Raw genomic sequence first — 56,274 nt, 5'->3', positions numbered from 1 at the left:
CCGGCTCTGGCGGTTCGCGTGTACGAGGATCGGATCGTGAGCGGTTGTGATCAGACGCGGTTCCACCGTTGGTTGGCGGCGCCGGTGCATGTCCAGATCTGGAGTCTGGCGTTGTTGGTCGTGGCGTTGTTGGCGACGTCCAGGCACTTGTTCGCGCCGATGGCGGTGATGCTTCCGTCGGTGTTGAAGCGCCACTTCTGGTTGTTCTGGCCGTTGCAGTCCCAGATGATGACACCGGTGCCGTCGGCGGTGCCGGCGTTGTTGACGTCCAGGCACTTGTTGCCGTAGACCCGCAGCTCACCGGCGGTGGTGGAGGTCCACTGCTGGTTGCTCTGGCCGTTGCAGTCCCAGATCACCACCTGGGTGCCGTTGGTCTGGGAGGCACCGGTCACGTCGAGGCATCTGCCCGAACCCGCCCCCTGGATCCGGGTCGTGGACGGGGAGGGCGTGGGACCGGGCGTACCGCCGCTGACCCGGAACACGACGGTTCCGTGAGCCGGGACGCTCGCCGAGATGGCGCCGGTGGTCGCGGTGACGCTGTTGGTCCAGGCGTCAAGCAGGTTGAAGGAGTTGCCGGACAGGCCGATCGCGGCGGCGGTGGTGCTGATCGTGGTGGTGCTGCCGCCCTGGTTGAACAGGGCGACCGCGACGTCGCCGTTGCTCAGCCGCTTGGCCAGGATGCGGCGGGTGCCGTCGTTGCTGATCTGGGTGGCCTGCAGGCCGAGCGTGTCCTGGTTGATGGCGATCAGGTGCTGGTTCTTCATGATCGTGGCGGTCGCGTTGTCCATGTTGCGGACGTCGTTGCCGGCGATCAGGGGCGCGGCCATGATGGCCCACAGGGCGAAGTGGCTGCGCATCTCGGTGTCGTTCATGCCGCCCCGGCCGACCACCATCATGTCCGGGTCGTTGAACTGCCCCGGAGCGGCGTAGCCCGACAGCGGCGCGTTGACGTTGACGATGTTCTGGATGCCCATCGGGTAGCCGTTGGTCTGGCCCGTGTTCCAGGCGTTGGTGATGTCCTCGGTCGTGCGCCAGATGTTGGCGACGTCGCCCCAGTTGCGTTGCGGGCCGGTCTTGGAATGGATGCTGTTGGGGTTGATGCTGTAGAGGATCGGCCGCCCGGTCGCCGCCAGCGCGTCTCGCATCTTGGCGAAGGTGCGCACCTGGTCGTCGATGGTGCCGCTGGGGGAGCACCAGTCGTACTTGAGATAGTCCACGCCCCAGGCCGCGAACTGCCGGGCGTCTTGGACCTCGTGGTTGAGGCTGCCGGTCGCGCCCGGGTAGGAGCCGAAGTACTGGGCGCAGGTCTTGTCGAGGGGGCCCTGGTAGAGGCCGAACTTCAGGCCTCGGGCGTGCAGGTAGTCGCCGAGGGCCTTCATCCCGCTCGGGAACCGCGACAGGTTGGCCTGGAGGTTTCCGGCGGAGTCGCGGTTGGGGTCGAACCAGCAGTCGTCGACCACGACGTACTGGTATCCCAGATCGCGCATGCCGTTGCTGACCAGGGCGTCGGCCGTCTGCCTGATCAGGGTCTCGTTGATGTTGCAGCCGAAGGTGTTCCAGGTGTTCCACCCCATGGGCGGGGTCCGGCCCACGCCGTTGTTCAGCGCCTGCGCCGGAACGGCCGGGGTGATCGCCACCAGGGCCAGCACCGCGGCGGTGACCAGCGCGCGTGTTCGTTTCCTTCTCATGGACTTCGCTCCTCGATGGATGGAGATCGGGCCCACAGGGCGAGATGACGTGCACCGCACCACATGGGTTCGATGGTTACGGGGGCGGGCGGGGGAGGGACTTGGGCTCACGGCGCGACCGTCGTCACTGGAAGGAGGCGTCGTCGATGTAGAGGCCGTCGGTGCCCGCGGCCGTCTCGACGTAGAAGGAGGCGTTGGTGAGCGTGCCGGTCCATGACACGGTCGCGGTGCCGGTCAGCAGGGTCCAGCCACCCGTGTTCACCGTCTGGGCGGGGGTGAGCTGGAGATAGTTCGTCGTGCCGTTCGCGGTGAGCGCCAGGGTCGCCTTCGCGCTGGGGGTGCCGCTCTGCGAGCGGACCCAGACGCTCGTGGTGTAGCTCTTGCCGTTGGTGAGCTGCGCGGTCACGTTCTGGTTGGGGCCGTTCCACGCGGCCGTACGGCCGGAGGTGAGCAGCGAGCTGCTGCCCGCGTAGGCGGGGGTCGCCGAGGACAGGGTGCCGCCGGAGGCGGTCCAGCCCGTGGTGCCGTTCTCCATGGTGCCGTTGGTCAGCAGTTCTCCGCCGCTGCCGCCGCTCGCGGAGAACTGCCACCAGTTCAGGTTGAGCAGGTAGCCGCTACCACCGGCGAACCGCAGGTAGAGGTCACGGGTTCCGGTCGCGCCGGAGACGGGGCAGGTGACTGTGGTCCAGTTCTGCCAGCCGCCGGTGCCGGGGACGGTGCAGGTGCCCACGAGGGTGCCGGTGGCGCTGCCGAGGCGGACTTCGATCCGGCCGCCGCTGGTGCCCGAGGCGACGCGGGCGGTGAAGGAGGAGGCTCCGTTGCCGAAGGCGACGCCCTTGACCTTGATGTGGTCGCCGTTCTCGATGAAGCCGACGTTCATGCCGCCTTCGCTGGAGGGCTCGGTCTCCACTCCCTGCGCCCAGGCGATCGTTTCGGCTTCCTGGCGGACGAACGGGTTCAACGTCCCCACCTGGGGCGGCCCGGCGGTGGTCATGGTGATGGTGGGTATGGTGCCGTCGGCGTTGTAGGTGAACTTCTCCATGGCCACCGACCTGGTGTAACCGCCGCCGCCCGGCAGGGCGCCGTTGTGGTAGAAGAAGTACGACCCGCCGGCGTAGTCGAGGATCCCGGCGTGGTTGGTGAAGCTCGACCCCTGCCTCGGCATGATCGTTCCCCGGTACGTCCACGGCCCGGTGGCACTGGGAGCCGTGGAGTAGGCGATGAACTCCGAGCAGCATTCGGCGGCGAACACGGTGTAGTAGAGGCCGTTGCGTTTGAAGATCCAGGGGCCCTCTTCGTAGAGGGTGGGACGGCTCGCGTTGCCGCTGCGTGCGCCGAAGCCGGCCGCGGTCAACGGGATCTGGGTGGGGCTCCCCGAGAACGAGGTCATGTCGGTGTTGAGCCGGACGTACCAAAGGCGAGGGTTACCCCAGTACAGGTAGGCCTGGCCGTTGTCGTCGATGAAGGCGTGCGGGTCGATCTCGCCGTTCTCGACCAGCGGGCGGCCCAGCGCGTCACGGAAGGGCCCGGTGGGGCTGTCTCCGACGGCGACGCCGATGGCCATGCCGCCGGTCGCCCGGTTGCGCACCGGGACGTACCAGTAGAAGCGGCCGTTGCGGGGGATGACATGGCCGGCCCAGGCGTTGGCGTCGGCCCAGGTGAAGGTGGCCAGGCTCATGGGGGAGCCGTGGTCGGTCCAGTTGGCCATGTCGGTGGAGGAGAAGACGCGCCAGTCGCGCATGGTGAAGTACGTGGAGCCGTCCTCGTCGTGGCCGGTGTAGAGGTAGACGCGGCCGTTGTGGACGAGGGGGGCGGGGTCGGCGGTGTAGATCGTCTGGACGATCGGGTTGTCGGCCCGCGCTGAGGACGGCACCAGCGTCGCCAGCAGAAGCGCGCTCATGATCCACAAAACCAGGCGGCGAACGAGGAGTTTCACCTGTCATCTCTTTCAAGCGGTTGTGCCGGGGGGTATTGGGGGTCCCGGGCGCGGTGAGCGCTCCCTCCTCCCGCGCCCGGGACCGGTTCAAGGGATGATCAGCAGGGGGAGCCGGTCTGTGTGACTCGGGCGGGCTCGGTCTTGTGCCGAGCCCGCCGCTGCGGTTCCACCCGGTCCTGATCGCGCTCGCCCGATGCGGGGGAACCGTCAGGAACATCCGAGGCGGAGCTGTGTTTCGTCGGTCAGCGCTGTAGTGTCAGCACGCCCGGCCGGTAGGGCAGGAGGCCGTAGTCGCCGCCGGAGCTGGGGCTGCGGCCCTGGTAGAGCAGCTGCAGGTTGCAGGGGTCGACGGTCATGGTCTGGTCGGCGTTGCTGCGCACCAGCTCGCCGTGGCTGATGTCGTTGGTCCAGGTGGCGCCGCTGTTGGCCTTGCCGGCGAAGGGGTTGCTCTCGGTGGCGGCCTGCGGTGTCCAGGTCCCGTTCAAACTGGTGGCGGTGAAGGAGCGGAAGTAGCGGCCCTGCGAGCCGATCGCCTCCACGAGCATGAGGTAGCGGTTCTGGCCCTGCAGCTTGTAGACCTGCACCGCCTCGAACAGGTTGTTGGTGGAGTCACTCATGATCACGGTCGAGGTCGAGCCGAAGTTGCCCGGGAAGTTGCCGATGGGCATGCTCGCCCGGTAGATCCTGCCGTTGTCCCCGGCGAAGAACAGGTACATGTTCGTGCTGTCGGCGATGAGGGTCTGGTCGATGGGTCCGGTACCGGAGTCGGAGATGCTTCCGGTGAACAAGGGCTGCTCTGCTGACCAGCCGTTGGGGTTGGTGGGGTTGGTGGAGGTCCGGTAGGAGAAGGGGGTGCTGCCCCATTGGTAGGCCAGCACCCAGATGTTCCTGGGGGCGAAGTAGAACAGCGTGGGCGCCACCGTGGAGGCGGACATGGTGTTCTGGGCGGCCGAGGCCATCTGCGACCAGTTGGAGAAGAGGCTGAAGTTCATCGAGCCCCATCGGGTGCCCGTGTCGTGGGTGGTCGCGTAGACCAGGTGCTGGCCGTTGTAGGGCGCGACGGTGAAGTCCTTGAGCGAGACCCACCCCGACTTCGGGGTCGCCAGCGAACCGGTCGAGGTCCAGCGGTACGTCGACGGGAGATTGCACGTGCCCGTCGGCGTCGGCGTCGGCGTCGGATCGGGGTTGCCGCCGCCGACCTGGACGAGTTGCCACTGCTGGTTGTTGCCGCCCCAGTCGTCGTACTGGACGATGTTCGCCCCGTCGGCGGTGGAGGCGCCTTGAACCTCCAGGGCCTTGTTGCTGTTGCGGTTGATCAGGCGGACGTAGCCGCCGGCCGAGTCGGCGAGGCGCCACTGCTGGTTGGTGCCGTTGAGGTCGGCCCACTGCACGATCGCCCCGCCGTTGGCGGTGGAGAAGTTGCTGACGTCCACGACCTTGCCCGAGTGGCGGGACTTGACGCGGTAGTAGCCGCCGCCCGAGTCGACGAACTGCCACTGCTGCTGGTTGCCGTTGTTACGGGCCCACTGGGTGATGCGGGCGCCGTCGTTGGTGGCCAGGTTGTAGACGTCCAGGGCCTTGCCGCTGTTCCGGTTGACCAGCACGTACCAGGCGTTGGTGTCGACGGTCGCCGCGTTCGCGGCGATCGTCGAGCCCAACGCGACCAGGAGACCGGTCACGAGTGTGGTCACGACCGCGATGATCGCCGCCGTACTCCGGCGCGGGCGCCGGGCGTGCGTGAGTTCCAAGGTGTGCTCCTTGATCGGGGACCGCTCAACCGACACGGGAGAGCTGCCACTGCTGGTTGTTGCCGCCCCAGTCGTCGTACTGGACGATGTTCGCCCCGTCGGCGGTGGAGGCGCCTTGAACCTCCAGGGCCTTGTTGCTGTTGCGGTTGATCAGGCGGACGTAGCCGCCGGCCGAGTCGGCGAGGCGCCACTGCTGGTTGGTGCCGTTGAGGTCGGCCCACTGCACGATCGCCCCGCCGTTGGCGGTGGAGAAGTTGCTGACGTCCACGACCTTGCCCGAGTGGCGGGACTTGACGCGGTAGTAGCCGCCGCCCGAGTCGACGAACTGCCACTGCTGCTGGTTGCCGTTGTTACGGGCCCACTGGGTGATCCGGCCGCCGTCGGCCGTCGACAGGTTGTAGACGTCCAGGGCCTTGCCGCTGTTGCGGTTGACCAGCACGTACCAGGCGTTGGTGTCGACCTGGCCCGGGGTCGGGGTCGGTGTCGGGTTGGTGGAACCGCCGTTGAGGGCGTTGAGCGTGCTGGTGTAGGCCGCCTTCTTGTTGCCGGAGGCGTCGAACAGCAGGGGGTTCTCCCCGGTGCGCCAGGAGTCGCTGTCGCGGATGCCCCAGACGGTGATGCCGGCGCACCGGGACACCGCCAGGCAGGCGCGGGTCACCGTGGCGTAGACGTTGGCCTGGTTGGACCCTTGGGCCACGTCGAGTTCGGTGATCTGGACGTCGACCCCGAGGTCGGCGAAGCGCTGGAGGTTGGCCTGGTAGTCACCGGAGACGGAGTTGCCCAGGTGGGACTGGAAGCCGACGCAGTCGATCGGCACGCCGCGCGACTTGAAGTCGCGCACCATGTTGTAGATGCCGGTGCTCTTGGCGTTGACCCCGTCGGTGTTGTAGTCGTTGTAGCACAGCTTCGCGCCCGGGTCGGCGGCCCGAGCGGCGCGGAAGGCGGCCTCGATCCAGTCGTTGCCGGTCCGCTGGAGGTTGGAATCGCGCCGGCCGCCGGAGCCGCCGTCGGCGAACGCCTCGTTGACGACGTCCCAGGAGTGGATCTTGCCGCGGAAGTAGGTGGCGACCTGGGTGACGTGGTTGATGGCGGCATCGCGGAGTGTCGAGCCGGACAGGCCTTGGGCCCATCCGGGCTGCTGGGCGTGCCAGAGCAGGGCGTGACCGCGGATCTTCATGCCCTGCCCCAGGGCGTGGTTCACGATCCGGTTGGCGTTGGTGTAGGTGAAGTTGCCGCGCTGGGGCTCGGTGGCGTCCCACTTCATCTCGTTCTCGGGGGTCACCGAGTTGAACTCGCGGTTCAGGATGCTGACGTAGGTGGAGTCGCCGAGCCTGCCGGCGGCGATGGCGGCGCCGAAGTAGCGGCCGCCTCTCTCGGCCGCCGACGCGCCCAGCGTGGAGGCGGCGTCCGCCGGAGCGGTGACCGCCACCGCCAGGCCGATGGCGACCGCGCCGGCGCTCAGGAGGGACAGCAGTTTCCGTAGCCGTGCGCGCCCGGAAGACCGGACCGAGCGGCTTGGGGGGTTCGTCACGGGATGCCCTTCGTTCACGGTGTGGTGAGGTCGAACCGGCGCACGGTCACCGCTCCGCCCAGTGCCTGGGTGGCGTAGTTGAAGATGCCGAAGCGGTATCCCATGAAGAACTGCCAGGCGTTGTTCAACGTGAAGGCCGGTCCGAGCGCGGTGAAGTTCACGCCGTCCGTGCTGTAGGAGAACCTGGCCTGTCTGCCCGAACCCGGCCGGATGTCGGCGTTCACCCGCAACCAGAGCCGGCCGCCCGAAATGTTCGCACTGGCCGCCTCGGTGCCGGTGCCCGTGGTGGCCCAACTGCTGTTCATGGTCAGGCCGTTGGTCATCACCACCCGGTTGACGCCGTTGTCGCGTTTGACGCCGATCCACGCCGACTGATCCCGAAGCATCGCCAGCCCGGACCGGTCACCGTTGGCCATCGCCGAGTAGTCGAGCTCGATCGTCGCCGTCGACGACGGGCCCTGGATGCGGTGGGTCAGGGTGTTGCGGGCGTTGTAGAGGTCGCCTGTGACGGTCGCGGTCTGCAGGCGCAGGCCGTTGCCGGTGGAGAAGCGGCTGGTGTCGGGGTTGTGGTTCCACTCCCACCGGTGACCGAGACTGGCCGATGTGAACGTGTCCGGGCCGATCATCGACGCGACGGTCTTGGAGGTCTGGATGTTCGGCCGGGGATAGTTGACACCCCAGCCGCCGTTGACCGTCTGGATGGTGGGCCAGCCGTCGGCGCTCCAGGTGATCGGCGCCAGGGCCGGTACCCGGCCGCCGGGGTAGGCGTCGACGAACGACATGTAGTACCAGGCGCCGTTCTGCGTCTGCACCAGGCCGCCCTGGTGCGGCACGCCGCCGCCGGAGATCGGGCCTGGCATGTTCAGCAGGACCTGCCGCATCTCGTACGGACCGAACGGGCTGGTCGAGCGCAGCACGTACTGGCCGTTGGCCGGGCGGGTCAGCCAGATGTAGTAGTAGCCGTTGCGCTTGTAGAAGCGAGCGCCCTCCAGGGTGCCGACGCTGGAGGGGGTCTGGAACACCTGCTGGGCGCGCACCTGGCTGAGCCCGTCGGCCGAGAGCTGGGCGACGCTGATCGTGCTGTTGCCGTAGGCGACGTACATGGTGTCGTTGTCGTCGACGAGCAGGCCGGCGTCGTAGTAGCAGTTGTTGATCTGCGAGCGCTTGGTCCAGGTCCCGTCCACGGCGGAGGCGGTGTAGACGTAGGAGCGGTTGAACTCGACGCAGCCTATCCAGTAGTACGTGCTGTTGCTCGGCCGGTAGTTGAGCGTCGAGGCCCAGATGCCCTTCACATAGGCCCGGCCGCCGTTGAGGTCGTAGGCGCCTGAGCCGAAGTCGAGCCTGGGCACCGAATGGCCCGCGTACTCCCAGTCGACCAGGTTGTAGGAGCGCAGGATCGGCGCGCCGGGTGAGTAGTGCATCGTCGAGGCCGAGTAGTAGTAGGCGTCGCCGACCCGGATGATGTCGCCGTCGGCGAAGTCCTGCCAGACCACGGGGTTGGTGTAGTTGCCGCCCGGATTCGGCGTGGGCGTGGGCGTGGGCGTGGGCGTCGGGTTCGGTCCGCTGCCGACCTGGATGAGCTGCCACTGCTGGTTGTTGCCGCCCCAGTCGTCGTACTGGACGACGTTGGCGCCGTCGGCGGTGGAGGCGTTCTGGACCTCGACGGCCTTGTTGCTGTTGCGGTTGATCAGGCGGACGTATCCGCCGGCCGAGTCGGCCAGCCGGAACTGCTGGTTGGTGCCGTTGAGGTCGGCCCACTGCACGATCGCCCCGCCGTTGGCGGTGGAGAAGTTGGAGACGTCCAGCACCTTGCCCGAGTGGCGGGACTTGACGCGGTAGTAGCCGCCGCCCGAGTCGACGAACTGCCACTGCTGCTGGTTGCCGTCGTTGCGGGCCCACTGGGTGATCCGGCCGCCGTCGGCCGTCGACAGGTTGTAGACGTCCAGGGCCTTGCCGCTGTTGCGGTTGACCAGCACGTACCAGGCGTTGGTGTCGACGGTCGCCGCGTTCGCGGCCTGGGTCGCGAGAAACACGCCCACGAGCAGCAGAGATGAGAGAACCGCGAGCACACGTCTCACAGGAACCTCCAGAGGTTGTTGTTCGAGCCGTTGTCGTCGGCGAGCACGATCTGCGCGCCCTGGGCGGTGCCCGCCAGACCGAGGACCCGGCCGCCGTTCGCGCACTGGATGCGGAAGGTGGCGTCGCTCCCGTAGCGCAGCCGCCAGCGGTGGTCACCGGTGCCGTTGTCGGCCCACTGCACGACTCGGGAACCCGCCGCGGTGGCGGCGTTCTCCACCCCCAGCACCTTCTGACTGTTGGAGTTGCGCAAGCGCAGGTATCCGCCGGTGTCGACGACGGCCGTCCAGAGGTGATCGGCGGTGCCGCTGTCACCCCACTGGATGACGAGCGCGCCGTCGGCGGTGGACATGTTGGTGACCCCGAGCACCATGCCGGTCGCCACGTTCTGGACGCGGCGGGCGCCGTTGGGTACGAACCGCCACTGGTTGTCGGCCGAGCCGTTGTCCGGGTCCTGGACCGCCTGGGCGCCGTTGGCGGTCGAGCCGTTCAGGATGCCCAGCAGCTTCGAGCTGTTGGCGTTGCGAATCTTGACCGAGCCGTCGCCGACGTCGGTGATCGTCCACCGGTGGTCGGCGGTGCCGGTGTCACCCCACTGCATGACCCGGGCGTTGTCGGCCGTCGACATGTTCTCGACGCCCAGCACCTTGCCGCTGTTGACGTTGCGGAACCGCAGCCCGTTGCCGTCCACGACCGGCACCCAGTCATGGTCGGCGGTGCCGTTGTCGGTCCACTGCAGCGCCAGGCCGCCGTCCGCGGTGGACATGTTCTGGATGCCGAGTGCCAGCCCGCTGGCCGCGTTGATCAGCCGGAAGCTCGTCCCGCCGCCCCCGCCGCCCTGCCCCGTGGCGTTCCAGTAGACGACGTAGTTGTGGTCGGCGGCGTCGTAGAACGGACCCAGATTCACCGATGCCCCGTTGGCCGTGGCCGTGAACGCCAGTGCCGAGGTGCTGGTCCGGGTGATCGTCGAGGGGGTCAGCGCCGGCGCCGACGACAGGGATGCACTCCCATAGTTGCCGGACAGCACGACGGGACCGTAGGTGACGGCCTGCAGGTTCGGGTTGTCGTTGGCGGCCTTCAGGACCACCCGCATCGGAAGCCGTACGGTCACCGTGTCGCCCGACGTCCACGACCGGGTGATCGAGGCGTAGGTGCCCGGGGTGGTGACGATGCTCTGCTGGACGCCGTTGACACTGATCGTCGCGCCCTGGGTCCAGGCCGGGATGCGGACCTGTATCGTCCATGACCCGTTCACATCGCCGGTGACCTGCAACGACGTGGTGTCGCTCACCGGATACGACGTCGTCTGGGTGACCGTGATGCCACGCTGTGACCAGTTGAGCGTGGAGGGCGCGAACAGGTTCACGAACAGCGTGGTGCCGTTGTGGAAGTAGATCGAGTCCATCAGCTTGGTATTGGTCTCGATGCCGGTGCCCTGGCAGCACCACATCGAGTTGTAGTCGGTACTCCACGTGCCGCCGCCCCAGGCCGGGCCGACGCCTTTCCTTCCGCCGGGGTTGAGCGGGGTGAAGTAGGTGACGTGGCCCCGGCTGTCGGCCGGGTTCTGCTGGCCGAGCAGGTGGTTGAGCAGGGCGTTCTCGAAGTAGTCGAAGTAGTCGGCCCGGGTCGGCGACAACGTCCACAACTCCCGGGTGAGCTTGAGCATGTTGTAGGTGTTGCAGGCCTCGCCGGTGTCCCTGGTCAGGTACCCGGCGATGGCGTTGGGGGCGCGGAAGTGCTCGGCCTGGCTGTTGGAGCCGTTGGCGTAGGTGTGGGCATTGATCGTGATGGCCCAGGCGTTGGCGGCGATGTCGCGGTAGCGGGTGGTCCCGGTCGCCTTGTACTCCCGCGCGGCGCCGATCCACTTGGGCACCTGCGTGTTGGCGTGCAGGCCATTGAGCCGGTCCTGGTTGGAGGCGAGCGGGTCGAACACTGCGGCGTGGTCGAAGCGCTGCGCGACCGTCAGCCAGCGGGAGTCCCCGGTCATCTGGTACAGGTCGGTGAGCACGGCGTTCATGCCGCCGAACTCGGTGCCGAGCATGGCCTGCATCTGGCTGGAGGACAGGCGGCCGGTCCGGGTGTCCACCCACCCGGCGAGGGCCAGAAGCACGGTCCTGGCCTGGGTGTTGCCGATGTGCCGCCACACGTCCAGCAGCCCGGCGAGGGTCTTGTGAATGCAGTAGTACGGCACGTTGCCGTTGCTCAGCGTGCGGTTCTCGACCGCGGTGATGTCGGACTCGGGGAAACCCGACAGGTAGCCGGTGGTGAACCCGGCCGCGCCGTTGTTGGCCTGGCATCTGGCCAGCTCGGCGACCATCTGGTTGGCCTTGTCCCGGCAGGTGGTGTCTCCGAGTACGGCATAGGCCTGTGCCCAGGCCGTCAGGAAGTGGCCCTGCATGTGGGACCGGAACGGGAAGCTGGGCGCGTCCCAGCCGCCGTTGGCCGTCGCGCCGTTGGTGGACAGGCGGTGGTTGGCGCGGAAGACATACAGCAGCCGGTCGACGTCGACGAAGCGCAGGTAGTTGAGTGTGCGGTTCTGGTTGTCCAGCCACCGGCCGGAGGTCAGCCGGACCTGGCCGAGGTCGAACTCGTAGGCTGAGACACCGATTTCGGATCTGGCCCACGGGAGCGCGGCCAGGGCGGGGGACATGCCCACCACCTGGCCGGCGGCCGAGAGCGCGGCGGTCGCGCCTGCGGCCCGAAAGAGCTGGCGACGGCTCAAGGGCATGGAAAGCTCCTTGGGGATGGAGGGTGAGGTGGCCGACCGGAGCCACCACGGCCGGCGACCCGTTTCACGTGGTCAGGTCGCTGGAGCGGCTGACCACGGCTTCCGGTGAGCCGCACTCGGAGGAAGTGTTAGCGATAACATTCCAGTCATGAGTTAGCCCGGAAGGTCGCGTCCTGGCGGCAGGCGGTGCCGGACGCCGGGACCGGCGCCACGAGGATGGCCGGCCGCCGACGCGGGCGGAGGGCCGGTGGCGGTTCCGTGACGGGCGGGCGTCCGGGGAGGAGGTGCATCCAATGCTCCTGGGCTGGTCAGAGGTCAGGCGACGGTCCCGCAAAGTTGTTACCGTTAACATTTGAGGTTCCAGATCTCCATGGCCTGCTCCTGAGGGGGTGATGTCGCGGAGTACATCCGATTGGCCGATCGGCGTCAACGAGCTGCGGCGCTCGCTGACCTGGGCATCACCGCAGGAGGACTTCCCTGCCTGGACATTCGTCCGGAGAGAGATCGCCTAGCGGTGCCTTCACAAGTGAAAGTTTCACAGAGGTTACGACTTGGCAACCGAAAGCTTCGGGCCGAATCCAGCTGAATTTTCTGACCCGGTTGTCAGGCGTAGCGGCCCCTGCCTGGCACCCGTGGATCATGATCGGCCCGCCACTCTGACGAAAGCGCCCGCGAAGGTCGGGAGCAGCGGCAACGCTCATGATCAGGAAGTGTGCGGCATCCCGACACGCTTTCGTTATGACTCGGGTCAAGAACTCTCGCGACCGGCTCGGCGCCGACCGCTGATCGAGATGGGCACCACACGATGGCCGCCATGGTGATCAGCCTGGTCCGGAAGCCGCTCCAGCGACAGCGGGTCGAACCGGATGTCGATCTTGTCGTCCGCGAGAGCATGACGGATTAAGGGAGAGCCGAAACCTTCTTTGGATCGTGCGTAGGTTTCTGGCGCGTGAACGATTGACACCGCCATGACGCGAACCTAGCGTTGATCACGGCGATGTTAGCGCAAACACTTGGAGACGACGCCATTCACTGCCGAGGCGGCCATCCTTACTCTCGGCGGAATGCCTTGAGCGCCGGCACGGGCGGGATGAGGTGTCCGCGCGGCTCGTACACCCGGTCGATGCTCAGCCCGGCGTCGATGAACGCGTTGATCAGGTCGGGTAGCGGCACGTGGCTCATTCCCACCCGGTCGCGAACCCCGCCCTCACGCCACCACGGCGAGCGCCTGTGCCGGCCCTTGATCCGGTAGGTGGGGTGGCAGATCGGGCTGCCTGGCTGGGTGAAGTCGGCGGGCACCTCCCGGTCCAGCAGGTCGACGAAGGCCTGCACGTCGGTGAGAGTGAAGCCGAGGTCGAGCAGCTTGTGGAGGGGATCGCGCGACAGCAGGATCGTTTAAAACGATTTAAGCACCCGCAGATGCCGTCAACATAAGCTTTTCCTCATAGGTCGTCAATAGGTCAGTTGAGCAACGGTTTCTGCTCCTACCACACCTCAATAGATTGTTTCCATGGCCGTTCGGGCAACGATGCCCATTACGATCATGTCCTCGGCGGCACGTGAACGACTCCACCGCTATCCCTTTCGGTCCGGAAGGGAGTGAATACATCGGGACCGTCCAAGCGCCGGCCGGGGCGTGACTCGACCGGGCCGGTGCGGCTCACAGCATGGTGGGGAGCCGAGATCGAGCCATGCCTTGAGCTCGTACACTCGGACCACGTCTCGGAAATGGAGTTTCATGGTCACGTCTGGTCGACGGCGACGAGTGACGATCGCCGACGTGGCGAGTCACGCCCAGGTCTCCGTCACCGCGGTGTCCAAGGTGATCCGCAACGCCTATGGCGTCAGCCCGGCCATGAAAGAGCGGGTCAAGACGGCCATCGAGGAGTTGGGCTACCGGCCACAGGCCGTGGCCCGGGGGATGCGCGGGCGCACCTTCACGATCGGCCTGGTGCTGCCGCACATCAGGAACCCTTTCTTCGCCGACATCCTCGACGGCCTCACCGCATACCTCGATGAGACCGACTACCAGGCGATCATGATTCAGGGAGGCGCCACCCGCAAGGTCGAGCAGCGGGCGGTCGACGCCCTGGTGGACCGGCAGGTGGACGGCCTGATCATGGTCGCCCCCCTCGCCTCGAAGGCGCGCCTTGAAGAGGTGGCCAAAGAGAAGCCCACCGTGGTGCTCGCGCGGCACGAGCGGTCCTCGTACTACGACTCGGTGTTCGACGACGACGAATCCGGCGCCGAGCTCGTCGTGCAGTACCTCATCGAGCTGGGGCACCGCCGGATCGCCCACATCACGCACCAGGACGACAGCATCGCCCGGCCCGGCGACCTGCTGCACAACATCCGATCGGCGACCTACGAGCGTGTCATGCGCGAGCACGGGCTCGCCGGCGAGATCGCGGTCGCGACCAGCTTCTACAACGAGAAGGGCGGCTACGACGGCGCCCGCCAGTTGCTGAGCCGTACGCCGCGCCCGACGGCGATCTTCGCGGGCGCCGACCAGGCGGCCTTCGGCGCGCTCGCCGCGGTCCACGAGTCCGGCCTGTCCGTACCGGCGGACGTCTCGGTCGCCGGCTACGACAACACCCACCTGGCCGCGCTGCCCAACATCGCGCTGACCAGCGTCGACCAGGACGGCGCCGAGATGGGCCGCGCCGCGGGCAAGCTCCTGCTGGAACGCGTCGAAGGCCGCATGACACCGGTGCGCTTCTCCGTCACCCCGAGCCTGGTCGTCCGCGGCTCAACGGCCGCCCCACCCGCCTCATAGGCCCGGTTCCGCCTGCTCTGGGTGGGTGAGCAGCGGTGCTTCTCGGCGGGGGAGACCTGGCCTGGACCAGGAGGGCAACGTTACTCAGGTGAAGCCTTCTCCAGTGTTTTGATCTGGGTAAATCCTGGAAACCGTTACCCAAATCGACCTTGACGACGTGTCGTGTAACGCCTACGTTAACCGCATCGGGGAGCCGTTTAAAACGATTCAATGGACCCGGAGGGACATTGTGCACACCTCGCACCTCACGCTGCGAACGGCCGTGGCCGTTCTCGCGTTAGCGGCTCTGACCTCCTGTGGCTCGGGCTCCGAGCCGACCGCCGACGGCACCGTCACCTTGTCCTTCATGACCGGCAGTGACCAGGCGATCGTGGACACCTCCAAGGCGCTGGCCAACGCGTTCATGACGGCCAACCGCACCATCAAGATCACCATTGAGCAGCAGCCGGGCGGCAGCGAAGGCGACAACATCGTCAAGACCCGGCTGTCCACCGGCGAGATGACCGATGTGTTCTGGTACAACTCCGGCTCGCTGCTGCAGGCACTCAACCCGGCGCAGACCCTGGTCGATCTGACTGGCGACCCTGTTCTGGCCAACGTCCAGCCCGACTACCTGCCGGTGGTGACCCAGCAGGACAAGGTGTACGGCGTCCCGGCCAGCACACTCAACGCCGGGGGCATCCTGTACAACCGCAAGGTCTACCAGCAGCTCGGACTACAGGTGCCCAAGACCTGGGCCGAGTTCATGGCCAACAACGACAAGATCAAAGCAGCCGGTGGCATCACCCCGGTGATCGGCACCTACAAGGACACCTGGACCTCCCAGATCTTCGTGCTGGCCGACTTCCACAACGTGCAGGCCGCGGTGCCGACCTTCGCCCAGGACTACACCGCGGGCAAGGTGAAGTACGCCACCACCCCGGCCGCCACCGGCGGGTTCCAGCATCTGGCCGACGTGCACGCCAAGGGGTATCTCAACAAGGGCTTCGGCTCGGCGGTTCTGGACCAGGGGTTGAAGATGCTGGTTCAGGGCAAGGGCGCCCATTACGCGATGCTCAGCGGGCTGTTGCCGCCGCTGCTGGCCAACTACCCCCAGACCGCCACCGATGTGGGGTTCTTCGGCATCCCCGGTGATGATCCGGCCACCAACGGCGCCACGGTCTGGGAGCCGCCGGCGATCTACATCGCCAAGACCACCGAGCACGTGGAGGCGGCCAAGAAGTTCCTGGCGTTCGTCGCCTCACCGGCCGGCACCCAGGCGGTGACCGCGGCGGTCAAGCCGTCGGGTCCGTATCGGGTCAAGGGTTCCCAGCTACCGGCCGATGCCCTTCAGGTGGCCAAGGATCTGCAGGGCTATCTCGACAAGGGCGCCACCACCCCGGCGCTGGAGTTCCTGTCGCCGATCAAGGGCCCCTCGCTGGAGCAGATCACCGTCGCGGTCGGTTCCGGACTGACCCCGCCCGCCCAGGGCGCGGCCCAGTACGACAAGGACGTGGAAAAGCAGGCCAAGCAGCTCGGGCTGGCCGGGTGGTGACCACCCAGCACGCCGGGCCCTATACCGGGCCCGGCACCCCGGACCCCGTGCGGCGGCACGCCCGCACGCCTGCCAAACAGTCCTCGGCCTACCCGTTCGCGCTCTACCTGCCCGCGGCGGTCGTCTACCTGGCCATCTTCCTGGTCCCCACCGTGATGGCCTTCTACTTCGCGCTGACCCGGTGGACGCTGTTCGACAGCACCTTCGTCGGGCTGGACAACTTCCGCGACTTTCTGGCCGAACAGAACCTGCGCATCGGTTTCCAGAACACCCTCATCTACGCCGTTGCCACCAGCGGTCTCAAGGTCGTGCTGGGCATGGGGCTGGGGGTGTTGCTGACCAGCAGGCTGCGGCTGCGTGGCTTTCTGCGGTCGGTGGTGTTCTTCCCTGTGCTGGTCTCCACCGTCGCGGTCGGCATCACCTTCAGCGCGTTGCTGCGCCCCGACACCGGTCTGATCAACAGGGTGCTGGCTCTCGTCGGGATTTCCGGGCCTGATTGGCTGGGTAATGCCACCACCGCGTTGCTGTTGGTCGCGCTGGTCGATGTGTGGAAGGGCGTCGGGCTGGCCACCGTCATCTACATCGCCGGGATCTTGTCCATCCCGCAGGACTACTACCAGGCGGTCGCCGTCGACGGTGGCACCGCCTGGCACCGGTTTCGGCACGTGACGCTTCCGCTGAGCTGGCCGGCGACCTACTCGGTGATCATTTTGTCGTTCATCGGCGGGCTGCGCTCCTTCGATCTGATCTGGACCATGACCCGCGGCGGGCCCGGGTTCACCAGCGACGTCATCGCCTCGATCATCTACAAGCAGTACCAGGCCGGCTACTTCGGGCTGTCCACCGCCGGCAACGTGCTGCTGTTCGTGATCGTGACCGCCCTCATCGTGCCGCTCAACTACTTGCTGGGCAGAAGGCAGGTCGCCCTATGAGCCGGTTGAAACGGGCCGGCGCCGAAGGCCTGGCCCTGGTCCTGGCAACAGTGATCTTCCTGGTGCCGTTCTCGTTCATGATGCTCACCGCGATCAAAGACGATGTGCAGTCCGCCGACCTGGACTTCGCCTGGCCGGTGAACCGGCCGATCGTTCAGAACTTCGTCGAGGTCGTCCAGGCACGCGATTACGTGCTGCTACGCGCTTACGCCAACAGCATGATCGTCACCGTGGCCTCGGTCGCGCTCATCGTGGTCGCCGCCGCGATGGCCGCGTTCGTCCTGCAACGCCGCGCCGGGAAGATCGGCACGCTGGCCAACTTCCTGGTGCTCTCTGGGCTGATCATTCCCCCGGCGATCGTCCCGACGATCTGGCTACTGCAGGCGATCGGGTTGTTCAAAACCCTGCCCGGCCTGGTGCTGGTCGAGGTGGCCTTCGGCCTGGCGTACGCGGTGTTGCTGTTTCGCGCGTTCATCGCGGCCATTCCCCGCGAACTGGACCAGGCCGCCATGATCGACGGCTGCGGCGGCTTTTCCCTGTTCTTCCGGGTGATCTTCCCGCTGCTGCGCCCGGTCACCATCACCGTGATCCTCACCAGCTCAGTGGCGATCTTCAACGACTTCGTCAACCCGCTGTACTTCCTGCCCGGCGACAAGAACGCCACCGTCCAGGTCACCCTCTACAACTTCCAAAGCCAGTACAGCACCCAATGGAACCTGCTGTTCATGGACATCGTGCTCATCACGATCCCCCCGCTGCTGCTGTTCATCTTCTTCAACCGCAAGATCGTGGCCGGCATGACCGCCGGCGCCATCAAGGGATGACATGACCTTCCTGAACCTCGAACCGATCACCTACGAACACCACCGACACCCCCTCGGCGTCGGCGAGAGCACCCCCCGCCTGACCTGGACCACCACCACCGACATCCCCGGCTGGCTCCAGCGCGCCTACGAAATCGAACTCGGCGACGGCACCACCACCCGCCTCATCGAGTCGGGGGAGTCGGTACTCGTTCCATGGCCGGGCCGACCACTGCGCTCCCGGGAACGACGCGGCGCACGAGTGCGCGTCCACGGACACGACGGCTCGGCAAGCGACTGGAGCCCCTGGTCCTGGGTGGAGACGGGCCTGCTCGACCCGGCCGACTGGAAGGCGGGCGCGGTGGCACCGCCGCTTGAGCTGCTAGGCCTGCCCGATGGCCCGGCGCTGCTGTTGCGCCGCGACTTCGCCACCCGTGCCCCCGTCGAGCTGGCCCGCCTGTACGTCACCGCGCACGGCACGTATGAGGTCGAGCTCAACGGCGAGGTCGTCGGCGACGACGTCCTCGCCCCCGGCTGGACCAGCTACCACCACCGCCTGCGCTACCGCACCCACGACGTCACCACGCTGCTGCGCGAAGGCGGCAACGCCATCGGCGCCACCCTGGCCGACGGCTGGTACCGGGGCCGGCTCGGCTTCGCGGGCGGCAAGACCGACCTGTACGGCGACCGTACCGCGCTGATCGCCCAACTGGAGATCACCTACTCCGACGGCACGACCGACACCATCGTCACCGACACCACCTGGCGCTGCGCAGCCGGCCCCGTCACCGCGGCCGGCCTGTACGACGGCGAGAAATACGACGCCCGCCTGCTCCCGTCCGGCTGGTCGAAGCCCGGCTTCGACGACACCGCCTGGCTGCCCGCCGACGCCCTGACCCACGACCCGGCCCTGCTGGTCGCACCGACCGGCCCGCCGGTACGCCGGACCGAGACACTGCGCCCGGTCGAGGTCCTGACCGGTCCGTCCGGCGAGACCATCGTGGACTTCGGGCAGAACATCGCCGGCCGGCTGCGCATCCGCGTCCAGGGCCCGGCCGGACACACCGTCACCCTCCGCCACGCCGAAGCCCTGGAGAACGGCGCCCTCGCCCTGCGCCCCCTCCGCCACGCCGCCGCCCAGGACGAGTACACGCTGCGCGGCGACGCGGAGGGTGAGGAATGGGAGCCGCGCTTCACCAGCCACGGCTTCCGCTACGCCCAGATCGACGACTGGCCCGGCACACTGGACCCGGCCGACGTGGTCGCCGTCGTCTGCCACACCGACATGCGGCCCCTCGGAGTGTTCGACTCCTCCGATCCGCTGCTGAACCGGCTGCACGACAACGTGTCCTGGAGCATGCGCGGCAACTACCTCGACATCCCCACCGACTGCCCGCAACGCGACGAACGCCTCGGCTGGACCGGCGACATCCAGGTCTTCGCCCCCGCCGCCGCCTTCCTGTACGACTGCGCGGGACCGCTCTCCTCCTGGCTCGCCGACCTGGCCGCGGAGCAGATGGAGCACGGCACCGTCCCGCACTACGTGCCGTGGGTGCCGCAGCTGTTCGGCACCACACCCACGGCCGCCTGGGGCGACGCGGCGGTGCTCGTCCCGTGGACGCTCTACCAGCGCACCGGCGACCTCGGCCTGCTGCGCCGCCAGTACCCGAGCATGAAGGCGTGGGTGGAGCAGGTCGCCGGCCTCACCGGTGAGGACCACCTATGGGACGAGGGCTTCCAGTTCGGCGACTGGCTGGACCCGGCCGCGCCCCCGGACGACCCGGGCCGGGCCCGCACCGACCACACGCTCGTCGCCACCGCCCACCACGCCAGAACCGCCGCGGTCCTGGCCGAGACGGCGGCGCTGCTCGGGCACGTGGCCGACGCCGAGCACTTCGCCGTGCTGGCGGCGCAGGTCCGGGCGACGTTCAACCGCGAGTTCGTCACGCCGTCGGGCCGGCTGGCCTGCGACACCCAGACCGCCTACGCGCTGGCCCTGAGGTTCGGCCTGCTGGACGACCCCGCGCAGCGCGAGCGGGCCGGGCGACGGCTGGCCGAGTTGGTCGCCGCCGACGACCACCGCATCGGCACCGGCTTCGTCGGCACCCCGCTCGTCTGCGACGCCCTTACCGAGGCGGGCGCCATCGAGGACGCCTACCGGCTGATGCTGCAGACCAAGTGCCCGTCCTGGCTGTACGCGGTGACCATGGGCGCCACCACCATCTGGGAACGCTGGGACAGCATGCTGCCCGACGGGACCATCAATCCCGGCGAGATGACCTCCTTCAACCACTACGCGCTCGGCGCGGTGGCCGACTGGATGCACCGCACGATCGCCGGCCTCGCCCCCGCCGAACCCGGTTACCGCCGGTTGCTGGTCCGGCCCCGTCCGGGCGGCGGCCTGACCCGGGCCCGCGCCGCCCACGTCACCCCGTACGGCCGGGCGGAGGTGAGCTGGGAGCGCGACGGCGAGCAGCTGACCCTGGTCGTCGTCGTACCGCCGAACACCACCGCCGCGGTTCACCTGCCCAGCGACCCGGACACCGCCATCGAGGCGGGCGCGGGACGCCATGTCTTCCGCCGCGTGCTCGGACAGGTGGCCTGATGATCCGCCATCATGACTTCGAGCACGAGCACCTGCTGGCGCCCCGGTTGTGTGCCGGGTCCGGGCGAGGTCGCCTGGACCCGGCGGGTTGATGCCGGCCGGCCGAAGGTTATGACCTGGTCCATCTCTGGGCGGCCTGGCCGTTGCAGGTGGCGACGGTGACGGTGGAGCCGTTTCCGGTGCCGGTGACGTTGAGGCAGAGGTTGTTGGCGCCGTTGGTGACCGTGCCGCCGGAGGTGAAGGTCCACTGCTGGTTGCTGTTGCCGTGGCAGTCCCACAGTTGGACGCGGGTGCCGGAGCCGGCGTTCGTCGGGGAGTCCAGGCACTTGCCGAGGATCTGGAGTCTGCCGGAGCTGTAGGCGAAGCGCTGGTTGGCGTTGGTGTGGCAGTCGTAGATCTGGAACTGGGTGCCGTTGGCGTTGGCGCTGTTGGGGGAGTCGACGCAGCGGCCGGCCGCCTCGTTGCGCAGGCGGAACTCGGTCGCGGGGGTCGGAGTGATCGTCGGGGTCGGGGTGACGGTCGGAGTGATCGTCGGGGTCGGGGTCGGCGTCTGGGAGGGGTTACCGCCGGTCAGGCCGAAGAACTGCAGGGCGACGGCGGCCATGCCGCTCGACGGGAGGTTGTGACCGGCGCCCTGGATGGCGTACGCCTCGACCCGCACCGTTCCGGAGGAGTCGGCGTAGCGGCGGCGGTTCCAGTTCGCCTGCGGGGTGTCCGTGCTGGTCGGCGTCTGGCTCAGGCCGTGCACGTTGGTCCACTGCTTGATCTCCTCCTCCAGTTCGGAGTAGGCGACCACGTTGTCGTTGGTGCCGTGCCACAACTGCATCCGCGGCCACGGTCCCCGGTAGCTCGGGTTCGCGTTACGTGCCCGGTCGCCCCACTGCTGCGCGCTGATGTTGACGCACGGGGCGGCATTGCCTCCAGGCTGGTAGGCCGCCTCGTTGGGGAAGCACGTGAACGGCACGCCCATGAACGCCGCGCCCGCCTTGAACACCTCCGGGTACAGCGCCAGCATGGCGTTGGTCATCATGGCGCCCGAGGAACTGCCGGTCGCGAACACCCGGTTCGGGTCGCCGCCGCGCTGCTGCAGGGCGTAGTTCACCATGGACATGAGCGACACCGGGTCGGTCTGGCCGCCGCGCACCTTCGACGCCTCGGACCAGTTGTCGAAGCAGTTGCCCTTCTTCGACGCCGACGGGTAGATCACGATGAAGCCGTACCGGTTGGCCAGCGACGCGAACTCGCTGGAGGAGTAGAAGCCGGGCCCGGAGCCGCCGCACGGGTGCATGGCCAGCACGACCGCCGGATTGGCGGGGGGGTTGTCCGGCACGTAGATGTGCATGCGCAGGTTGCCGGGGTTGGCACCGAAGTTGGTCACCTCGGTCAGCGTGGCCGCGGCGGCGGGGTGCGTGAACACCAGGGCCGCGACAGCGGACAGCAGTACGGCGCAGGCGCCGGCCAGCGCTGCGATCACTCGCTTCATCCGCTCTCCTTTGCTTGAGGTCGAAATGTTTCTCTGCGTGGTGCACGGGGCCGCGGCGCCGCCGACTCACGAGGCCTTGCAAACAGCCGGTATAGAAGCGGTCTCACCCGGAGGTCAAGGGGCCGCCGTACAGGGCGACGGTGCCGCACGTCCGGCAACGGCGCCTATCCGCTGCATATCAAGCGACTTGTTATCAAGCTGCTTGATATATGGGTCGCGAAACTTTCACCCGAGGACTGCGCGTTATCGTCTCCTGGTGACCCCTCGCCGTGCCTCTGACGCCGACCAACCGCCCGCAGCGCGCCTGAGCTACCTGGTGTACCGCCTCGAGCGTCGAATCCGCGCCCGTCTGGACGAGGCGCTCGCCCGGGACGGCCTCACCACCACGGAGTACATGGCGCTCAGCGAGCTGCGCATGCGCGACGGCGCCTCGTCGGCAGAGCTGGCCCGCATCGCCTTCGTCACACCGCAGGCGATGAACCTCGTCGTTCGCGACCTGGAACAACGCGGACTGATCCGACGCGACCCGCATCCGGACGGCGGCCGGGTCCTGTGCGCACGTCTCACCCGCGAAGGGCTGGCCGCGCTACGGCGATGTGATCGCCTGCTCGACGGCATCGAAGAAGTGATGCTCGCGGAGATCGACGACACGATGCGCAAGACGCTGGTGGAGAACCTCACCATGTGCGCACGGGCCCTGCGTCCTGACGCGCCTTGAGCCTGCCGGACGGTGGCGACGTCGTCATCGACCAGGCCGCGCCTACGGCCTCTGGGCATGGTGCAGGCCGAAGCAGCGGATGCTCGTGATGTTAGCGCTAACGATCAGTGAGATCGTGGCTATTTATTGAGGTGGTGAGTCCGTCGAGGGCGAGCCTCAGGACGGGGGCCACCGTCCCGGCGAACCCCGCCCGTGCCTCGGCCATGCCGGCGTCCCTCAGATCCTCGCCGCCGGGGGAGCGGTAGTTGAGGAAGCTCACCACCCGAAGGTCGGCCAGTACCAGCCAGGCATACGCCTGGTCGGGGTGGGCGGGGGGGTTGCGGATCACCAGCCCGGAGCCGTTGAGCGGGCGGTACGGGCCGGTCAGGGCGGGGGCGGCGAAGCCGTACAGTCCGGTGGGCGCCGAGCCTCGCGGGTGGAAGGCGTGGTGCTGGGTCACGAAGAAGAGGTAGTACGTCGAATCGTGCACGACGACGTGCGGCCGTTCGATCTCGTGGTTGACGCCGTCGGCCACCAGGAGCGGCGGGCCGAGCGACCAGCCGCCGGGCCGGGCGCCGGCGAGGGCGATCGCTCCCATGAAGCCGTCGTGCCAGGGGACGGACGCGGCGACCAGCAGGTGTTCACTTCCGTCGGCGGGGTCGCGGAACCAGCCGGGGTCGCGGAAGGCGCGGATGCCGCCGGGGGCCCCCTCGGTCTCGTCGGCCGGTAGGTACGTCCGGCCATCCGAACGCAGGATCTCCCGGTGATCGGCGTCCTTTTCCAGCGTGACGACGCCGTCGCCGGTGAGCAGGCGGGGGCGGGCCTCGGCGACACGCTGGGAGAACGTCGGTCGCGGCTCGCCGCGGCCGCCGGCCGCCGTGTAGAAGACCGAGACCGTGCCGTCGGGCCTGCGCACCGCCGATCCCGACCACTCGCGGCCGCCCAGGGACGCGCCGTCGGCGAACACGTGCCCGAGATCGGTCCAGCCGTCGCCGCCTCTCCCGAGCAGGCGGAGCCGGGCGCGGCCGTGGCGCTCCTCCGGATGGCCGGTGGCAGGCGCCGCCAGCGCCATCCACAACTCGAGGCCGAGAACGATGGACGGTGTGCCGTCCTCCTCCTGGACCGGCCACAGGTCCCACACGTCGTCCGACGGCAGCACGCGGGGCGCGGGCCAGGAGGGGACGACCGGCGCCGTCGTCGCGGCGCTCTCGGTGAGCCCGCCGAGGTGCCGTCGCGTCCACCGCGCCGGTTCGATATTGTTCACGCGGTCTCCTCGGTGGCGCGCAACGCCTTCCGTAACGGTGGTGTCGTCCATCAGCCCTTCAGGGACCCTTGCAGCAGAGCCGTGACGAACCGGCGCTGGAAGATGAGAAAGATCAGCAGGGTCGGGGCCAGGATGAGGAGCGACCCCGCGCACAGCAGCGGGATGTCGGTGCCCCACTGGCCTTGGAAGGCGCCGAGGGCGCCGGACATCGTGCGGTTCAGCGGGTCGTCCACCAGCACGATGGCCAGGAGGAACTGGTTCCACGTCCACAGGAACAGCAGAATGGCCAGGGACGAGATCGCCGGCATGGCCAGCGGCACGTGCACGCGCCAGAACAGCTGCCATACGTTCGCCCCGTCGATCCGCGCGCTCTCCGACAGCTCCTCGGGCATGTTCACGAAGTGCGCCCGCATCCAGAACACCGAGAACGGCATGAACAGCCCGATCAGCGGCAGGATGATGGCCCACCGGGTGTTCAGCAGCCCCATGTCGCGCACCTGGTAGTACAGCGGCGTGATGACGCCTTCGAAGGGCAGCGTCAGACCGAGCACGAACGCGAGGAACACGACACGCCGCCCCGGCATGCGCAGGTGGCCGATGGCGAAACCGGCCATGGTGGCGATGACGAGCGAGAGCGGCACCACGCCGAGCACGATGAGCGTGCTCGACTTCAGCAGCTCTCCCATGCGCGCCGCCTGGAAGGCCTGCAAGAAGTTGTCCCAGTGCGGGTCGGCGGGCCAGCTGACGCCGGGCGGGTAGGTGCCCGGCGGGTGGAGGGCCGTGACGAACAGGCTGAGGAACGGCAGCAGCGTGATCGCCATCAGCAGGACCAGGAGCAGCCGTCCGGTCCACGCCTCCCGGCGCGCGATGATCATGAGGACCTGTCCCTGGTGAGCCATTGGATGGGAAGGGCGACGGCGATGACGAGCGCCATGAGCACCACGGCCAGCGCCGACGCGACGCCCACCTGCCGTTCCGAGAAGGCCAGGTAGTAGATCTCTAGGCCGGGGACCATGGTGGCGTTGCCGGGGCCGCCCTGCGTCGAGATGTAGACGATGTCGAAGCTCGCGAGGGCCGCGATGACGGTCACCGTGACGCAGACGGCGATCTCCTGCCGCAGGCTCGGCAGCGTGATCGAGACGAACTCGCGCAGCGGCCCGGCGCCGTCCAGCCGGGCGGCCTCGTAGAGCGCCGGGTCGATCTTGCTCATGCCCGCGAGCAGGAGCAGCGTGCACAGGCCGAGCAGCACCCACGCGCCGATGACCCCGACCGCGGGCAGGGCGGTCGCGAAGTCGCCCAGCCAGGCCCGCGTCACCCCGCCGAGGCCGAGGTAGGTGAGCAGCTGGTTGACCAGCCCGGTGGAGGAGAGCAGCCAGCTCCACGCGATGCCGGCCGCGACGAGTGGGATGACCTGCGGCAGGAAGATGACGGTCCGCGCCACGAGCGCGAGCCGGCTGGCGGCGATGCGCCGGATCGTCGAGGCGATCGCGAGGCCCATCACGACCGGGATCGCGCTGAAGAACACGATCAGCTTGACGGCGTTCAGGATGGAGTCGAACAGGTCGGGGTCGGTGAACACCTTCAGGTAGTTGCCGAATCCGGCCCAGGTGGACGGCCCGATGCCGTCCCATGTGTACATCGAGTACTGGAACGTCAGGGCGATCGGCCGCAGCACGAAGACCGCGTAGAAGCCGAGCGCGGGCAGGACGAACAACCAGCCGATGCGGCCCGGCGTGCGGAGCCCCCCGCGCCCCAGGGGGCTCCGTGCCGTGGTCGTGGTCGTGGCCGTGGGTCCGGGCCGGCTCTCGGCGAGATCGACCGCTTTGTCGGGAGTCGGCCCTGTCATCGGTGCTAGTTCCCTCCGATCTGGCTCTTGTAGTCGCTCTGCACGGACTTCAGCAGGCCGTCGGGCGTCTGCTGGCCGGCGACCATCTTCTGCAGGTTCGGGGTCCAGCTCTTGGCGTAGATCGCGCCGGTGGCGTTGGCGATGAAGTCCATCGCGCCGTCGTCCCCGGCGATCTTCGCGCCGGCGGCGAGCGTGCTGTCGGTGACGGTGCCCGGCTTCACCTGCGGCATGTGCGCGTCGGCGGGGCCCATCGGGTGCGAGCCTCCGATCTCTACGGTGATGTCACGGGCCTTGGAGTCCGTCGCCACCCAGTTGAGGAAGAACGCCGCGCAGTCGGCGTTCTTGGCCCGCGCGCCGACGCCGAACGCGAGCGGGGCCGACATCGCGGCCAGCTTGCCGCCGTCCTGCGCGGACGGCATGAGGAAGAAGCCGACGTCGCCCGCCATCTGCTTGTCGAGGTTGCCCGACTCCCAGTCGCCGTTGAACATGAACAGGCCCTTGCCGTCGATGAAGCGGCTCATCATCGTCGCGTAGTCGACGGCGTTGACGTCCTTCCAGAAGTACCCGGCCTTGACCCACTTCTCCAGATGCTGTGCGGCCTGGAGGTTGGACGGGGTGTCGATCGTGGCGCCGGGCTTCTGGAAGATCCAGTCGTTGATCGGGGCCGCCGGGCCGTACGCGGCCATGAGGTTCTGCAGCGGGAACGCGAGGCCGCCGGTGGCGCCGCCGTTGAACTGGGCGATCGGGTCGACGCCCGCGGTCTTGGCCTTCGCGAGCAGGTCGTCGAGCTCCGCCAGCGTGGTGGGCGGGGCCGACATGCCGACCTTGGCGGCGAGCTTCTTGTTGTAGAAGACGCCGGTCATGCTGAAGTTGAGGCCCGTCGCGTACAGCGACCCCTCGCCGCGGGTCTTCCCCCCGGGGGTGAGGCGCATCTGCTGGAGCTGTGAGGCGGGCCACTTGTCCCAGCCGAACGCCTGCGCGTAGCCGTCCATGTTCTTCAGCAGGTTGTCCTTGACCAGCTCGGAGACCTGCGGGAGCCGCATCAGGTCCGGCGGGTCGTCCGCGAGCACACGCGGGGCGTTCTGGGTGATCACCGCGAACTGGTCCTCGCGGATGTTCCACTTGACGTTCGGATGCTGCTTGGAGAACTCGGTGGCGAGCGCCTTGGTTATGGGGAACCCGGTTTCGAAGTAGGCGTTGAGCGTGACCGGTGCCGTGCCGCAGGCCGGGGCCGTCGAGGGGGAGGTGCCGGTGGTGGGCTCGGCCTGGGGGGCGTCGCTTCCGGGCGCGGCGCAGCCGGTGGCCAGCGTCCCTCCCGTGATGACCACGAGCGCGGCCGCAAGCCAGCGGGGGCGAACTCGACGCGACATCTGCGTCTCCTCCGTGCAATGGGACCGCTGACCTGCGCCAAAGGTCCCGATTTGGTTTGCTAAATCGTATTAGCAGTGCGATAGTCTCACCGTACGTCTCCGCCGATGTCAAGACCCCGTAATACGACCTGAACATTTGGAGGTCCGCCGGTGAGCCCACGCCGGGTCACGCTGGCCGATGTCGCCAAGGCCGCCGGGGTGTCCCCGACCACCGCGTCCCTGGTGCTGTCGGGTCGTGGGCGGGAGATGCGCATCTCCCAGGAGGTCGAGTCGCGGGTCCTGAAAGCGGCGGACGAGTTACAGTACCGTCCGAATGCGGTCTCGGTGGGACTGCGCACCGGCACGACAAGCACGATCGGCTTCGTGTCCGACACGGTCGCGACCTCACGGCTCGCCGGGGACATGATCAAAGGCGCGCTGGAGGCCGCGCGGGACCGTGGCGTGATGCTCTTCATCGGTGAGACCGAGGGCGACCCCGAGCTCGAGCGGCGTCTGCTGCAGGCCATGCACGACCGCCAGGTCGACGGCATCGTCCTGGCCTCGATGTACACAAGGACGATCAAGGTCCCCAAAGAGATCACGGCCTCGCCCGCCGTCCTGCTCAACGCGCTGCCCAAGCAGCCGTCGGCGCTGCCGTCGATCCTGCCCGACGAGATCGAGGCCGGGCGCACCGCCGCGCGTGTGCTGCTGGAGGCCGGCCACCGCGACGGCATCCACCTGATCGGCGCCGGTCCCCGGACGCGTGACGTGCCCGGGGGCGGCCTCGCGGCCGTGGAACGGCTCACCGGCATCCGCGAGGTGCTGGGGGAGGCGGGGGTCAAGATCGCGGGCGGGCGGCTCTGCGCCGACTGGCAGCCGGAGTACGGCCTCGACGCCACGCGCGCGATCCTGGAGTCCGGTCGCCCGGGCGCGTTGATCTGCTTCAACGACCGCCTCGCCTTCGGCGCGTACCAGGCTCTCGGCGAGCACGGCCTGCGTGTCCCGGACGACGTCTCGGTGGTCTCGTTCGATGACCACCCCCTCGCCTCGTGGATGCGCCCCAAGCTCACCACGGTCGCCCTCCCGCACTACGAACTCGGCAGAAAAGCGGTGGACGTGCTGTTCGACGAGATCCGCCACCACCGCACCGGCGCCGTCCGCGAGACCGAGGTGCACCGCGTCCCGATGCCGGTGCGCACACGCGAGTCCATCGCACCGCCGAAGAGTCCTTAGGGCTACCTATCAGATCATGCGCATGGCTTGCGGCCACGATTGACGCCAGAGCTGATTCCGCAGGCCGATGGCCATTGGACGTGCAGCGCACAGCCTACTTCGCCGCAAATATAGGTGTATGAGCGGGTAATAAATCGTATTCATCGGGTGATCTGAGAACGAGCCCGAGTGAAAGTTTCAGACTCGACCTGCCACGGGCGCTCCTCTCCACAAGACTCGAAGGCCCAGCTCAGAAGGGATGTCGAGGTTCGTGACGTCGGCCAGGGGGCGTTCCGGAGACTTGACCCTCTGTGAAGCATGGGATTGGCTCCGCGCGTGGAGATACCGAACGGCCGCCTCGGTGCAGCCCGCGAGGATTGCCGGGGGACGCTCTGCGTAATCGGCTTCCCTCTTTGTCGGCGCTTCGATGTGAGCGCTAACAACAGGAGTGCGGCCGGTTAGGTGAGTCCTCCTCCGAACGCGACGCGCAAGGCGGGTGGTTACCGCCTTGGGAAGGTGATCATGAGATATGCGTCATCGCTTCCGGCACACTTCCGGTCCAGGCGTGGTCTCGCCTGCATCTTGAGCCTGCTTTGCCTCATGACATTGCTTCCGGCCGGGCCGGCCAGAGCGGATAATCCCATCGTCCAGACGGTTTATACGGCGGACCCTGCACCGTTGGTATATAACGGGCGGGTTTACCTGTATACCGGGCATGATGAGGATAGTTCGACGTATTTCACCATGCGGGATTGGCGGGTGTGGTCGTCGGCGGACATGGTGAACTGGACCGATCATGGGTCGCCGTTGAGTCTGTCGACGTTCAGCTGGGCGAGCGCGGATGCGTGGGCGGGGCAGGCGGTCTACCGCAACGGCAGGTTCTACTGGTATGTGCCGGTCAAAGACCGTGCCAGTGGGCAGATGGCGATCGGAGTGGCGGTCTCCAGCAGTCCGACCGGGCCGTTCACCGATGCCATCGGGCGGCCGTTGGTGCGCAACGGTGAGATCGATCCGACGGTGTTGGTCGACGACAACGGGCAGGCGTACCTGTACTGGGGCAACCCTAACCTGTGGTACGTGCGGCTGAACGCCGACATGATCTCCTACTCGGGCAGCCCCACGCAGATCCCGTTGACCACCGCGGGGTTCGGTGCCCGCAGCGGGAACACCAGCCGGCCGACGTTGTACGAGGAGGGGCCGTGGGTGTTCAAGCGCAACGGCCTGTACTACAACGTGTTCGCGGCCAAGTGCTGCTCGGAGTTCATCGGGTATTCCACCGCCCCTGGTCCGACGGGGCCGTGGACCTACCGCGGGACGGTGATGCCGACCCAGGGCGGTAGTTTCACCAACCACCCCGGGGTCATCGACTTCCAGGGCAATTCGTATTTCTTCTACCACAACGGCGCGTTGCCGGGTGGTGGTGGTTTCACCCGTTCGGTGGCGGTGGAGCGGTTCAGCTACAACGCCGACGGCACCATCCCCACCATCAATATGACCACCTCTGGGCCGCCACAGGTGGGCACGTTGAACCCTTATATCCGTCAGGAGGCGGAGACGGCCGCCTGGTCGCAAGGGGTGGAGACCGAGCCCGCGAGTGAGGGCGGGATGAACGTCGGGTTCGTCGAGAACGGTGACTACCTCAAGGTCAGGGGTGTGGCGTTCGGTTCGGGGGCGACCGGCTTCAGCGCCCGGGTGGCCTCGGCCACCAGCGGCGGCCGGATCGAACTGCGCCTGGGCGGCGCGAGCGGCACGCTGGTGGGCACCTGCACCGTCCCGGGCACCGGCGGCTGGCAGACCTGGACCACCGTCACCTGCCCCATCACCGGCGCCACCGGCACCCACGACCTGTTCCTCAGGTTCACCGGCGGCACCGGCAACCTGTTCAACCTCAACTGGTGGCAGTTCACCGCAGGCAACGACCCGACACCGACCCCGACTCCCACACCCACGCCGACTCCCACGCCCACCCCGACTCCCACGGCCGGCGGTGCGTGCAGTGCGGTCTACCGCACCACCAGCACCTGGTCCGGCGGCTACCAGGGCGAGGTCACGGTAACGGCGGGCGCCGCGGCGATCAGCCGCTGGACCGTCCAATGGACCCCGGCCAACGGCCAGACCATCTCCCAGGTCTGGAACGGCACGCTGACCACCAGCGGCTCGTCCGTGTCGGTCGGCAACGCCTCTTACAACGGCTCACTCCAGCCGTCCGCCTCGACGACGTTCGGCTTCCTCGCCAACGGCACACCGTCGGCGCCGTCCCTCGTGTGCACGACCTCGTGAACGACGGTCCTGACGGCCGGCAGGGGCGGCTCGCCCTGACACATGTCCTTGAAACCAACGGAGAAGGCGGACCGTGAAGCCGATGCCTTGAAGGCGCCGGACACGCTCGCCGGAGCTCGCCCTGCTGGGAGGGGCGATGGTGCGGGGTGGGGCGATGGGAGAGGTGGTGAACCGGACCCGGGCCGCCCTGCTCCGCGCCACCGGCGCCGTCAACGGCGCGGCGCCGAAGATCACAACGCCAGGGTGTCACTGCGGATACCCGCCTCGCTCATGTGAGTTCCGCACAGCAGGAAGGAATGAGGTCCCATGTCCCGACGTCGTCCGTGGCTCAGGATGCTAGCCACGATGGCGCTGGTGAGTCCGGTGGTTCTCGCGCTCACCACTCCGGCGGCCGGCGCCCTGGCCATCCCCCCATCTGAGTACCAGCACATCAGCCTCGCGTCCGGCGGCACGGAACTGGGCGAGGCGATGTCGCTGGCCGTCATGCCCAACCGATCCGTCCTTCACACGTCTCGCGATGGCACCCTCCGCGTCACCGACGTCAACGGCAACACCAAGGTCGCTGGACGGCTGAACGTCTACACCCATGACGAGGAAGGTCTGCAGGGGGTCGCCGTAGACCCCGGCTTCTCCAGCAACCGTTACGTATGGCTGTACTACTCGCCGCGGTTGAGCACCCCCAGCGGCGACGCCCCCGCCACCGGTACACAGGCACAGTTCGACCAGTGGAAGGGCGAGCTGTACCTGTCGCGCTTCACGCTGAAATCCGACGACACCCTGGACCTGGCCGGCGAGAAGGTCGTCCTGCGGGTGCCCAACGACCGGGGCATGTGCTGCCATGTGGGCGGGGACATCGACTTCGATGCGGCCGGCAACCTGTACCTGACCACCGGCGACGACAGCAACCCGTTCGAGTCCGCCGGTTACTCTCCGCTGGACGAACGTACCAACCGCAACCCGCAGTACGACGTGCAGCGCTCGGCGGGCAATACCAACGACCTGCGCGGCAAGGTGCTGCGCATCAAGCCGCAGCCCGACGGCACGTACACCATCCCGGCCGGCAACCTTTTCGCGCCCGGCACGGCCCGGACCCGGCCGGAGATCTACGCGATGGGCTTACGCAATCCGTTCCGGATGAGCGTGGACAAGGCCACCGGCATCGTCTACCTCGGCGACTACGGCCCCGACGCCGGGTCGACCAACTCCAACCGCGGGCCCAGCGGGCAGGTGGAGTTCGACCGCATCACCAGCGCGGGCAACTACGGCTGGCCGTACTGCACCGGGACCAACACCACCAGCGAGACCTACAACGAGTGGAACTTCGCCACCAACAGCACCGGCCCGAAGTACAACTGCGCGGGCGGCCCCGCCAACAACTCCTTCCGCAACACCGGCCTCGCCACCCTGCCGCCGGCCACGCCGAGCTGGATCAAGTACGCCGGGGACTCGGGTTCGCCACCGGAGTTCGGCAGCGGCTCCGAATCGCCGATGGGCGGCCCGGTCTACCGCTACGACCCCAACCTCAACTCCAGCGTCAAGTTCCCGCAGTCGCTCGACGGGCGGTACTTCGCCGGGGAGTACGGCCGCCGCTGGATCAAGGCCATCGAGGTCAAGAGCAACGGGGCCTACGGCGAGATCTCAGCGTTCCCGTGGAACGGCACCCAGGTCATGGACATGGCGTTCGGTCCCGACGGTGCCCTGTACGTGCTGGACTACGGCACCGGAAGTAACAACCAGGCGCTGTACCGGATCGAGCACATCGGCGCGACGGCCAACCGCAACCCGATCGCCAAGGCCGCCGCTGGCACCACTACCGGCCCGGCGCCGCTGACCGTGAACTTCTCCTCGGCCGGCAGCTCCGACCCCGAGGGCGGCGCGCTGACGTACTCGTGGAACTTCGGCGACGGCACCACCTCCACCGCCGCCAACCCGTCCAAGACCTACACCGCCGATGGCACCTTCACCGCGACGTTGACCGTCCGCGACCCGCAAGGGCTCACCGGGACCGCGAGCGTCATCGTGACCGTGGGCAACACCGCGCCGTCGATCACCCTGGCCCAGCCGGGCGACGGCCAGCCGTTCTCCTTCGGCGACACCGTCCCGTTCCAAGTGACCGGAAGCGACGCGGAAGACGGTGCGCTGGACTGTTCGAAGGTCTCGGTCGCCTACTTCCTCGGCCATGACAGCCACAGCCACCAGATCACCGGCAAGACGGGAAGCTGCAGCGGATCGATCACGGTGCCGGTGGACGGCGAGCACGACGCCGGGGCCAATCTGTACGGCCTGTTCGTGGCGTCCTACACCGACAACGGCGGCCTGACCGCCACCAGCACCCGCACGCTCCAGCCGCGGCACCGGCAGGCCGAGCACTTCACCGCCCAGCAGGGCGTGCAGACCGCCGACCACACCACCGCCGAAGGCGGCAAGACGGTCGGCCTCACCGACGACGGCGACTGGATCTCCTTCCAGCCCTACTCACTGACCGGCACCACCAGGCTGACCGCACGAGTCTCCTCCGCCGGCGCCGGCGGGCGGATCGAGGTGCGGGCCGGCTCGGCGACCGGCACGCTGCTCGGCACGGTGACCGTGCCGGTGACCGGAAGCTGGGACACCTTCGCGGACGTCACGGCGAACCTCGCCGCCATGCCCACCGGCACCACCACGCTGTACTTCGTCTTCCGAGGGAACACCGGGCAGGGCTACCTGTTCGACCTGGACGCCTTCACCATCGACGCCGCCTCCGGTACCGATCAGACCGCGATCCGTGGTGTGGGCTCGGGCCGGTGCCTGGATGTGAACGGTGCCCTACAGACAAACGGCACCTATACCGTGATCTGGGACTGCAACGCTCAGGCCAACCAGCAGTGGACCTCGACCGCCGCCAGTGAGCTGCGGGTGTACGGCGGCAAGTGCCTGGATGTGAACGGTGCCGGTACCGCCGACGGGACCGCGGTGATCATCTGGGACTGCAACGGGCAGAACAACCAGAAGTGGCGCCTCAACGCCGACGGGACCATCACCGCGGTTGGTGCCAACAAGTGCCTGAACGTGACCGGCGGCGCCACCGCCAACGGCACCCGCGTGCAGATCTCCTCGTGCACCGGCCAGAACAACCAGAAATGGACCCGCGCCTGACGACCCCGCTCACCCGCTGAAGTGGCATCGTGGCCCGGCCCGCCGGCCGGGCCGCGGCGTCGTGACCTGGAAGGATCCCCCATGCTCCGACATCTGGCCTCCATACGCACCTCCAAGAGCCACAGGCCGATACTGCGACGGTTGGCGCTGACGGTGGCGCTGGCCGCCGCGGTGATTCCCGGCGTCGCCGTGGTCCCTGCCGAAGCCGCCGCGTTCAAGGTGCTGGTCTTCTCCAAGACCGCCGGATTCAGGCACGACTCCATCCCCGCCGGCATCCAGGCCATCCGTGAGCTGGGCACGGCCGGCGACTTCACGGTGGACGCCACCGAGGACGCCGGCGCGTTCACCACCGCCAACCTGGCCCAGTACAAGGCGGTGGTGTTCCTCAGCACCACCGGGGACGTGCTCAACGCCACCCAGCAGTCGGCGTTCCAGACCTTCATCGACGGCGGAGGCGGCTACGCAGGCGTGCACTCCGCCGCCGACACCGAGTACGACTGGCCCTACTACGGCCAACTGGTCGGAGCCTGGTTCAACAGCCACCCCGCGATCCAGCGGGCCACCGTACGCACCGAGGACCGCGCACACGCCGCCACCGCCCACCTCGGGGCCACCTGGTCACGTACCGACGAGTGGTACAACTACCGCACCAACCCCCGCTCAACAGTGCGCGTACTGCAGAACCTGGACGAAAGTAGTTACAGTGGCGGCTCCATGAGCGGTGACCACCCCATCACCTGGTGCCACCCGCAGTCGTCCGGCCGCTCGTTCTACACCGGTCTGGGACACACCATCGAGTCCTTCACCGACCCCACCTTCCGCACCCTGCTACTGGGCGGCATCCGCTACGCCGCCGGAGCCGTCAAAGCCGACTGCCGCCCCGAGACCGGCTACACCACGCTGTACAACGGCTCGACCACCGGCTGGTCGCAGGCCGGCCCGGGGTCGTTCACCAGCAGTGACGCCACGCTGACCTCCCAGGGCGGTCTCGGCATGCTCTGGTACAGCGCCAAGGAATTCCGCTCCTACTCCCTCAAACTCGATTGGAAGGTCACCGGCGACTCCAACTCGGGGGTGATCGTCGGGTTCCCGGCCACCAGCGACCCCGACGCGGCCATGAACAACGGCTACGAGGTCCAGATCGACGCCACCGACACCGCGGACAAGACGACGGGCGCCATCTACGGCTTCAAGTCCGCCGACACCGCCGCCCGCGACGCGGCGCTGAACCCGCCGGGGCAGTGGAACACCTACGAGCTGCTGGTCGAGGGGGAGCGGCTCCAGGTGTTCCTGAACGGCGTGAAGATCAACGACTTCACCAACACCGATCCCGTGCGTTCTCTGCAGCAGGGCTACATCGGTGTCCAGAACCACGGCAGCGGCGACGTGGTGTCGTTCCGCAACGTCCGCGTCAAGGAACTGGGCGGCACGACCACCCCGAGCACGAGCGCGATCCGGGGTGTGGGCTCTGGCCGGTGCCTGGATGTGAGCGGCGCGTCGCAGGCCAACGGGGCGCAGACGCAGGTCTGGGACTGCAACGGGCAGGCGAACCAGAGGTGGACCTCGACCGCCGCCAGTGAGCTGCGGGTGTACGGCGGCAAGTGCCTGGATGTGAACGGTGCCGGTACCGCCGACGGCACCGGCGTGATCATCTGGGACTGCAACGGGCAGAACAACCAGAAGTGGCGCCTCAACACCGACGGGACCATCACCGCGGTCGGTGCCAACAAGTGCCTGAACGTGAGCGGCGGCGGCACCGCCAACGGCACCCGGGTGCAGATCTCGTCGTGCACCGGCCAGAACAACCAGAAGTGGACCCGCGTCTGACACCGATGACGACGCGCGTTCGCCGGACGGCGATGCCGCTCCGGCGAACGCGCGTCCTGTCAGGTTCGGGTCCAGCGTTGGTTGGCGCCGCCGTTGCAGGACCAGATGACGAGTTTGGTGCCGTTGGCGGTGGCGTTGCCGGGGACGTCCAGGCACTTGCCGGAGCCGACGGCGGTGATGCTCCCGTCGGCGTTGAACCGCCACTGCTGGTTGTTCTGCCCGTTGCAGTCCCAGATGACCACCGAGGTGTTGTCGGCGGTGCCCCGGTTGTTCACGTCCAGGCACTTGCCGCCGTAGACCCGCAGCTCACCTGAGCTGGTCGCCGTCCACTGCTGGTTGCTCTGGCCGTTGCAGTCCCAGATCTGGGCCTGCGCCCCGTTGGCCTGCGACGCGCCGCTCACATCCAGGCACCGGCCAGAACCCGCACCCCGGATCGCACCCGTGGCCGGAGCAGTGGGTGTCGGCGTCGGGGAGGGAGTGACCGCGCTGGAGGTGATGGTCACGAGCACCGCCTCGCGGGCCGGGACGTTGATGGTGTAGCCGCCGGTGAAGGTCCCCACGTCGGTCTGTGTCCACGGGTTCCGTACGGTCGCCGGGCCGGTGATGCCGAGATCGGACCAGCGCGCGGTGATGGCGGCCGGGGAGGTGGCCCGGTTGAGCAGCAGCACCGCCCGGTGGCGGGTGTCCGACAACACTTTGCTGTACACCTGGCGTCCGGTCTGGTCATCGGCCACCTTCACCCCCTGGCGCGCGAGGGGGTCCTGATCGATGGCCAGGACCTCGCGATTGGTCAGGATCGCGCGGGTCTCGGCATTCATCTCGGTGAGCTTGTTGCCCGCCAGCAACGGCGCACCTGAGATCGCCCACAAGCCCATGTGCGTACGGTTCTGCGCCGCAGAGAAGCCTGGCATTCCCACGATGAGCATGTCCGGATCGTTGTAGTGACCTGGGCTTTGAGCGTTCGGATGCTGGGCGGAGTCGAAATTGGCCAGCACCCGATCCATGGACGGGCTCTGTCCCCAGTAGATGATGTCACCGCTGGTCCGCCACATCGTGGAGATGCCCGGCGCCCACTCCCACGGGTTCGCGATTCCCCAGTTGCACACCGACAGCACCATCGGCCGTCCCGTCTGCGCGGTGGCCCTTCCGATCGCGTCACTGATCGCCTGATAAGTACTGCGCGGATCGAGCCCTTCAGCCTGCCCCCCGCACCAGTCCACCTTGACGAAGTCGAAACCCCACCGGGAGAACTGCAGGAAGTCCTGATCGTAGTGACCCTCGCTACCGCTGCCCGGAGCCGCCGGACGCCCGGTCGGGTAGTAGTAGCCACATCCGTCACGTCCGGCATCGGTGTAGATGCCCGCTTTCAGGCCCTTGCTGTGGATGTAGTCGGCGATCGCCTTCATCCCGCCCGGCCACTCGGTCGTGTCCACGGTGATGTCGCCGGCGGCATTCCGCGTTCCCTGCCACCAACCCTCGTCGATGTTCACGTACTCATAGCCGGCGTCCTTCATCCCCGAGGACACCATCACGTCCACCTGCGCTTTGATCACGTTGTAGTTGATCTGCGCGGCGAAGGTGTTCCACGAGGCCCAGCCCATCGGTGGCCTCGTCACGGCCGCGCTCGCCGTAGCCACTCCGGCGATCGCCCTCGTCGCCGTACCGTCCGCGAGGGTCCATGCCACCGCCACCGTCATGATCACCAGCTGTACGGCGGCGACCAGCCATCGCCCGCGCCGGACGAAGGACGGGATGAGAGGCCGGATGCGTGGGGGACGAACACCTGCGGCGTGCGTGGGGGAGTGTCGCCGTGCGGGTCTGTGTGGTCGCATCCGTCACTCCGTGTATCGGGGGTCTCCTGTGGTGCTGAACCGTCGACTCCGGCACGGAGGCTGCCCGAGGACTCCGTGTGGAAATAAGTATGAAACATGTCAAGGTGCCTTGCGAGACTCCGACCGGGGCGGCGAGGCGCGCGGCCGTGTGCGGTGCGGACGACCGGCCCGGTCATGAGGGATTCCAGGCCGGCCGGATGGCTTCGGAGGTCCTGGCCGCCTATGAACGTTTCATACCAGGCCGATCCGTTGTGCACTCACCTGGGCAGATGGGACCACGCCTGCTGCGACGCTGGACCCGCACCTGACCCCTGCCCTGGGAGTGCTGGGCACGTTGCGATCAAGGCCGAACGCCGGCCACCCCGTCCAAACGGGACGGGGTGGCCGGCGTTCGGCCTTCGAGCCGATGGATCAGTTACGCATGCTCCACTGCTGGTTCGTACCCCCGTGGCACGACCACAGGTGGAGCTTCGTGCCGTTCGCGGTCCCGTAGCCGCTGGCGTCCAGGCAGAGTCCCGACTGCACGCCGGTGATCGTGCCGTTGGCGTTGACGTTCCACTGCTGGTTCGCCTGCCCGTTACAGTCCCAGATCACCGTCAGGGTGCCGTTGCCGGTTCCCTGGTTGCTGGCGTCCAGGCACTTGTTCCCGTACACCATCAGTTGCCTGCCCGACGTGTACGTCCACCGCTGGTTGGCGCCTCCGTTGCAGTCCCAGAGCTGCGCCTGGGTTCCATTGGTGGTGCTGTTGTTGCCGATCTCGACGCAACGGCCTGACGGGGCACCGACGATCTGCGCGCTCTGCGGGCTGCCGCCGCTCTGGGGCCCGGCGGACGCCATCACGGCCTGGGCGCCCGACGGCCAGTTGCCGTTGGTGACCGTCACATTGTTGTTGACGACGTTGCCGCGGTCGCCGTTGGTGATGTTGGTGGCGCTGTTACTCGTCCAGTTGCCGGTGACGGTGAAGTTGCCCATGTTCTCACCGCCCCAGTAGTTGGCGGTGGCCCAGGTCCCGATGGAGGAGAAGACGTTGTTGCGGGCGGTGTAGTACTTGGAGCCCTCGTCGAAGTAGAGCCCGAACCAGCCGTTGGTCCGCAGACAGTAGTTGTCGCTGATCACCGCGCCGGGGTTCCACGACAGCGTGTAGATGCATCCGCCGTCGGTCATCTGCTGCATGACGTCGTGCACGTAGTTGCCGATGAGCTGGTTGTTGGACGCCGTGGTGGCCGTCGTGTACCGGGGCTGGTAGTTGTACAGGCCGCGGTTGGTGTAGGAGGTGTTGCCGCCCGGCTCGTTGGCTCCCCAGCCGTACCCGATCGACATGCCGGTGTACGGCATGTTGTAGACCTCGTTGTGGGAGACGAGGGTGGTGGCGACGTAGGTGGTCACGACCGAGACCACGCCCCGGTACTCCACGCCGAGGTCGTGGATGCGGTTGTTGCTGACGGTGACGTTCCGGTTGACCATCCGCTGGTCGCCGGGGTGGTGCGCGTCGGCGCGCACGCCGCCGACCACGATGCCGCCCGCCGAGCTGCGGGCGATCTCCGACCGGGTGACCGTGATGTTGCTCGCGCCCAGGCCGACACCGCTGGCATGGGCATTGGCGTCGTTGCCGATGCCGATGGCGGTCTGCCCCAGGTTGACGAACTGGGAGTCGGTGAAGGTGACGTTGTTGGCGGCGGAGACCTGTACGGCGGCGGGCATCTGGTACCAGTTCGGCCGGGTCGCCTCGAACTGCTGGCAGCCCTCATGGCAGGAGGTGAAGCTGGGCCAGCTCCAGTTGCCGGCCATGTAGGCGCCGGTCTGCTGGTCCACGTAGCCCTGGTTGCCGCTGGGCCCGCGCCAGCTCGTGCCGGAGAACGTGATCCCGCTGAAGGTGATGTGGTGCGCGGGCGCGTCGTAGGTTCCCCCGACGTTCACCAGGGACTGCAGCACCGGCAGGTCCACGCTGACGTTGCTCATGTTCTGCCCGGCGAGCGGGATGTAGGAGAGCACACCGGTTCCGGGGTTGATGTACCACTCGCCCGGCGAGTCGAGGAACTCGTAGGCGTTGGTCAGGTAGAGCGGACCTGCCCGGTGCGGGCTGCTGAAGGTGTCGTACCCGAAGTTGTTGTTGTTCCAGGCGGGCTGCTGCATCGTGATGAGGTTCCCGCTGATGCTCTGCACCGGCGCGTACCGGTCGGTGAACGAACCGACGCTCTCCATCTCGATCCGGTTCTGGTTGGCGAGGTTGTTCAGATAGCTCAGGGCGCTGTTGCTGAACCTCATCCCGGTGCTGCTGGCGGTGAAGTCGGACCGGTTCACGGTGGTACGCGCCCGCGTGGCGATGGCGCCGTTGACGTAGAGCTGCCGGGTGTCGACGCCGGTGCCGACGTCGGCCCGCCAGATGTTCTTCGCGGAGTCGGCGAGCGACCAGCCGGTGACCGCCCTGGCACCGCTGATCACGGGACGTGCCGACGGGGCTGCCCGCCATATCACCTGATATCCGTTGGTGCCGGAGTCGGCGGCGGTCAGCCGTAACGGCGTGGAGAGTCGGTACACCCCGTCGGCCAGCTCTACGACGATGTCTCCGGACATCGCGCCGGTACGTGCCCGTACCGCGGACTGCGCGGCCGGCAAGGCGCACGGCTGGGCGGCGGAGCAGTCGGTGCCCGTGCCCGAAGGGGAGGCGTAGAGGGTCGTGGTGGCCGCCGAAGCGGGAGAGAGCGGCGCCACCAGAGCGACCGCGGCGGTCAAGCCCATCGCGGCGACGCCGGCTGACACCAGCCTCCGCATCACGGAGTACGAGGATTCGAACACGGGACCTCCTGCAGGGGGTGGGTAGCGAAACGCTCTGCTCGCCGGGCGAGGTTCTCGACGGCGTAGCGCCTCCGCGGCCGGTCACGGCCGGCCCTCAGCCGGTACGGCCGGCTTGATCGCTGCTTGCTTTCATCGACCGGCCGGTGGGTCCGGCGGTTGTGGCGAAACGTAATTCGTATGATGTCTCACGTCAATCATGTTGCTGTATGTGCGTGGTCGTCGATGAGTTTCCTCCGGTGACGGAGCCCACGCAGGCATCCGAACGGCCCGTGAGGGTCCGGCGGTGCATGGACGTGCTGCCGGCTCTCTGGGACGGGCAGGCGTACGAGGGCCCGCCCTGGTAGGGGGGCCCTCGCCTGATCGTCAGTCGCGCCGGTGGGCGGTTTCGCGGGTGGGCGGACCCGGGGTCAGACGCGGCTCCACGTCTGGTTGGTCCCGCCGTGGCAGGAATAGATCTGGACCTTGGTGCCGTTGGCGGTGCCCGCGCCGAGGACGTCCAGGCACTTGTTGGCTCCGACCGCGGTGATGGTGCCGTCGGAGTTGAGGCGCCACTTCTGGTTGTTCTGTCCGTTGCAGTCCCAGATGACCACGGTTGTGCCGTCGGCGGTGCCGGCACCGTTCACGTCGAGGCACTTGGTGCCGGAGCGCAGCTCACTCGCGCCGGTCAGCGTCCACTGCTGGTTGGCGCCGCCGTGGCAGTCCCAGATCTGCACCTGTGTCCCGTTGGTCTGCGAGCTGCCGGGAATGTCCAGGCACCTGCCCGAGCCCACACCGCGGATCGCGGTCCCGGGTGATGACGGCGTGGGTGTCGGGGTGGCCGTCGGGGTGGGCGTCGGGCCGCTCTGGAACTGGGAGAAGAACCTCCAGACCTCTCCCTTGGTCCAGGTCGTGATGCCGCTCTCGGTGTAGGTCCCGTCCACCGGGCCCGGCATGTGACCGTTGTCGAACGCGGCCCAGACGACCGGATATCCGGCCCGGCACCCCGAGTACGTGGTGGTGATGTGCGTCCGGCTGCCGGAACCCGGTTCGGGCGGGTTCTGGGCGGTGCACCCGTTGTTGCGGACGAACCTGTCCCGCAGCGCCCGCCCTTGAGAGATGTTGAGGACGTTGTCGGTGATGCCGTGCAGTCCCATGTACGCGATGGGCTGGGTGCCGCCGCTGCATCCGCTGAGCTGCGCGCCGGAGAAGACGGCGACCGCGCGGAAGACCGTCGCCCGGGCGCACGCGATGGCGAAGCTCATGCCGCCGCCGTAGCTGAAGCCCGTGGCGAAGCGCTGGGTGGTGTCGACGCACAGATCCGCTTCGATCAGCCGCATCAGGTCGTCGACCAAGGTCAGGTCCTCACCCCCGGAGTTGGCCCAGCCGTTGCCGATGCCCTGGGGTGCGACGAAGATCGCGGTGTTGTTCGACAGCTGCCTGAGTCCGTAGTAGGACCAGGGGTATCCACTGGTTCCGCCCGAGTCGACGTCGCCCGCGGTGCCGCCCCGCCAGTGGAAGCCGAAGATCAGCCGGTAGGGATTGGTGTTGTTGTAGTTGTCGGGGATCCGCAGGATGAACGTGCGAGTCTTGCCCCCGCTCTGAATCGACTGCGAGCCGCTCCTGAGCGTCGGCGTCTTGCCGCATCCGGCGGTCGCCGCCAACGCTCCGGCATTCGCGGCCGGCGTGCTCCGGCCGAGGCTGCTACTCAGTGCCGCATGACCTGTGGCCATGACGAGAAGTGCCGCGACCGCGATCGCTCCCAAGAAGGATTTTCGCCTCAACACCACACAACTCCCTCTAAGGTCCAAATGGCGACAGGTCTGGGTGGAAATACCATTGACGCTCCTTTATCGGGGGGTGGGAGCCTCGGCCGACCTGTATGCGTGACTTTCTGACGGGTGCCAGATGATTGCGGCGGATGCACTCTCCGGTGGGACCCGACCCGCAGGGACGTTCACATGGGCCGAAGCGCGAGATGTTATCGCTAACATTCCAGATCGCCGAGAACTCCTCTCTTCTCGTTGCCTGGAGGTGTGGTGCAGCGGAGCAAATATGACCGTGACGAGACCTGTCAAGGATCGGCCTGCATCCTCGTGGAGGACTTTCCCGCAATGACCACTTCTTCGGTTTCTCAGCAGGGAGCCGGTCGCGACCATGGCCATGCGTCGCGATGAAACTTTCACGGTCGGTGGCTGTGGGAGGCCGTGTCGCCGCCTACTTGTGTGCCGGCCGGACTCGAGCGGTGGCAGGGGCGTCTTCGGCCGGTCACCGTTGCTTCAGGCCGTCGCCCCGCTGAACCTTTCATCGCTCCGGTGGGGCGGGACCCTACCGGCCGCCGCCTCGCCCGCACGTGGATCCGGGACCAGGCATCATCCGGCCGGCCTTAGACATCACATGTCTGGGCAGACCAACCGGCGGTGCCGGGTCAGGGCCGGGTGAGCCTTCCGCAGAGGGCTGGACATTTCGAGCCGAGTGGCTTACAAAGACATCCCATGTTAATCGTGAGGATCTCCACATCTTCCTGAAACATCGAAGGTCCAGGTTCGTACGCACCGTTGCCTCACTTCGGTCGTCATGGCGGAGCCGACCGTCACGGCAGCAGTTCGAACGCCGCAGAGCAGAAGCTTTCTGAGAGGTTCCCGCTCATGCCCTCGTCCTCGATTCCGTTCAGTCGCCGCACACTGCTCACCGGGGCAGGAGGCATCACGGCCGCCGGACTGCTGGGCGTCCGCACGGCATGGGCCACCGACGGCCCGAGCAGCTACTCGCCGACGTGGGCGTCGGTCGACCAGCATCCGCCGGCGCACGAGTGGTTCCAGGACGCGAAGTTCGGCATCTACTTCCACTGGGGCGCTTTCAGCGTCCCCGCGTACGCCAACGAGTGGTACCCCCGCAACATGTACTTCAGCGGCTCCAACGAGAACAACCACCACAAGAGCGTCTACGGTGATCCATCGGTGTGGCCGTACCACAACTTCATCAACGGCGCCCGGGACAAGGCCGGCACCTGGGTGCAGTTCGCGCCGAAGCTGCGATCCGCGGGCGGCGACTTCGACCCCGGCGAATGGGCGCAGCTGTTCGCCGACGCCGGCGCCAGGTTCGCCGGTCCGGTGGCCGAGCACCACGACGGCTACTCCATGTGGAACAGCAGGGTGAACGAATGGAACTCGGTCGCCACCGGCCCCCGGCTCGACCTGCTGCGACTGCACGCCGACGCCATCCGCGCCAAGGGACTCAAGCTGCTGGTCTCCCTGCACCACGCCTACAACTTCACCGGCTTCTACGAGCGTGCGCCGGCGCAGTCGACCACCGGTCTCAGGAAGCTGTACGGACAGCTCGACGCGAACACCGAGTACCAACTGTGGTACGACAAGCTCAAGGAGGTCATCGACGGCTACCAGCCCGACGTCATCTGGCAGGACTTCAACCTCGGCCGCGTTCCCGAGAGTCACCGGCTGAACTTCCTGGCGTACTACTACAACCAGGCCGTCGCCTGGAACAGGGACGTGGTCGCCACCTACAAGGACGGCTTCAACACCCGCGGCGAGGTCTTCGACTACGAGCGCGGCGGGCCGGCCGCCATCCAGACCCCCTACTGGCTGACCGACGACAGCATCTCCAGCTCCAGCTGGTGTTACACGAACGGCATCGGCTATTACTCGCTCAACGCCATGCTGCACTCGCTGATCGACCGGGTCAGCAAGAACGGCAACATGCTGCTGAACATCGCCCCGATGGCCGACGGCACCATCCCTTCCGGGCAGCGGACGATCCTGCTGGGCATCGGTGACTACTTGCGGCGCTTCGGCGAGTCCATCTACGCCACCCGGGCCTGGGCGACCTACGGCGAGGGCCCGACGCAGATGGGCGGCGGCTCGTTCGTCACCCCGCGGCCGGGTACCAACCGGGACATTCGCTTCACCCGCAGCAAGGACAACCGGGTGCTGTACGCCACGGTGCTGGGCTGGCCGGGCGGCACGCTCGACATCGGGACTCTGGGTTCGAGCCGGATCAACTTGAGCACCCTCACCTCGGTCCAGCTGCTCAACAACACGGCCGGCTCCTTCATCAACCTGCCCGGCCGCACTCAGGACGGCTCCGGCCTGCACATCACGATGCCGTCCTCCACCGCCCCGTTCGCAGCCCCGGCGTACGTGGTCAAGCTGACCTTCTCCGGACCGATCCCGTCACTCGGCTCGGGCCCCACCCCGACCGGCTGGGTGAGGATCACCAACGTCACCACCGGCCTCGTCCTCGACAGCGGCGGCAACGTCGCCTCCGGCTCCCCGCTCAAGCAGTGGAGCTACGACGGCAGCACCAACCTGCAGTGGCAGCTCGCGGACCTCGGCACCGGATACCACCGCATCGTCAACCGCACCAACGGCATGGTCGCCGACAGCTGGGGCAACACCGCCAACGGCGCTTACTGCATGCAGGCGGCATGGAACGGCGGCAACAACCAGCAATGGAGACTCAACAGTCTCGGTAACGGCCGTTACCAGATCATCAACCGTGGCACCGGCACCGCCTTGGACAGCGGTGGAAACACCACCCTCGGTGCCAATGTGAAACTCTGGACCCCCGACTCCAGTACCAATCTCCAATGGATTATCGCCGCCGTCTGAGCCCGACGCTATATGGAGGGTTTGTTACCGTTAACACTGGTTCCTCGTTGGGTGATCCTGTGCCATTGGTTTATAACGGGCGGGCTTACTGTATACCGGGCAACGCCCTCGACGACGCTTCATTCCAGTAATCGATACACGATCCGCTCCCAGGCCCGGGCGTCACCCCGTCCATCGGTGGCGGGTGTGACGCCCGTGGGCGGCGCGCTCTTGCCAGGGGAAGGACGAGAATCGTCTGTATGTCGTTGACCGAGCAGGCGATCGTACGCATCAGGAAGCTCATCAGGGACGGAGCGCTCCCTCCGGGAGCACGGTTGCCTCCCGAGCAGCAACTGGCCGTGGAGCTGGGCCTGTCTCGGAACCTGCTCAGGGAGGCCGTCCGCTCGCTCGTCACCACCCGGGTGCTGGAGGTGCGCAGAGGGGACGGCACCTACGTCACGAGCCTCAAGCCGGAGTTGCTGCTCGAGGGAGTCGGCCTCGCCGTCGAGATGATGAGAGGCGACGATCTGCTGGAGATCGCCGAGGTGCGGCGTCTGTTCGAGCCGGTGGCCACCGGGCTGGCGGCCACCAGGATCACCGCCGAGCAGCTCACGGTCGTCGAGCGTCACCTCGATGCGATGATCGCCGCTCAGGACGACGTGGAGGCGCTCAACCACCACGATGACGCCTTCCACCGCGCCGTGTTCGAGGCGACGGGGAACAACGCGCTGTGCGCACTGCTCGACGGCATCGCCGGCCAGACCCTTCGCGCCCGGGTGTGGCGCGGGCTGGTCGAAGGGAACGTGGCCGGCCGTACCGTCGCCGAGCACACCGCCATCTACCAGGCTCTGGCGCACGGCGACGCCCCTCTGGCCCAGGCGGCGGCTCTCATGCACGTGAGCACCACGGAGACCTGGCTGCGGGAGAACCTCGGAAGCTCACCCGCCGACTCCGCCTCCGGACCGCAGGAGGAGGACCGGACGAACGACGAGTGAGACCCCGCGGTCAGGAAGCGGCGTGCCACGTCCACTTCTGGTCACAGTGATCATCAAGCGTAAGGCGGTCATGGCGAGGATCGCGCTGAGCCTTCGTTTCGCGATGGATCCCTTGTCCTTGGAGGATGTGCCGGCTCAGACGCGGGTCCAGCGCTGGTTGGCGGCGCCGTTGCAGGACCAGATCTGGAGCTTGACGCCGTTGGCGGTGGAGTGGTTCGGCACGTCCAGGCACTTGTTCGCGCCTATCGCGGTGATGCTGCCGTCGCTGTTGAAGCGCCACCTCTGGTTGCTCTGCCCGTTGCAGTCCCAGATGTGCACCTGGCTGCCGTCGGCGGTGCCCATGTTGGCCACGTCCAGGCACTTGTTGCCGTACACCCGCAGTTCGCCGGCGCCGGTCGGCGTCCACTGCTGGTTGCTCTGGCCGTTGCAGTCCCAGATCTGTACCTGTGTGCCGTTGGTCTGCGACACATTGGCGACGTCCAGGCATCTGCCCGAACCCACTCCCCGGATCGCACTGGTGGACGAGGGCGTCGGCGTCGGCGTCGGGCTGGGGGTGCCGCCGGGCTCGCCGATGCTGCCGGGCACCGACTGGAGCGCCGCGTACCAGGCGGCGGCCATCTTGTCGTAGCCGCCCGCGGTCGGGTGGATGCCGTCGATGAGGTCGCCCGTGGTGAGCTTGCTGTGCATGTCGACCAGGTGGACGCGCTTGCCGCTGTTGACCTTGCTCTGGACGATGCCGGGGATGGCCGCGTTGAAGGTGCGGGCGGCGGACTCCTGGCCGGAGTTCGACAGGGGGATGATGGTGGCGACGAACACGTCCGCGCTCGGAACGGTCGCGGTGATGCGGTCGATCAGGGTCGACAGCCGCCCGGGGGCGCCGCTCACGTTGTAGTTCTGCAGCACGTCGTTGGTGCCGATGTGCAGCAGCACGGTGCGGGGGTTCTGGGTGCGAAGCCAGCCGGCGATGTTGGCGTCGATCTGGTCGATGCGCCAGCCGGGGTGTCCCTGGTGGTCGTGGTCGCCCAGGTTGGCCGGGCCGTTGAACTGCGACCCGACGAAGTCCACCGTGTACCGGCCGCTCACCAGGCGCTGCCACAGGCCGATGCGGTATCCGCCCGGCACCTGGGTGCCCTCGGTGATCGAGTCACCGAGCGGCATGACGCGCACCCCGCCGTTGGACTCCGCGCCCGCGACGCCCGTCCCCATCATGGCACCCAGCGTCACCATGGCCACCGCCAGGAGCGCCGCAGTGAACCACCGTCTCCACATACGCATGCTCGACCTCTTCCGGCAGTCGCCGGCACTCTGCCGACGACCGCTGTTAGCGCTGACGTTGGTATTCGGCTCGCTAGTCCGCGAATGTCATGGACAGCGGGCTTTCCGAGTGAATGGCGGGCTTTTCGGCTGAGATTCAGTGTGTGAGCGCTAACATCCAGCCCTCCGATCGGTGGCGTACTCCGTCGAGCGGTCGTGATGGTGGTGGAGCGGATCAAATAGGAGACGGAGGGAGCCGTCAAGAGTCCGACACATCGCGTATCGGAGAAAGGCGAGGGTGAACACGGCTCATCTGACGTTTCCACACGTTGCCGCACCTGACCGGTGCGGGTGATCTGTTGAAAGTTTCACGTCTCATCCGCTCCATCGTGACGATCGGAGCGCAGGACGAGGCATACCTCAGACGATGTACGAAGAAAGGCGCCGGGTGGAGCGCGACGAAAGTTTTCAGAAGGCCTGCGCCAGGCCGGACTCCACCCACAACGTCGCGGGGATCACGGGTCCGACGGTGGTGTACCACAACGGCCACCACGTGTTCGCCGGCGTCCACAGCGGCGGCGGCGCTCCCCGACCCCGAGTGCGGCCGACTGCCCGGGTACGTGCGCAGGGACGTGATTCGTATGACGTATAACGTCTAGACGGGTGACGTATACTGTCGCGGTGACGCCGTCCTCGGCGGGACACCGGAGGGGGATATGACGGCATCCCAGGATACGCACCGCAGCGTCCCGGCACCGCCGGCGTGGGTGCGGCGTCCCGCCAGCCTCGCCAAGGCGGTGACGGCAGAGCTGGTGGAGCGTGTCGTTCGCGGTGTCTATCCGTCGGGGACGCCGCTCCCTCCTGAGCCCGCGCTGTGCGAGGCCTTCTCGGTGAGCCGGACCGTCGTCCGGGAAGCCGTGAAGATCCTCCAGGAGAAGGGACTCGTACAGGTCCGCCAGGGCGCGGGCACCATGGTGACCCCGTCCACCATGTGGGACATGCTGGACGAACTCGTCCTCGCGGCGAGCATCGCCGAAGATGAGAGCCTCGCGATCCTTGACGACGTCGTCGTCACGCGGCGCCTGCTGGAGTCCGACATGGCGAACGTCGCCGCTCGCGTCGCGGGCGAGGACACCATCGAACGGCTGCGGACGCTGGTCGATCGGATGGACGAACTCGTGGACGACCCCGTCAGCTACGCCGACGTCGACCGGGCCTTCCACGACACGATCATGCAGGCCTCCGGCAACCGCATCGCGCGGGGCGTGGTGCGTTCGCTGGAGAACCAGGTCATCAACACCGCCCGGTACATGGGCAAGACCGAGCGGGCCCTGTGCGTGGCGTCGAACCTCGGCCACCGTCGCGTCTACGAGCGCATCGCCGCCCATGACCCCGACGGCGCCGCCGAGGCGATGTTCACGCACATCACCGAGGCCTGGCTCGTCCGCCGCAACGGCCCCGGCGACCCCGTGCGTCTGCGACGCTAGCGCCCTGTGCACCGGAGATGGAGTCGGACCGATCCCGGTGCCCGTCAACCTGAGCAGCAATCGCAAGGAGGAAGCGCTGTGGCCGGCACCTCGCACGAGGGTGGATATCGGCCGGGCTATGAAGTGGCGGCCGAGCAGGTGCTCGAATTGATCGCCCAGATGCGTCTGCGTCCGGGGGACCGCATGCCCACGGAGAACGAGCTGGCCCGGCAGTTGGGAACGAGCCGCACCGTGGTGCGCGAGGCGGTGAAGATTCTTTCGGCGCTCGGTCGGGTGCGGGCCCATAAGGGCCGGGGTTTGTACGTGGCCGACGACGAGGGAATGCTGGGCACCGGACGCTGGGCGTCGTTCTTCCTCCCCACCGATCTGGACCATGTCTACATGCTGTTCGAGTTCCGGCGGACGCAGGAGATGGAGACCAGCCGGCTGGCCGCCCATCGCGCCACGCCGGTGGAACTCCGGGTCATCGAGAAGGCGGCCGACACGTGCCGCCGTGGCTTCGACACCGGACATGAGGACTGGTTCAACGAAGGTGACAATGCCTTCCACACCGCCATCGCCGTCGCCTCGCACAACATGTTCCTTCAGATCGCGGTCCGGGAGGCCCGTCGGCTGCAGGCCCAGTCCAACATCATCGGCCTGTCCGGCTCCATAGGCGGGCACGCCGCCAAAGCCGTCGAGGAACACCAGGCCATCTACGAGGCCATCCGCGCCGGCGATCCGGAAACCGCGGCTCAGGCCGCCGCCGCCCACATCGACAACACACTGGACGACTACCGCCGAGGAATTCAGCAACGCCTTTTCTCCCAGACCGACTGACCCCGCCGGTGAACGAGCTTTGTTCTCGCGGGGGGAGTCCGACTTCAGCGTGGAATGACGCGCCCTTTTCGCAGGCTCCACCTCCGAATACCAGAGGGAAGTAGCACTCGCCATCTGCGGCGAACGGCGGCTCTGGTGAACGTTTCATTGACGATTGACGTGCGTCAGCCGCATCTATACCGTCCCCATTCGCGGAGACCTCGACGGAGACCTCGACGGAGACCTCGACGGAGGCCGGGGCGCACGGCACTCGATCGGTCACGACCACGCACATGGTGTCGTGCGGCGGCTCACGGATCCGCACTATGTCGGCACGGCCACAAAAGGTCGCGCTCGCCACCGTTGGAGGCGCCTGATGCGGAAACCAGGATGGCACGCGCGCGCCGTTGCGGCCCTCATCTGGTCGTCGCTGGTCGCTTCGGCCACGTTCGTGCCGGTGCCCGCGTACGCGGCGCCCCCTGAGCCGGCGGCCGGACCCGCACTGCCGACGCCGACCGACACGGCGTCCCGTGGTCCGGGCGGCCGGACACTGGCCGCGACACCGCCGATGGGGTTCAACAACTGGAACGCGTTCGGCTGCGACGTCAACGAGGCGCTGATCAAGGAAACGGCCGACATCTTCGTATCCAGCGGGCTCAAGGACGCCGGGTACCGGTACGTGAACATCGACGACTGCTGGTCGATGAGGGAGCGTGGCGCGGACGGCAGGCTGGTCCCGGATCCCGTGAAGTTCCCGAACGGCATCAAGGGTGTCGCCGACTATGTCCACAGCAAGGGGCTGAAACTCGGGATCTACGGGGATGCCGGCACCAAGACCTGCGCCGGCTACCCGGGCAGCCTCGGTGTCGAGGACCTTGATGCCCAGACCTGGGCGGACTGGGGCGTCGACTACCTCAAATACGACAACTGCCACAACCAGTCCGATGGATCGCGGGAGGACTACGTCCGGCGCTATACCGCCATGCGCGACGCGATCGACAAGACCGGGCGGCCGATCGTGTACTCCATCTGCGAGTGGGGCACCTCCCAGCCCTGGCTCTGGGCGGAAGGGGTCGGACACCTGTGGCGGACCACGGGTGACATCAGCGACAACTGGTCCAGCCTCCGCTCGATCATCCGGCAGAACGCGCCACTGGCTCAATACGCCGGGCGCGGTCACTGGAACGACCCGGACATGCTGGAGATCGGCAACGGCGAGATGACCGACACGGAGTACCACACCCACATGAGCATGTGGGCGATGATGGCCGCTCCGCTGATCATAGGCACCGACCTGCGGGCCGCCTCCCCGGAGACCATGGCGATCCTCGGCGACCAGGACATCATCGCCATCGACCAGGACCCGTTGGGCGTCCAGGGCTCCGTCGTGTCCGACACCGGTGGTCTCATGGTCCTCGACAAGCCCTTGGCCAACGGCGACAGGGCCATCGCGCTGTACAACTCCACCGACTCGCCGGCCACCGTCACCGTCGCGGCGAGCGCCACCGGTCTCAAGCCCGCCCGCGCGTACCGGCTGAAGAACGTGTGGACGGGTGACACGCTCCAGGTCAGGTCCACGATCTCCGCGGGCGTCCCGGCGCACGGCACCGTGGTCTACCGGGTACGGCCGGTGGACGACCCAAGGACGGTGCCGCCGGCGGTCGCGGTGGGCGCGTCCCTCGGCACCGTCGTGCCCGCCGGCGGCGGCACGCTGACGACGGCCGTGACCAACCGCGGCGTCGACGCGATCCGCGATCTCTCGGTCAGCGCGCAGGCGCCCGCCGGATGGACCGTTACCCCCACGACCCCACGCCACCGCGCACGCCTGGCGACGGACGCCACGCTGCGGACGACATGGACGATCGGCGTCCCCGAGGACACCGGTGCGGGCAGCTACCCCATCAACGTCACCGCCGCCTACACCTGGGGTCCGAACCACCGGCACGCCACCACGGCCGGCCAGATCATCGCCGTGGTCGTGACCGCGCCCGCGGACGGCCGGCGACACCTGAGCACGATCCCCCCGGTCACCTCCAGCAACGCCATCGGCCCGGTGGAGACCGACCAGAGCAACGGCGGGCCGCTCGAGAACGACGGTGCCCTGATCACCATCGGGGAGAAGGTCTACACACGCGGTCTCGGCACCACCGCCGCCGGCGAGATCAGCTACTACGTCGGCGGGCGCTGCTCGCGGCTGGTCACCGACGTCGGGGTCGACGACGAGGCCGTGGCGAGCGGGGCGACCACGTTCACCGTCTACGCCGATGACGCCGTCGCCGCGACCAGCGGACCGATGACCTCGGGCGAGGCGGCGAAGTCCCTGACCGCGGACCTGACCGGGACGGCGTGGCTGCGCCTGGTCACCACGTCCGACAGCACCACGGCCGCCCACACCGACTGGGCGGCGCCGGTACTGACCTGTGGCGGCGTCCCCGCGGACAGCCCCGTGCTGCCGGTGTCACAGACGCTGTTCTCGTTCGAGTCCGGCACCGACGACTTCACCATCGCCAACCCCGGTGACGGCGGAACCGTGGCGCAGTCACCTCTGTTCCACACCGACGGCGCCAACGGGCTCAAGGTGTCCACTCCGACGAGCGGGAACTGGTTCGGACGGCCGCTGGCGGAGCCGCTCGACCTCTCCGGCAAGACCATGCTGAAGTACGACGTGAAGACCGGCGACATCGGCACCGTGGGCGAGATCGCCATCCAGGTCGGCGACGGCATGTCCTGGTGCCAGGGCGGCCTCTGGGCCTGGACCAACCCCAACTCCAGCCGGACCATCACCGAGAGGTTCAGCCAGATCGAATGCCCCGCCGGAGTCACCCTCGACCCCAGCCGGATTCGTGCGATATGGGTGTTCCTCAACAGCGGCGGCGAGGTCCACATCGACAACCTGCGAGCCGAGTAGGCCCTCGGCGGCCAAGAGCGCTGCCTCAAGCCCGAGACGGTGATCGACGTCCTGCGCGGCAATGGGTGAGTAGGGGCACTCCAACACGGTCACCTCACCGGACGCCAGGACCGCCTCGGTGGTGGCACCAAGATGCCGGGCAACATGCTGCCTGTCCGGACCACTTTCGTGCGGCGTCGATCAACACAAGAGTGTTGCCATAACACACGCCAGACTCCTGAATCCCCAGAGCACGCGGTCACGCCACGCGGTGGGCGCGCGTGACGACGCAGGCGGCGAAACCAACTACGCGATCAGTCACTGGCCTTGCGACCTCTGAGGTCCTGATGACATGCGCGAAGGCGTCACCCGGACGGCCGCGCACGAGCACCGATCGAGACAGGAGACAAGAATGGCCGACCAGGACGGCACGTCGCTCACAGACCGCGAAGGCGTCACCCGGCGCGGCGTGTTGCGCGGTGCCCTGCTCGCCGGGGCCGGCACCGCCGCCGGGGGCGTTGCGGGAATCGTCTCGCCGGCGGACCAGGCCGCCTTCGCCGCGTCCCCGCCGGTCGCTGCGTCCCCGCCGGTCGCCGCGTCCCCGCCGGTCGGCGCGTCCCCGCCGGTCGGCGCGGGCGCCGGTGGTGCGTCCTCGATGCCGGACCTCACGGTGGGATCGGCCGCTCTGACGCCCGACCGCGTGGTGAACAGTTCCTGCCAGTTCTGCAACAGCAACTGCCGGCTGCGGGTCTCCCTCAAGCTGGGCCGGGTCCTGGAGATCCGGGGCGAGCGGAAGGACCCGGTGCAGGACGGCAACCTGTGCGTCAAGGCGTCGTTGATGACGGAGCTCACCTACAGTCCACTGCGCCTGACGAGGCCGCTGCGCCGCGTCTCCGGACGCAAGGGTGATCCGGACAGCCGGTTCGAGCCGATCTCCTGGGACGACGCGCTGGACGTCATCGCCCGCCGGTGGCTGGCGTTACGCGATGCCGGAGAGGCCCGCGCGATAGCCAACCGGACCAACGGGCGGCTGCCCCGCGGGACCGGCTCGCTGGCGGCCCGCGTGTTCGCCTTGCTGGGCAGTCCCAATGACACTGACGTCGGCCCGGTGTGCAACGACGCCGGGGGGAACGCGCTCGCCACCACCTTCGGTCTGGGCAACTTCACCAACGGCTATGGCGTGGACGGTGCGACCGGGAAAGAGGACCTTGGGTCGGCGAAGTTCTTCCTCTTCCTGGGGACCAACCAGGAGGAGACCCATCCGGTCACCTTCGCTCATCTGCTGCGATGCCGAGAGCGGACGGGCGCGCGCCTGGTCGTGGTGGACCCGCGCAGTACGCCCACCACCGTTCTCGCCGACCAGTGGGTGGCGCCCAAGCCGCACACCGACTTCGCGCTCGCCCTCGGCATGCTGCACCACATCGTCATGACGGACCGCTATGACAAGGCGTTCGTCGACCGCTGGGTGCTGGGCTTCGACGACCTGCGCGCACACCTCACGGCCAAGGGCTACACCCCTGAATGGGCGGCCGGGGTGACCGGTGTTCCGGCGGAGACGATCCGCCGGCTCGCGGCCGACTACGCGACCATGCGGCCCGCCGCCATCTTCTGCAACGCCGGGATCTCCCACCAGCTCGGCGCGTTCGACACCTACCGCACGCTGGCCATGCTGGCGGCCGTGACCGGCAACATCGGTGTGCCCGGCGGCGGCTGCAACTTCATGCACAACACCTGGCCCGGCGGCCTGAACCTGCCGCCGCTGAAGAGCACGCCTCCCGAGCGAGGCCCGGCTCTCCCCGTAGGCCCCGACGCGTTCGCCGAATCGATCCTCACGGGCGAGCCCTACCGGCTGAAGGCCGTCATGACCGAGGGAAACCCCCTGATCAGTTCGGCCAACACGAGCAAGGTGAAGGAGGCCTACTCCAAGCTCGACTTCTACGTCTACACGGGCCTGTTCATGGAAGAGGCGGCGTACTACGCCGACATCATCCTGCCCGTCTGCAGCGGCCTGGAGTTCGAAGGCGTCTACATGCGACGCGACGACCGTGCCATCCGCTGGCAGGACGCCGCCGTCGCCCGGATCGGGGAGACCCGCTCCGACACCGAGATATGGATCGACCTGGCCCACGCGCTCGGCCGCAACGACCGGCGCCGCCCCGCCTCGTACTGGACCGGCGCGTTCCCCGTCGAGTGGAGGAACTACGCCACGCTGTGGGACACCTTCGTCGCCAACACTCCAGGGATGGGCGGCATGACCCGCGAGCGCCTCCGCGCACGCCCTGAGCCCCTGCGGTGGCCGTGCCCGAGTACCGGCCACCCCGGCGTGAGCACCCTCTATCTCGACCACCCGAGCTGGTACAGGGCCGCCGAAGCGCTGGACCCGGCCAACCGCGGCAAGCGTTTCCTCACCCCGAGCGGCAAGATCGAGGTCACGACCCCCGATCTGGAGCGGCGGCTCGCGCCGAGCGGGCATGGCGCCCTGCCGACCTTCTACACCCATCCTGAGGTCACCGGCGCCAACCCCACGCTGGCCTACGAGGACCGGTACATCACCAATCCGATCAACCCGCATGCCCTGACCCGGCCGGTGCGCCTAGGACTGCCGGGGTCAGGCGCGGTCCACAAGAAGTACCCCCTTATGGGCATGACCGGGCGCCCCAGTGTGGTGCACTTCGCCTCCGTCACCCATTGGGCGCCCACCGGCGAACGTCTCAATGGGATCCGTCTGGTGCAGATCCACCCGGCGACCGCCCGTGCTCTCGGCATCTCCGACGGCGACTCGGTCGTCGTCGAGAGCCCCCGCGGCGCGGTCACCGGCACCGCGCTCCTCGATTCCGGCATCCGGGCGGACACCATCTACATCCCCAACACGTTCGGCCCGGCGCAACGCGTCGGCGACGATTACGGGGACCCCCGCTACGAGGCGGTCAACACTTTGCTCGACGACCGCTTTTACGACAATCTTTCCGGGCAGCAGGCGTACAAGTGCTTCGCCTGCCGCGTTCGCAAGAAGTAGCGGAAGACGTGGCCCACCCTGACGACCTCATCGCCGCGGTTCGCCTCCCGCGCGACCGACGGCAGGAGGTCCCACCCGGCCCCGGGGGGAGGGCCCGGACGTGAGGCAGGAGCGAGCGGAAAGGCGGGAAGGGGAGCGGGCGTGATGGCGATCGTGCCGCACATGATGGTGTCCGCGTGCCTTGGACTATCGGCGAGCGGTGTCGAGGGCCGGTTCGTCTGTACGGTGCAGCCGCACGCCCGTCAGATGGTGCGGGCTGTACGGACGCACATCGAGCCGGTCTGCCGAAGTGAAGACCTCCGCCCGCAGAGCCGGTCCCCTTTGAGGAGCGCCGTCGTCTCCGGGGGCGTAGGCCAGGACGAGGGCCGGGTCGGTGAGCGCGCTCAGCCCGACGATTCGGTCGGCCTGGTCGGACCCGGAACCGGCGTCGACCAGGTGTGAGGGCACGGGAACGAAGCCGAGGCGGCTCTTGAACCCGAAGAGGCCGGGCTTGACGATGTGGCCGTACAGATTGGGGTCACTGCCGAGGCTGACCCAGGTGATGCCGCGCCGGCGGGCCTCGGCGATGACCTCCATGTAGAGGAGACGAGCCAGGCCGGTCGCGCGGGGGCCGGGGGCCAGTGCGGCGAACCGTGCCCGCGCCTCGTCGCGCTCACCCGACAGGAGGGTGAGGCAGGCGCCGGCGAACTCCTCGCCGTCCGTGACGCACACCGCGAAATACTCCTCCGCCGCGGCCAGGATGGCCTCGCGCTGGCGGCTCGCCACGGCCCACCCGTGCCGCATCGTTGCGACCTGGCTCTCGTACAGGGGCAGGAAGACGTCCAGCAGCGCCGGCGAGACGGGCCGCACGTCGAAGCGCAACCCGGCGGCGAGCACCCGGCGGCGCGCGGCGAAGACGTTGCGCCGGTCCTTGCTCGGAAGGGGAGCGAGGAACTCCTCCTCGCTCCCGGCGGTCGCGGCGCGCCAGACGACCACCTGGGGCTTCGGGTGGAAGCCCGCCTCGGCGAGCGGACCCCACAGTTCGACGGGAGGATCCTGCACCCGCACGACGTCGACCTCGTGACGGCACCGCAGCCAGTCGCCGTTGAGCGCCTCTTCGGCGGTGACCGCCGTCAAGGGCATACCGAAGGCCACCTTCCGCTTCATCGTTCCGCTCCGCGCAGCTCGGTGAGCGCG

General features: G+C 67.8%; 34 protein-coding genes. 16 read left to right on the top strand and 18 right to left on the bottom strand.

Annotated features, from left to right (window positions below; translation table 11 throughout):
- Nucleotides 1-50: 50 nt before the first annotated feature.
- The 8 genes from ABD810_RS28030 to ABD810_RS27995 form a co-directional block, all read right to left on the bottom strand.
- The gene (locus ABD810_RS28030) at nt 51-1,688 is read right to left on the bottom strand and encodes a glycoside hydrolase family 27 protein (protein ID WP_344946861.1); all 1,638 of its coding nucleotides are present in this window, start codon (nt 1,686-1,688) and stop codon (nt 51-53) included.
- 124 nt (nt 1,689-1,812) lie between these two features.
- Nucleotides 1,813-3,624, bottom strand: coding sequence for a family 43 glycosylhydrolase (locus tag ABD810_RS28025; RefSeq protein ID WP_344946858.1), 1,812 nt, complete (start codon nt 3,622-3,624; stop codon nt 1,813-1,815).
- A gap of 242 nt (nt 3,625-3,866) precedes the next feature.
- Entirely contained in the window at nt 3,867-5,303 is a 1,437-nt protein-coding gene (locus ABD810_RS28020) for a non-reducing end alpha-L-arabinofuranosidase family hydrolase (protein ID WP_344946892.1), read from the bottom strand.
- 94 nt (nt 5,304-5,397) lie between these two features.
- On the bottom strand, nt 5,398-6,903 hold the full coding sequence (locus ABD810_RS28015; RefSeq protein ID WP_344946856.1) for a glycoside hydrolase family 10 protein: 1,506 nt from the start codon (nt 6,901-6,903) through the stop codon (nt 5,398-5,400).
- Between the two features lie 14 nt (nt 6,904-6,917).
- Nucleotides 6,918-8,981, bottom strand: a complete 2,064-nt coding sequence (locus ABD810_RS28010; RefSeq protein WP_344946854.1) for a family 43 glycosylhydrolase — start codon at nt 8,979-8,981, stop codon at nt 6,918-6,920.
- A complete protein-coding gene (locus ABD810_RS28005; protein ID WP_344946852.1) occupies nt 8,978-11,707 on the bottom strand; it encodes a beta-L-arabinofuranosidase domain-containing protein in 2,730 nt (909 codons plus the stop codon). The genes ABD810_RS28010 and ABD810_RS28005 overlap by 4 nt, the downstream gene beginning before the upstream one ends.
- 748 nt (nt 11,708-12,455) lie before the next feature.
- Nucleotides 12,456-12,677 (bottom strand): hypothetical protein, encoded by a 222-nt coding sequence (locus ABD810_RS28000; RefSeq protein ID WP_344946849.1) that lies wholly within the window; start codon nt 12,675-12,677, stop codon nt 12,456-12,458.
- Between the two features lie 80 nt (nt 12,678-12,757).
- Entirely contained in the window at nt 12,758-13,039 is a 282-nt protein-coding gene (locus ABD810_RS27995) for a hypothetical protein (RefSeq protein ID WP_344946846.1), read from the bottom strand.
- A gap of 406 nt (nt 13,040-13,445) precedes the next feature.
- On the opposite strand from ABD810_RS27995, the gene ABD810_RS27990 reads away from it, so the two are divergent.
- From ABD810_RS27990 to ABD810_RS27970, 5 genes are all read left to right on the top strand, one after another.
- On the top strand, nt 13,446-14,483 hold the full coding sequence (locus ABD810_RS27990; protein WP_344946844.1) for a LacI family DNA-binding transcriptional regulator: 1,038 nt from the start codon (nt 13,446-13,448) through the stop codon (nt 14,481-14,483).
- A gap of 229 nt (nt 14,484-14,712) precedes the next feature.
- Nucleotides 14,713-16,017, top strand: a complete 1,305-nt coding sequence (locus ABD810_RS27985) for an ABC transporter substrate-binding protein (protein WP_344946841.1) — start codon at nt 14,713-14,715, stop codon at nt 16,015-16,017.
- Nucleotides 16,014-16,949 carry a carbohydrate ABC transporter permease gene (locus tag ABD810_RS27980; RefSeq protein WP_344946838.1) on the top strand — a complete coding sequence of 312 codons (936 nt, stop codon included), beginning with the start codon at nt 16,014-16,016 and terminating at the stop codon, nt 16,947-16,949. The genes ABD810_RS27985 and ABD810_RS27980 overlap by 4 nt, the downstream gene beginning before the upstream one ends.
- A complete protein-coding gene (locus tag ABD810_RS27975) occupies nt 16,946-17,773 on the top strand; it encodes a carbohydrate ABC transporter permease (protein WP_344946835.1) in 828 nt (275 codons plus the stop codon). Before ABD810_RS27980 ends, ABD810_RS27975 begins: the two co-directional genes overlap by 4 nt.
- A gap of 1 nt (nt 17,774) precedes the next feature.
- A complete protein-coding gene (locus ABD810_RS27970) occupies nt 17,775-20,357 on the top strand; it encodes a family 78 glycoside hydrolase catalytic domain (protein WP_344946832.1) in 2,583 nt (860 codons plus the stop codon).
- Between the two features lie 109 nt (nt 20,358-20,466).
- On the opposite strand, the gene ABD810_RS27965 is transcribed toward ABD810_RS27970, so the two are convergent.
- Nucleotides 20,467-21,840, bottom strand: a complete 1,374-nt coding sequence (locus tag ABD810_RS27965) for an extracellular catalytic domain type 1 short-chain-length polyhydroxyalkanoate depolymerase (RefSeq protein WP_344946829.1) — start codon at nt 21,838-21,840, stop codon at nt 20,467-20,469.
- A 256-nt stretch (nt 21,841-22,096) separates the two neighbouring features.
- Here ABD810_RS27965 and ABD810_RS27960 point away from each other — a divergent pair, with 256 nt between their 5' ends.
- Nucleotides 22,097-22,558 (top strand): MarR family winged helix-turn-helix transcriptional regulator, encoded by a 462-nt coding sequence (locus tag ABD810_RS27960; protein WP_344946826.1) that lies wholly within the window; start codon nt 22,097-22,099, stop codon nt 22,556-22,558.
- Between the two features lie 97 nt (nt 22,559-22,655).
- On the opposite strand, the gene ABD810_RS27955 is transcribed toward ABD810_RS27960, so the two are convergent.
- The 4 genes from ABD810_RS27955 to ABD810_RS27940 are packed head-to-tail and all read right to left on the bottom strand — an operon-like array spanning nt 22,656 to nt 27,017.
- Nucleotides 22,656-23,801 carry a glycoside hydrolase family 68 protein gene (locus ABD810_RS27955; RefSeq protein WP_344946823.1) on the bottom strand — a complete coding sequence of 382 codons (1,146 nt, stop codon included), beginning with the start codon at nt 23,799-23,801 and terminating at the stop codon, nt 22,656-22,658.
- A gap of 50 nt (nt 23,802-23,851) precedes the next feature.
- Complete coding sequence (locus ABD810_RS27950) at nt 23,852-24,676, bottom strand: carbohydrate ABC transporter permease (RefSeq protein ID WP_344946820.1); 825 nt, start codon at nt 24,674-24,676, stop codon at nt 23,852-23,854.
- Nucleotides 24,673-25,647, bottom strand: coding sequence for a carbohydrate ABC transporter permease (locus ABD810_RS27945; RefSeq protein ID WP_344946817.1), 975 nt, complete (start codon nt 25,645-25,647; stop codon nt 24,673-24,675). The genes ABD810_RS27950 and ABD810_RS27945 overlap by 4 nt, the downstream gene beginning before the upstream one ends.
- Before the next feature lie 5 nt (nt 25,648-25,652).
- The gene (locus ABD810_RS27940; RefSeq protein ID WP_344946814.1) at nt 25,653-27,017 is read right to left on the bottom strand and encodes an ABC transporter substrate-binding protein; all 1,365 of its coding nucleotides are present in this window, start codon (nt 27,015-27,017) and stop codon (nt 25,653-25,655) included.
- A 150-nt stretch (nt 27,018-27,167) separates the two neighbouring features.
- Here ABD810_RS27940 and ABD810_RS27935 point away from each other — a divergent pair, with 150 nt between their 5' ends.
- The 4 genes from ABD810_RS27935 (at nt 27,168) to ABD810_RS27920 (ending at nt 35,450) form a co-directional block, all read left to right on the top strand.
- Nucleotides 27,168-28,229, top strand: a complete 1,062-nt coding sequence (locus tag ABD810_RS27935) for a LacI family DNA-binding transcriptional regulator (RefSeq protein WP_344946812.1) — start codon at nt 27,168-27,170, stop codon at nt 28,227-28,229.
- 501 nt (nt 28,230-28,730) lie between these two features.
- On the top strand, nt 28,731-30,488 hold the full coding sequence (locus ABD810_RS27930; protein ID WP_425566966.1) for a family 43 glycosylhydrolase: 1,758 nt from the start codon (nt 28,731-28,733) through the stop codon (nt 30,486-30,488).
- Between the two features lie 345 nt (nt 30,489-30,833).
- Nucleotides 30,834-33,623 (top strand): PQQ-dependent sugar dehydrogenase, encoded by a 2,790-nt coding sequence (locus ABD810_RS27925; protein WP_344946806.1) that lies wholly within the window; start codon nt 30,834-30,836, stop codon nt 33,621-33,623.
- 81 nt (nt 33,624-33,704) lie between these two features.
- Nucleotides 33,705-35,450 carry a ThuA domain-containing protein gene (locus tag ABD810_RS27920; RefSeq protein WP_344946803.1) on the top strand — a complete coding sequence of 582 codons (1,746 nt, stop codon included), beginning with the start codon at nt 33,705-33,707 and terminating at the stop codon, nt 35,448-35,450.
- Nucleotides 35,451-35,509: 59 nt separating this feature from the next.
- Here ABD810_RS27920 and ABD810_RS27915 read toward each other — a convergent pair whose 3' ends face one another.
- From ABD810_RS27915 to ABD810_RS27905, 3 genes are all read right to left on the bottom strand, one after another.
- Nucleotides 35,510-37,282, bottom strand: coding sequence for a glycoside hydrolase family 27 protein (locus ABD810_RS27915; protein WP_344946800.1), 1,773 nt, complete (start codon nt 37,280-37,282; stop codon nt 35,510-35,512).
- 411 nt (nt 37,283-37,693) lie between these two features.
- Nucleotides 37,694-40,078 (bottom strand): RICIN domain-containing protein, encoded by a 2,385-nt coding sequence (locus ABD810_RS27910; RefSeq protein WP_344946797.1) that lies wholly within the window; start codon nt 40,076-40,078, stop codon nt 37,694-37,696.
- Nucleotides 40,079-40,485: 407 nt separating this feature from the next.
- Entirely contained in the window at nt 40,486-41,841 is a 1,356-nt protein-coding gene (locus tag ABD810_RS27905) for a lectin (protein ID WP_344946794.1), read from the bottom strand.
- An 861-nt stretch (nt 41,842-42,702) separates the two neighbouring features.
- Between ABD810_RS27905 and ABD810_RS27900 the strand changes: the two genes are divergently transcribed.
- Nucleotides 42,703-44,682, top strand: a complete 1,980-nt coding sequence (locus ABD810_RS27900) for an alpha-L-fucosidase (protein ID WP_344946791.1) — start codon at nt 42,703-42,705, stop codon at nt 44,680-44,682.
- A 239-nt stretch (nt 44,683-44,921) separates the two neighbouring features.
- A complete protein-coding gene (locus tag ABD810_RS27895; protein WP_344946788.1) occupies nt 44,922-45,656 on the top strand; it encodes a FadR/GntR family transcriptional regulator in 735 nt (244 codons plus the stop codon).
- Nucleotides 45,657-45,791: 135 nt separating this feature from the next.
- Here ABD810_RS27895 and ABD810_RS27890 read toward each other — a convergent pair whose 3' ends face one another.
- Entirely contained in the window at nt 45,792-46,931 is a 1,140-nt protein-coding gene (locus tag ABD810_RS27890) for a lectin (protein ID WP_344946785.1), read from the bottom strand.
- Between the two features lie 695 nt (nt 46,932-47,626).
- On the opposite strand from ABD810_RS27890, the gene ABD810_RS27885 reads away from it, so the two are divergent.
- The 4 genes from ABD810_RS27885 to ABD810_RS27870 all read left to right on the top strand — a co-directional run bounded on the left by ABD810_RS27885 (nt 47,627) and on the right by ABD810_RS27870 (nt 55,098).
- A complete protein-coding gene (locus ABD810_RS27885; protein WP_344946782.1) occupies nt 47,627-48,397 on the top strand; it encodes a FadR/GntR family transcriptional regulator in 771 nt (256 codons plus the stop codon).
- 78 nt (nt 48,398-48,475) lie between these two features.
- On the top strand, nt 48,476-49,216 hold the full coding sequence (locus tag ABD810_RS27880; protein ID WP_344946779.1) for a FadR/GntR family transcriptional regulator: 741 nt from the start codon (nt 48,476-48,478) through the stop codon (nt 49,214-49,216).
- A gap of 355 nt (nt 49,217-49,571) precedes the next feature.
- Nucleotides 49,572-52,103, top strand: a complete 2,532-nt coding sequence (locus tag ABD810_RS27875) for an NPCBM/NEW2 domain-containing protein (RefSeq protein WP_344946776.1) — start codon at nt 49,572-49,574, stop codon at nt 52,101-52,103.
- A 391-nt stretch (nt 52,104-52,494) separates the two neighbouring features.
- Nucleotides 52,495-55,098 (top strand): molybdopterin-containing oxidoreductase family protein, encoded by a 2,604-nt coding sequence (locus ABD810_RS27870; RefSeq protein ID WP_344946773.1) that lies wholly within the window; start codon nt 52,495-52,497, stop codon nt 55,096-55,098.
- Between the two features lie 186 nt (nt 55,099-55,284).
- Here the strand turns inward: ABD810_RS27870 and ABD810_RS27865 are convergent, their stop codons facing one another.
- Complete coding sequence (locus ABD810_RS27865; RefSeq protein ID WP_344946770.1) at nt 55,285-56,244, bottom strand: GNAT family N-acetyltransferase; 960 nt, start codon at nt 56,242-56,244, stop codon at nt 55,285-55,287.
- Nucleotides 56,245-56,274: the final 30 nt, after the last annotated feature.

Source organism: Sphaerisporangium flaviroseum, assembly GCF_039537005.1.
Taxonomy (GTDB): domain Bacteria; phylum Actinomycetota; class Actinomycetes; order Streptosporangiales; family Streptosporangiaceae; genus Sphaerisporangium; species Sphaerisporangium flaviroseum.
Note: the sequence above shows the minus strand (reverse complement) of the source record. Positions and strands in the feature narration are given on the sequence as shown.

Excerpts from the sequence above, each read along its gene's own strand:
- ABD810_RS28030 (WP_344946861.1), bottom strand. The coding sequence starts at position 1,688 with ATGAGAAGGAAACGAACACGCGCGCTGGTCACCGCCGCGGTGCTGGCC.
- ABD810_RS28005 (WP_344946852.1), bottom strand. The coding sequence starts at position 11,707 with ATGCCCTTGAGCCGTCGCCAGCTCTTTCGGGCCGCAGGCGCGACCGCC.
- ABD810_RS28000 (WP_344946849.1), bottom strand. The coding sequence starts at position 12,677 with ATGGCGGTGTCAATCGTTCACGCGCCAGAAACCTACGCACGATCCAAA.
- ABD810_RS27990 (WP_344946844.1), top strand. The coding sequence starts at position 13,446 with ATGGTCACGTCTGGTCGACGGCGACGAGTGACGATCGCCGACGTGGCG.
- ABD810_RS27975 (WP_344946835.1), top strand. The coding sequence starts at position 16,946 with ATGAGCCGGTTGAAACGGGCCGGCGCCGAAGGCCTGGCCCTGGTCCTG.
- ABD810_RS27970 (WP_344946832.1), top strand. The coding sequence starts at position 17,775 with ATGACCTTCCTGAACCTCGAACCGATCACCTACGAACACCACCGACAC.
- ABD810_RS27965 (WP_344946829.1), bottom strand. The coding sequence starts at position 21,840 with ATGAAGCGAGTGATCGCAGCGCTGGCCGGCGCCTGCGCCGTACTGCTG.
- ABD810_RS27950 (WP_344946820.1), bottom strand. The coding sequence starts at position 24,676 with ATGATCATCGCGCGCCGGGAGGCGTGGACCGGACGGCTGCTCCTGGTC.
- ABD810_RS27945 (WP_344946817.1), bottom strand. The coding sequence starts at position 25,647 with ATGACAGGGCCGACTCCCGACAAAGCGGTCGATCTCGCCGAGAGCCGG.
- ABD810_RS27940 (WP_344946814.1), bottom strand. The coding sequence starts at position 27,017 with ATGTCGCGTCGAGTTCGCCCCCGCTGGCTTGCGGCCGCGCTCGTGGTC.
- ABD810_RS27930 (WP_425566966.1), top strand. The coding sequence starts at position 28,731 with ATGAGATATGCGTCATCGCTTCCGGCACACTTCCGGTCCAGGCGTGGT.
- ABD810_RS27925 (WP_344946806.1), top strand. The coding sequence starts at position 30,834 with ATGGCGCTGGTGAGTCCGGTGGTTCTCGCGCTCACCACTCCGGCGGCC.
- ABD810_RS27920 (WP_344946803.1), top strand. The coding sequence starts at position 33,705 with ATGCTCCGACATCTGGCCTCCATACGCACCTCCAAGAGCCACAGGCCG.
- ABD810_RS27915 (WP_344946800.1), bottom strand. The coding sequence starts at position 37,282 with ATGCGACCACACAGACCCGCACGGCGACACTCCCCCACGCACGCCGCA.
- ABD810_RS27900 (WP_344946791.1), top strand. The coding sequence starts at position 42,703 with ATGCCCTCGTCCTCGATTCCGTTCAGTCGCCGCACACTGCTCACCGGG.
- ABD810_RS27895 (WP_344946788.1), top strand. The coding sequence starts at position 44,922 with ATGTCGTTGACCGAGCAGGCGATCGTACGCATCAGGAAGCTCATCAGG.
- ABD810_RS27890 (WP_344946785.1), bottom strand. The coding sequence starts at position 46,931 with ATGCGTATGTGGAGACGGTGGTTCACTGCGGCGCTCCTGGCGGTGGCC.
- ABD810_RS27885 (WP_344946782.1), top strand. The coding sequence starts at position 47,627 with ATGACGGCATCCCAGGATACGCACCGCAGCGTCCCGGCACCGCCGGCG.
- ABD810_RS27875 (WP_344946776.1), top strand. The coding sequence starts at position 49,572 with ATGCGGAAACCAGGATGGCACGCGCGCGCCGTTGCGGCCCTCATCTGG.
- ABD810_RS27870 (WP_344946773.1), top strand. The coding sequence starts at position 52,495 with ATGGCCGACCAGGACGGCACGTCGCTCACAGACCGCGAAGGCGTCACC.
- ABD810_RS27865 (WP_344946770.1), bottom strand. The coding sequence starts at position 56,244 with ATGAAGCGGAAGGTGGCCTTCGGTATGCCCTTGACGGCGGTCACCGCC.